The organism is Roseitalea porphyridii (genome assembly GCF_004331955.1).
GTDB lineage: Bacteria > Pseudomonadota > Alphaproteobacteria > Rhizobiales > Rhizobiaceae > Roseitalea > Roseitalea porphyridii.
In genome coordinates, this window is record NZ_CP036532.1 from 3,298,638 (window position 1) to 3,354,327 (window position 55,690).

Annotated in this window: 54 protein-coding genes and 3 pseudogenes (2 of these 57 only partly in view); 27 read left to right on the forward strand and 30 right to left on the reverse strand. The window is 63.3% G+C overall.

Annotation, left to right across the window (positions count from 1 at the left end):
- Positions 1–174 carry the 3' portion of a DDE-type integrase/transposase/recombinase gene (locus tag E0E05_RS16100; RefSeq protein WP_210215730.1) on the forward strand. It extends 147 nt beyond the left edge of the window, so only the last 174 of its 321 coding nucleotides appear in the window; its start codon lies beyond the left edge, outside the window; its stop codon occupies positions 172–174.
- A 251-nt stretch (positions 175–425) separates the two neighbouring features.
- Here the strand turns inward: E0E05_RS16100 and E0E05_RS16105 are convergent, their stop codons facing one another.
- The 3 genes from E0E05_RS16105 to uxuA are packed head-to-tail and all read right to left on the reverse strand — an operon-like array spanning position 426 to position 3,471.
- Positions 426–1,205: an SDR family NAD(P)-dependent oxidoreductase gene (locus E0E05_RS16105; protein WP_131617620.1), complete on the reverse strand. Its 780-nt coding sequence runs from the start codon at positions 1,203–1,205 to the stop codon at positions 426–428.
- Between the two features lie 15 nt (positions 1,206–1,220).
- Positions 1,221–2,267 carry a mannonate dehydratase gene (locus tag E0E05_RS16110; protein WP_131617621.1) on the reverse strand — a complete coding sequence of 349 codons (1,047 nt, stop codon included), beginning with the start codon at positions 2,265–2,267 and terminating at the stop codon, positions 1,221–1,223.
- Positions 2,268–2,298: 31 nt separating this feature from the next.
- On the reverse strand, positions 2,299–3,471 hold the full coding sequence (uxuA, locus tag E0E05_RS16115) for a mannonate dehydratase (RefSeq protein WP_131617622.1): 1,173 nt from the start codon (positions 3,469–3,471) through the stop codon (positions 2,299–2,301).
- 225 nt (positions 3,472–3,696) lie between these two features.
- Between uxuA and E0E05_RS16120 the strand changes: the two genes are divergently transcribed.
- The 7 genes from E0E05_RS16120 (at position 3,697) to E0E05_RS16150 (ending at position 10,589) form a co-directional block, all read left to right on the forward strand.
- The gene (locus E0E05_RS16120) at positions 3,697–4,392 is read left to right on the forward strand and encodes a FadR/GntR family transcriptional regulator (protein WP_244597807.1); all 696 of its coding nucleotides are present in this window, start codon (positions 3,697–3,699) and stop codon (positions 4,390–4,392) included.
- A 59-nt stretch (positions 4,393–4,451) separates the two neighbouring features.
- Complete coding sequence (locus E0E05_RS16125; protein ID WP_131617623.1) at positions 4,452–5,411, forward strand: substrate-binding domain-containing protein; 960 nt, start codon at positions 4,452–4,454, stop codon at positions 5,409–5,411.
- Positions 5,412–5,530: 119 nt separating this feature from the next.
- Positions 5,531–7,030, forward strand: a complete 1,500-nt coding sequence (locus tag E0E05_RS16130; RefSeq protein WP_131617624.1) for a sugar ABC transporter ATP-binding protein — start codon at positions 5,531–5,533, stop codon at positions 7,028–7,030.
- Positions 7,030–7,989: an ABC transporter permease gene (locus E0E05_RS16135; protein WP_131617625.1), complete on the forward strand. Its 960-nt coding sequence runs from the start codon at positions 7,030–7,032 to the stop codon at positions 7,987–7,989. The genes E0E05_RS16130 and E0E05_RS16135 overlap by 1 nt, the downstream gene beginning before the upstream one ends.
- Before the next feature lie 14 nt (positions 7,990–8,003).
- Positions 8,004–8,906 (forward strand): SMP-30/gluconolactonase/LRE family protein, encoded by a 903-nt coding sequence (locus E0E05_RS16140; RefSeq protein WP_131617626.1) that lies wholly within the window; start codon positions 8,004–8,006, stop codon positions 8,904–8,906.
- A complete protein-coding gene (locus E0E05_RS16145; protein WP_131617627.1) occupies positions 8,903–9,556 on the forward strand; it encodes an RraA family protein in 654 nt (217 codons plus the stop codon). The genes E0E05_RS16140 and E0E05_RS16145 overlap by 4 nt, the downstream gene beginning before the upstream one ends.
- Before the next feature lie 7 nt (positions 9,557–9,563).
- Positions 9,564–10,589: an aldose epimerase family protein gene (locus E0E05_RS16150; protein ID WP_131617628.1), complete on the forward strand. Its 1,026-nt coding sequence runs from the start codon at positions 9,564–9,566 to the stop codon at positions 10,587–10,589.
- A gap of 164 nt (positions 10,590–10,753) precedes the next feature.
- On the opposite strand, the gene E0E05_RS16155 is transcribed toward E0E05_RS16150, so the two are convergent.
- Complete coding sequence (locus tag E0E05_RS16155) at positions 10,754–11,260, reverse strand: type 1 periplasmic-binding domain-containing protein (protein ID WP_131617629.1); 507 nt, start codon at positions 11,258–11,260, stop codon at positions 10,754–10,756.
- A 519-nt stretch (positions 11,261–11,779) separates the two neighbouring features.
- On the reverse strand, positions 11,780–12,145 hold the full coding sequence (locus tag E0E05_RS16160) for a TOBE domain-containing protein (RefSeq protein WP_131617630.1): 366 nt from the start codon (positions 12,143–12,145) through the stop codon (positions 11,780–11,782).
- 303 nt (positions 12,146–12,448) lie between these two features.
- On the opposite strand from E0E05_RS16160, the gene E0E05_RS16165 reads away from it, so the two are divergent.
- From E0E05_RS16165 to E0E05_RS16180, 4 genes are all read left to right on the forward strand, one after another.
- Entirely contained in the window at positions 12,449–13,462 is a 1,014-nt protein-coding gene (locus tag E0E05_RS16165; protein WP_131617631.1) for a TRAP transporter substrate-binding protein, read from the forward strand.
- An 88-nt stretch (positions 13,463–13,550) separates the two neighbouring features.
- Positions 13,551–14,006 (forward strand): TRAP transporter small permease, encoded by a 456-nt coding sequence (locus tag E0E05_RS16170; RefSeq protein WP_131617632.1) that lies wholly within the window; start codon positions 13,551–13,553, stop codon positions 14,004–14,006.
- Between the two features lie 10 nt (positions 14,007–14,016).
- Positions 14,017–15,351: a TRAP transporter large permease gene (locus E0E05_RS16175; protein WP_131617633.1), complete on the forward strand. Its 1,335-nt coding sequence runs from the start codon at positions 14,017–14,019 to the stop codon at positions 15,349–15,351.
- Positions 15,352–15,363: 12 nt separating this feature from the next.
- On the forward strand, positions 15,364–15,897 hold the full coding sequence (locus E0E05_RS16180) for a flavin reductase family protein (protein ID WP_131617634.1): 534 nt from the start codon (positions 15,364–15,366) through the stop codon (positions 15,895–15,897).
- On the opposite strand, the gene E0E05_RS16185 is transcribed toward E0E05_RS16180, so the two are convergent.
- Positions 15,894–16,571: a Crp/Fnr family transcriptional regulator gene (locus E0E05_RS16185; RefSeq protein ID WP_131617635.1), complete on the reverse strand. Its 678-nt coding sequence runs from the start codon at positions 16,569–16,571 to the stop codon at positions 15,894–15,896. The genes E0E05_RS16180 and E0E05_RS16185 overlap by 4 nt on opposite strands.
- A 138-nt stretch (positions 16,572–16,709) precedes the next feature.
- Here E0E05_RS16185 and E0E05_RS16190 point away from each other — a divergent pair, with 138 nt between their 5' ends.
- The 3 genes from E0E05_RS16190 (at position 16,710) to E0E05_RS16200 (ending at position 20,053) form a co-directional block, all read left to right on the forward strand.
- Positions 16,710–17,936: an acyl-CoA dehydrogenase family protein gene (locus tag E0E05_RS16190; RefSeq protein ID WP_131617636.1), complete on the forward strand. Its 1,227-nt coding sequence runs from the start codon at positions 16,710–16,712 to the stop codon at positions 17,934–17,936.
- 68 nt (positions 17,937–18,004) lie between these two features.
- On the forward strand, positions 18,005–18,421 hold the full coding sequence (locus E0E05_RS16195; RefSeq protein ID WP_131617637.1) for a RidA family protein: 417 nt from the start codon (positions 18,005–18,007) through the stop codon (positions 18,419–18,421).
- A 42-nt stretch (positions 18,422–18,463) separates the two neighbouring features.
- Positions 18,464–20,053, forward strand: a complete 1,590-nt coding sequence (locus tag E0E05_RS16200) for an amidohydrolase (protein ID WP_131617638.1) — start codon at positions 18,464–18,466, stop codon at positions 20,051–20,053.
- Positions 20,054–20,380: 327 nt separating this feature from the next.
- On the opposite strand, the gene E0E05_RS16205 is transcribed toward E0E05_RS16200, so the two are convergent.
- Entirely contained in the window at positions 20,381–21,856 is a 1,476-nt protein-coding gene (locus E0E05_RS16205; protein ID WP_131617639.1) for a M81 family metallopeptidase, read from the reverse strand.
- Positions 21,853–22,800 (reverse strand): SIS domain-containing protein, encoded by a 948-nt coding sequence (locus tag E0E05_RS16210; RefSeq protein ID WP_158629396.1) that lies wholly within the window; start codon positions 22,798–22,800, stop codon positions 21,853–21,855. The genes E0E05_RS16205 and E0E05_RS16210 overlap by 4 nt, the downstream gene beginning before the upstream one ends.
- Positions 22,801–22,994: 194 nt before the next feature.
- Here E0E05_RS16210 and E0E05_RS16215 point away from each other — a divergent pair, with 194 nt between their 5' ends.
- Together E0E05_RS16215 and E0E05_RS16220 are read left to right on the forward strand one after the other, a co-directional pair.
- Complete coding sequence (locus E0E05_RS16215; protein WP_158629397.1) at positions 22,995–24,020, forward strand: 1-aminocyclopropane-1-carboxylate deaminase/D-cysteine desulfhydrase; 1,026 nt, start codon at positions 22,995–22,997, stop codon at positions 24,018–24,020.
- A complete protein-coding gene (locus E0E05_RS16220) occupies positions 24,017–25,051 on the forward strand; it encodes a succinylglutamate desuccinylase/aspartoacylase family protein (RefSeq protein ID WP_131617642.1) in 1,035 nt (344 codons plus the stop codon). Before E0E05_RS16215 ends, E0E05_RS16220 begins: the two co-directional genes overlap by 4 nt.
- Here the strand turns inward: E0E05_RS16220 and E0E05_RS16225 are convergent.
- Positions 25,038–26,321 (reverse strand): extracellular solute-binding protein, encoded by a 1,284-nt coding sequence (locus E0E05_RS16225; protein WP_131617643.1) that lies wholly within the window; start codon positions 26,319–26,321, stop codon positions 25,038–25,040. The two genes, E0E05_RS16220 and E0E05_RS16225, sit on opposite strands and share 14 nt — an antisense overlap.
- A gap of 252 nt (positions 26,322–26,573) precedes the next feature.
- Here E0E05_RS16225 and E0E05_RS16230 point away from each other — a divergent pair, with 252 nt between their 5' ends.
- The 6 genes from E0E05_RS16230 (at position 26,574) to E0E05_RS16255 (ending at position 31,751) form a co-directional block, all read left to right on the forward strand.
- Positions 26,574–27,470, forward strand: a complete 897-nt coding sequence (locus tag E0E05_RS16230; RefSeq protein ID WP_244597809.1) for a carbohydrate ABC transporter permease — start codon at positions 26,574–26,576, stop codon at positions 27,468–27,470.
- A gap of 70 nt (positions 27,471–27,540) precedes the next feature.
- Complete coding sequence (locus tag E0E05_RS16235) at positions 27,541–28,290, forward strand: carbohydrate ABC transporter permease (protein ID WP_244597811.1); 750 nt, start codon at positions 27,541–27,543, stop codon at positions 28,288–28,290.
- A 40-nt stretch (positions 28,291–28,330) separates the two neighbouring features.
- Positions 28,331–29,194 (forward strand): DUF6772 family protein, encoded by an 864-nt coding sequence (locus tag E0E05_RS16240; RefSeq protein ID WP_131617645.1) that lies wholly within the window; start codon positions 28,331–28,333, stop codon positions 29,192–29,194.
- Positions 29,194–29,526, forward strand: a complete 333-nt coding sequence (locus E0E05_RS16245; RefSeq protein ID WP_131617646.1) for a hypothetical protein — start codon at positions 29,194–29,196, stop codon at positions 29,524–29,526. The genes E0E05_RS16240 and E0E05_RS16245 overlap by 1 nt, the downstream gene beginning before the upstream one ends.
- Before the next feature lie 38 nt (positions 29,527–29,564).
- Entirely contained in the window at positions 29,565–30,665 is a 1,101-nt protein-coding gene (locus tag E0E05_RS16250; protein WP_244597812.1) for a mandelate racemase/muconate lactonizing enzyme family protein, read from the forward strand.
- A gap of 27 nt (positions 30,666–30,692) precedes the next feature.
- Positions 30,693–31,751, forward strand: coding sequence for an ABC transporter ATP-binding protein (locus tag E0E05_RS16255; protein WP_131617648.1), 1,059 nt, complete (start codon positions 30,693–30,695; stop codon positions 31,749–31,751).
- 159 nt (positions 31,752–31,910) lie between these two features.
- Here the strand turns inward: E0E05_RS16255 and E0E05_RS17750 are convergent.
- The 9 genes and pseudogenes from E0E05_RS17750 to E0E05_RS16300 all read right to left on the reverse strand — a co-directional run.
- A pseudogene (locus E0E05_RS17750) lies at positions 31,911–32,601 on the reverse strand (IS6 family transposase); the annotation flags it as partial.
- A gap of 305 nt (positions 32,602–32,906) precedes the next feature.
- The gene (deoC, locus tag E0E05_RS16265) at positions 32,907–33,581 is read right to left on the reverse strand and encodes a deoxyribose-phosphate aldolase (protein WP_210215733.1); all 675 of its coding nucleotides are present in this window, start codon (positions 33,579–33,581) and stop codon (positions 32,907–32,909) included.
- Between the two features lie 71 nt (positions 33,582–33,652).
- Positions 33,653–34,540, reverse strand: a complete 888-nt coding sequence (locus E0E05_RS16270; RefSeq protein WP_244597814.1) for a 3-methyl-2-oxobutanoate hydroxymethyltransferase — start codon at positions 34,538–34,540, stop codon at positions 33,653–33,655.
- Entirely contained in the window at positions 34,480–34,941 is a 462-nt protein-coding gene (gene rbsD / locus E0E05_RS16275; protein WP_131617650.1) for a D-ribose pyranase, read from the reverse strand. Before rbsD ends, E0E05_RS16270 begins: the two co-directional genes overlap by 61 nt.
- The gene (locus tag E0E05_RS16280; RefSeq protein ID WP_131617651.1) at positions 34,938–35,882 is read right to left on the reverse strand and encodes a ribokinase; all 945 of its coding nucleotides are present in this window, start codon (positions 35,880–35,882) and stop codon (positions 34,938–34,940) included. The genes rbsD and E0E05_RS16280 overlap by 4 nt, the downstream gene beginning before the upstream one ends.
- A gap of 31 nt (positions 35,883–35,913) precedes the next feature.
- Positions 35,914–37,443 carry a sugar ABC transporter ATP-binding protein gene (locus tag E0E05_RS16285; RefSeq protein WP_131617652.1) on the reverse strand — a complete coding sequence of 510 codons (1,530 nt, stop codon included), beginning with the start codon at positions 37,441–37,443 and terminating at the stop codon, positions 35,914–35,916.
- A 54-nt stretch (positions 37,444–37,497) separates the two neighbouring features.
- Positions 37,498–38,472, reverse strand: a complete 975-nt coding sequence (locus E0E05_RS16290; RefSeq protein WP_131617653.1) for a sugar ABC transporter substrate-binding protein — start codon at positions 38,470–38,472, stop codon at positions 37,498–37,500.
- A gap of 37 nt (positions 38,473–38,509) precedes the next feature.
- On the reverse strand, positions 38,510–39,325 hold the full coding sequence (locus E0E05_RS16295) for an ABC transporter permease (protein WP_244597815.1): 816 nt from the start codon (positions 39,323–39,325) through the stop codon (positions 38,510–38,512).
- Positions 39,326–39,567: 242 nt separating this feature from the next.
- Complete coding sequence (locus E0E05_RS16300; protein WP_039723726.1) at positions 39,568–40,332, reverse strand: phytanoyl-CoA dioxygenase family protein; 765 nt, start codon at positions 40,330–40,332, stop codon at positions 39,568–39,570.
- A 140-nt stretch (positions 40,333–40,472) separates the two neighbouring features.
- Between E0E05_RS16300 and E0E05_RS16305 the strand changes: the two genes are divergently transcribed.
- From E0E05_RS16305 to E0E05_RS17935, 3 genes and pseudogenes are all read left to right on the forward strand, one after another.
- Positions 40,473–41,333, forward strand: a complete 861-nt coding sequence (locus tag E0E05_RS16305) for a helix-turn-helix domain-containing protein (protein WP_158629398.1) — start codon at positions 40,473–40,475, stop codon at positions 41,331–41,333.
- A gap of 340 nt (positions 41,334–41,673) precedes the next feature.
- Positions 41,674–41,772: pseudogene (locus E0E05_RS17930) on the forward strand (hypothetical protein); the annotation flags it as partial.
- Positions 41,773–41,890: 118 nt separating this feature from the next.
- A complete protein-coding gene (locus E0E05_RS17935) occupies positions 41,891–42,037 on the forward strand; it encodes a hypothetical protein (protein ID WP_428977582.1) in 147 nt (48 codons plus the stop codon).
- A gap of 104 nt (positions 42,038–42,141) precedes the next feature.
- Here E0E05_RS17935 and E0E05_RS16315 read toward each other — a convergent pair whose 3' ends face one another.
- From E0E05_RS16315 to E0E05_RS16350, 8 genes are all read right to left on the reverse strand, one after another.
- On the reverse strand, positions 42,142–43,050 hold the full coding sequence (locus E0E05_RS16315; protein ID WP_131617654.1) for a LysR family transcriptional regulator: 909 nt from the start codon (positions 43,048–43,050) through the stop codon (positions 42,142–42,144).
- 190 nt (positions 43,051–43,240) lie between these two features.
- The gene (locus tag E0E05_RS16320) at positions 43,241–44,062 is read right to left on the reverse strand and encodes an alpha/beta hydrolase (protein ID WP_158629399.1); all 822 of its coding nucleotides are present in this window, start codon (positions 44,060–44,062) and stop codon (positions 43,241–43,243) included.
- 116 nt (positions 44,063–44,178) lie between these two features.
- Positions 44,179–47,259 (reverse strand): efflux RND transporter permease subunit, encoded by a 3,081-nt coding sequence (locus E0E05_RS16325; RefSeq protein ID WP_131617656.1) that lies wholly within the window; start codon positions 47,257–47,259, stop codon positions 44,179–44,181.
- Positions 47,256–48,398 carry an efflux RND transporter periplasmic adaptor subunit gene (locus E0E05_RS16330; protein WP_131617657.1) on the reverse strand — a complete coding sequence of 381 codons (1,143 nt, stop codon included), beginning with the start codon at positions 48,396–48,398 and terminating at the stop codon, positions 47,256–47,258. The genes E0E05_RS16325 and E0E05_RS16330 overlap by 4 nt, the downstream gene beginning before the upstream one ends.
- Positions 48,399–48,471: 73 nt before the next feature.
- The gene (locus E0E05_RS16335; protein ID WP_131617658.1) at positions 48,472–48,957 is read right to left on the reverse strand and encodes a hypothetical protein; all 486 of its coding nucleotides are present in this window, start codon (positions 48,955–48,957) and stop codon (positions 48,472–48,474) included.
- A gap of 261 nt (positions 48,958–49,218) precedes the next feature.
- Entirely contained in the window at positions 49,219–49,599 is a 381-nt protein-coding gene (locus E0E05_RS16340) for a DoxX family protein (protein ID WP_131617659.1), read from the reverse strand.
- A gap of 42 nt (positions 49,600–49,641) precedes the next feature.
- Entirely contained in the window at positions 49,642–50,136 is a 495-nt protein-coding gene (locus E0E05_RS16345) for a hypothetical protein (RefSeq protein ID WP_131617660.1), read from the reverse strand.
- 238 nt (positions 50,137–50,374) lie between these two features.
- Positions 50,375–50,581: a hypothetical protein gene (locus E0E05_RS16350; RefSeq protein WP_131617661.1), complete on the reverse strand. Its 207-nt coding sequence runs from the start codon at positions 50,579–50,581 to the stop codon at positions 50,375–50,377.
- Positions 50,582–50,713: 132 nt separating this feature from the next.
- Between E0E05_RS16350 and E0E05_RS16355 the strand changes: the two are divergent.
- A pseudogene (locus tag E0E05_RS16355) lies at positions 50,714–51,070 on the forward strand (transposase); the annotation flags it as partial.
- Positions 51,071–51,398: 328 nt separating this feature from the next.
- Here the strand turns inward: E0E05_RS16355 and E0E05_RS16360 are convergent.
- The 4 genes in view from E0E05_RS16360 to acsA are tightly spaced (at most 2 nt apart) and all read right to left on the reverse strand, a layout consistent with a single transcriptional unit that may run on beyond the window.
- Positions 51,399–51,641, reverse strand: coding sequence for an acyl carrier protein (locus E0E05_RS16360; protein WP_131617663.1), 243 nt, complete (start codon positions 51,639–51,641; stop codon positions 51,399–51,401).
- Positions 51,638–52,867, reverse strand: a complete 1,230-nt coding sequence (locus E0E05_RS16365; RefSeq protein ID WP_131617664.1) for a dihydrolipoamide acetyltransferase family protein — start codon at positions 52,865–52,867, stop codon at positions 51,638–51,640. The genes E0E05_RS16360 and E0E05_RS16365 overlap by 4 nt, the downstream gene beginning before the upstream one ends.
- 2 nt (positions 52,868–52,869) lie before the next feature.
- The gene (pdhA, locus tag E0E05_RS17755; protein WP_131617665.1) at positions 52,870–54,864 is read right to left on the reverse strand and encodes a pyruvate dehydrogenase (acetyl-transferring) E1 component subunit alpha; all 1,995 of its coding nucleotides are present in this window, start codon (positions 54,862–54,864) and stop codon (positions 52,870–52,872) included.
- Positions 54,861–55,690, reverse strand: partial view of an acetate--CoA ligase gene (gene acsA / locus E0E05_RS16375; RefSeq protein ID WP_131617666.1) — the 3' end only. The gene runs 916 nt beyond the window's last position; 830 of the gene's 1,746 nt are visible here — the last part of the coding sequence; its start codon lies beyond the right edge, outside the window; the stop codon is at positions 54,861–54,863. Before acsA ends, pdhA begins: the two co-directional genes overlap by 4 nt.

Below are 55,690 nucleotides of genomic sequence, written 5' to 3' on the forward strand. Positions count from 1 at the left end.
GACGCCAGCCGCCACCAGACCTCTGGCCTCTGGATCAACAATCGGGCCGAGAACGGCCACCTGCCATTGCGAAGACGTGAGCGCGCGATGCTCCGGTTCCGGCAGATGCGAAGTTTGCATAAGTTCGCCGCCGTCCACGGCTCGGTCGAAAACCACCCCCGGGGTCAAGCTTGAGCGCGTGCTTCAACCAGGAACGTCATCTCTACAGCCGATCAGATTTCAAGGAAAACCGCACCGCCGCTCCTGCCGAGTGGCGTCGGCTCTTGGCGGCACAGGGCAGGGCACGTCCGTCAAACAGAGACCCGTTCGCGTTTGTGTGACACCTCCCACCAGGCCACTGAGGCCTTCGGGTCGTCCAATTGTCGGCCTCCGCCGCGCTCTGGCGGAGGTTGCTCCGCATGGATCAAGTGCTTGATGTCATCCTCTCAAACACCGATTCGGGCGCTCAGGCCGCCATCGATGAGGAAGTCGGCGCCGGTGGTGAACCCAGCCGCGTCGCTGCAAAGATAGGCGATGAGCGCGCTCGTCTCGGAGACCTTGCCAACCCGGCCAATCGGATGAGCGCGACCGAAGGCGGCGATCATCTCTTCCTCCGACTGCCCGTCCGAGGCGAGGCTGCGCGCGGAGAACTCCAGAAGCGGCGTGCGGATCGAGCCGGGGCTGATCGAATTCACCCTGATGCCATCGCGGGCGCAATCGACGGCCATGGCCCGTGTCAGCGCATGGATCGCGCCCTTGGTGGTCGCATAGGCCAGAACGCCGTCCTGGTTGGCATGCCCCTGAACGGACGAGACGTGCACGATCGCGCCGCTGCCGGCGGCCTTCATCAACCGGTAGCCGTGATGCGCGGTCAGATAGCACGATCGCAGATTGACCGCGATCGACCGGTCCCAGTCGGCGGGCGTGGTCGTCTCGATGGTTCCGTAGGTCTGGATCGCGGCCGCATTGACCAGAATATCAAGGGTCGGCGTGACCGCGGCAATCGCGTCGAACCAGGCCTTCACCGAACCGTCGTCCGACACGTCGACCTGATGGACGCTGACCGCAAGGTCACCGGCCGCCTTTCTGGCCGCTTCGTTCAGGTCGGCATCGATGCCGGCCAGAAACACGCGTGCCCCTTGCCGCGCCAGATGCAGAGCGGCATCGAGCCCGATGCCGCTGGTTCCGGTCACCGCTGCGGTCTTGCCGGTGAAATCGTATGCCAATGTGTCCTCCCGTCGTCAGCGCGCCAGCAGCGCCTTCATGTAGCCGATGGCAAATGCCTTGCCGGCATGCCATGGCGCGTTGCAGTGCAGTTCGGGCGTGTGATCTGGAATGAGAACGCCGTCATAGCCATTGTCCTTCAGGACCGCGATCATGCGCGCCATGTCGATGTCGCCTTCGTCGATGAAGACTTCATGGTAGTTGGGCACCTTGCCGCGCACGTTGCGGAAGTGGATGTAGCCAATCCGGTCCTGACGCGCGAACTCGGCGACCGTGTCGTAGATGTCGCCATCGGCCATTTCCTGCAGGCATCCCAGGCATAGTTCCGCCTTGTTGGCGGGCGAGGCCGAAAGCGCGAAGGCGCGCCGATAGGCATCATGGGAATTGATCAGCTTGGCCGTCATGCGCAGGGTGTCGACGGGCGGGTCGTCCGGATGGGCCGCCAGCACTACGCCCGCCTCCTCGGCGACAGGGAGGAGTTCGTCAAGGAAACGGGCGTAGCGCAACCAGATTTCGTCGCTTGAGACCGGCCGCTGGCTTTCCGGCCCGAGCCGGTCTCGATAGGCCATGTTCCAGACCATGCCTTCGGGGATTGGCGCGTCGCGGTCGATCCGGTCGATGTCGAACCCGACCGACATGGCGCCTCCCCGGGCGAATGGCCCGCGCACCCAGCCCCATACCCCCGTCACCGAGAAATTGTAGCCGATGCAGGGAACGCCGGCCTGGCCGGCAGCGCGGACGATCGATTTGAGGTGCTCGATCTGCGCGTCGCGCTTGGGCCCATCGAGCAGAACGTCGTGCCAGTGGGCGACGGCGAAGTTCTCGATGGCGGCGAGTTCGAGATCGTGCGCGGCTAGGTCGGCCTTCAGCCGGTGAAAGGTCTCGGCGGTCCAGTCCTCGGCACAGCTTGTCCCCCAGTTGTCCCGGCCTTCGGCGACGAGCTTGGGATCGGCGGAGAAATAGTCCTCAAGGTGCGCAACCACATGGCTGACGCCGAGCTGCTGCGCGAAGCGGTAATGGTCTTCGTTCAGCATGCGCCGGTAAAGGCCCAGTCCGATCTTCATGTTTGCCTCCGCTCGGCCTGCATTGCTGTCATCATGCCGGCCGCGCCGAAAAGGCGCGCATGACGCCGCGCAACTCGGCCAGCCCTTTCAGGCGCCCGATCGCCGAGTAACCAGGATTGGTCTGCTTGCCGATGTCGTCGAGCAGGAGATGGCCATGGTCGGGACGCATCGGTATCTCGGCGTCGGCCCGCCCTTCCGCGCGACGTCGCGCCTCCTCCTCCAGCAGCACGCCGACAAGGCCGACCATGTCGACATCACCGTCCAGATGGTCGGACTCAAAGAACGCACCCGAGTCATCGCGCCGGACATTGCGCAGATGGGCAAAATGGATTCGCGGGGCGAATTCACGCGCGATCGCGATCACGTCGTTGTCGGCCCGCGCGCCCAGCGAGCCGGCGCACAACGTCATTCCATTGGCGACCGACGGAACCGCCGAGAAGATCTTGCGGTAATCCTCCGCCGTACAGACGACGCGCGGGAGGCCGAACAGGGGCATTGGCGGGTCATCCGGATGCAGGCAGAGCCGCGCACCGGCCTCCTCGGCCGCCGGAATGACGCGCTCCAGAAAGGCGATCAGCGTGCCGCGTAGATCGTCGGCGCTCATGCCGGCGAATTCGGCGATCGCCGCGCGGATGTCTTCGCGCCCATGAGACTGCTCCGATCCGGGCAGTCCGGCGATGATGGTCGTCTCCAACGCCGCGACTGCGTCCTCGTCCATGGCATCGAGGCGCGCCCGTGCGGCGCGTGCGACCGGTTCGGGATAGTCCGCATCGGCGCGACGCAGAACGAAGAGGTCGTAGGCGGCGAAAGCGACCGGATCGAAGCGCAGCGCAAGTCCGCCGCTCTCAGTACGGTGCCGCAGGTCCGTTCGGGTCCAGTCGACCACCGGCATGTAATTGTAGCAGATCGTGGTCACGCCGTTGGCGGCCAGATTGCGCAGTGTCTCGACCCAGGCGTCGATATGGCGGTTCGCATTGCGCGCCCCCTGCTTGATGGCCGGGTGAACGGGGATGCTTTCGGTCACCGCCCATGTCAGACCGGCCGTCTCGATCGAGGCCTTGTGCTTGACGATCCGGTCGCCGGGCCAGGCCTGACCGTCATAGAAGTCGTGCAGGGCGGTGACGATACCGGTGGCGCCGGTTTGCCGGATGTCGCCAAGCGTCACCGGATCACCGTGACCGAACCACCGCCAGCTCTCGAGCACCGTTGAGTCTCCTTCGTCCCGATCCGTTTCTCGCTTGTCGCGCTTCCAATTTCAAGGCTTTTGTTGGACCAGATTGATGCGGCTAACCTCAACGCCGCGCCAAGTCCGCTGGATCAGGTGAAGAAATGGGGCATTTCGGTGTTGCAAAGCGCCCAATCCTGCGGCATGTTCTTTGTGGCCCAACAAGTTTGGTCCAACAAATAGCGATGAAGGAGATTGCAAGAGGTGGCCGTCTCGATGCTTGCCGATGTTGGCGGAAGCGCCGTGGATACGCTGGTGCGCCAGATCCGGCAGTATATCCACGATCACCGCCTGACGGTCGGCGACGCGCTGCCGTCGGAGCGGGAACTCGGGGAGCGGTTCGATGCGGCGCGCAACACGGTGCGCGAAGCGATCCGTATTCTGAAGGCCTATGGGGTGATCGAGGTGCGGCCGAAGGTCGGGGCGATGATCGTCGATCGTCACATGGACGCGGTGCTCGATCTGTTTTCGTTCCAGATCGGTCTGTCACGCGAGACGTTTCTGGACATCCAGGGATTTCGCCGACTGATCGAGGTCGGCGCGGTCGACACGATTTTTGCGGGGCTGAGCGAGGAAGGGCTCGCGACGCTCGGGGCGATCAACGCTTCCATTCTCTCGGCCGGATCGGTCAAGCAGGCCGCGCAAAGCGATTTCGACTTTCATTGCACGATGCTCGGCTTCACGGGCAACAAGACGCTGGTCGGCGTCTATAAAACCATGCAGCCGATGATCACGCGGCTGATGGAGACCGGCAAGGCAACGGACGGGCTCGAAGGCACTTTCGAAACCCATTCGGCGATACTGGACGCTCTGGCGCGGCGGGATCGGCTGGCGTTCCAGTATCTCATGGACCGGCATCTCGACCACGGCCTGAAATACATCGACGGTTCAGTGATGTGAGATCACGGCCGGGTGCGCCGGTCCGGAAAACCCAAGCAATTTCAAATGGGAGGAAGACCATGAAATTCACAAGACTTTTGGCCTCTGCCACAATCGCCCTCGGCTTCGTCGCAGGCCCCGCCAGCGCCGATGATCTGACTGTTGCCGGAATCGTGTTCCAGCAGGATCAGTTCTTCCGGACGATCCAGATGGGCATGCAGGCGGCCGCCGAGGAGGCCGGCGCCACCCTGCTCGAGGGCAATTCCGATTCTCAGCCGGACAAGGAAATCAGCCTGATCGACACCTACATCGCGCGCGGCGTCGATGCGATCGTCATCTCGCCCGTTTCCGGTGTCGCCTCGATCCCTCCGCTGGCACGCGCCAAGGAGCGCGGCATTCACGTCGTGACGTATAATTCGACGATCGAGGACGACAGCATTCCCGTTTCCTACCTGAATTCACAGCAGCGGGACCTGGGCAACACGACCGGTGACATGGCGGCAGCGTTCATTCGTGATCAGCTTGGCGGCGAGGCCAACGTGGCCACGCTCGGCTTCCAGGCGCTGTTGCCGGAGATTTCCGCTGACCGGGTCGACGGGTTTGTCGAGAAGGCCGAAGAGGGTGGCACGCTCAACATCGTCGCCCAGCAGGACGCCTGGCTGGCCGAGGATGCTGTCCAGGTGGCCGGCGACATCATCACCGCCAACCCCGATCTGAACATCATCTACGCCGCCAACGAGGGCGGCACCGTCGGTGCCGTGCAGGCTGTGCGCAACGCTGGCAAGCAGGGCGAGATCTTCGTGTTCGGCGTCGATGGCACCGAGCAACTCGTCGGCTTCCTGCTCGATGAGGACAATGTGCTCCAGGGTGTAACGGCGCAGCAGCCCTTCGTGATGGGCCAGATGGCCGTTCAGTCGGCGATCGCGGCGGCCAGGGGCGAGGAGGTCGAGCAGACCGTGATCGTGCCGGTGCTCGGCCTTTCGCGCACCGACCAGGCGGGCGTCGAGGAGTTCCAGGACTATCTGCGCTCGCTGAACTGAGGCTGCAACACACCGACATCCGGGCGCTGGCTGACCGGCGCCCGGACCCGTCTCATGCACCCGCCGGCGCCGCTCGTCGGCGCTGTTCCTTGTCCGGTACCTCCAAACGAAGACGCAGCATGGCCACCGTCGAAACGAAGGACCTGTCCAAGACTTACGGGACCGTCAAGGCGCTGGACGGCGTTTCGCATGTCTTCGAGGCCGGCCGCATTCACGCGCTGATGGGCAAGAACGGATCGGGCAAGTCGACGCTCGTCAAGATGCTCAGCGGCGTCGTCGAGCCCACGCGCGGCGAAATCCGGCTGAACGGCGAAGCGGTCAAGTTCCGCGGACCGGCGGATGCGTTCGCCAAGGGGGTCGTCACCGTTCATCAGGAGCTGAGCCTGGTCGCCGAACTGTCGGTCGCCGAGAACGTCTTCCTGGGTCGGCTGCCAATGAACCGCACCGCGGGCATCGCCCGCATCGACTGGAGCCGGGTGTACGGTGAGACTCGGGCGCTGCTCGACACCATGGCGGTCGACATCGACCCGCACACGCCGGTCGGCCGACTGAGCGTTGGCCAGCAGCAGATCATCGAGATCGCCAAGGCGATGTCCTTCGATCCGGCCCTGCTGCTGCTCGACGAGCCGACATCGGCGCTCGCCTCCAAAGAGGTCGAGATGCTGTTCGACCTGCTGCGCGTTCTGCGCAAACGTGGCGTGACGATGATGTACATCTCCCACCGGATGAGCGAGCTTGGCGAGATCGCCGACACCGTGACGGTGCTTCGCGACGGCAAGCTCGTCGGTGCGGTCGAGTTCGACGCGTCGAGCAACGAGGAAATCATCGACATGATGTTCGGCAGCGTCGCCCGGGCGCACAGGCCCGCAAGGGCGACGCGCGCCAAGACCGCCGCTCCCGTCCTCAAGGTGCGCGGGCTGACCCGCGAGCCGGCGTTTCGGGACATCTCGTTCGATCTCGCCGCCGGAGAGGTGCTTGGCATCGCAGGCATGCTCGGGGCCGGACGGACCGAACTCCTCAGGGCAATCTTCGGCGCCGAGCCGCCCGATAGTGGCGAGATCATCGTGGACGGCGCCACGGTGCATCGGCCCGCGCCCCGCCGCATGACCAATCTGGGGATTGGTTACACGCCCGAAAACCGCAAGGAAGCCGGCCTGATCCAGCCCCATTCGATCCATGCGAACCTGTCGCTCGCCAGCCTGCCGCAGATCGCACCACGCGGCCTGGTTACGCGGGCTGCCGAAACCCCTGGCGTTGCCCGGCAGGTCGAGCATCTCGAGATCAAGGTGGGTAGCGTGGACGATCCGGTCTCGTCGCTGTCGGGCGGCAACCAGCAGAAGGTCGTGATCGGCAACTGGCTGAACACCAACCCGAAGATCCTCTTCTACGACGAGCCGAGCCGCGGTGTGGATGTCGGCGCCAAGCAGCAGATCTTCCGCATCATCTGGGAAGAGGCGGACCGTGGCGTCGGTGCGATCTTCGTGTCGACCGAACTGGAAGAAGTGCTCGAAGTCTGCGACCGCATTCTCGTGATGCGCGAGGGCAACCTTGTGGGTGAACTCGATCCGACCAATACGACGCTCACCGAACTCTATACCGCCTGCATGGGGGAAAGCTGATGGCGCTTGCCGGCCTGTTCCGGCGCTACCCGATGGAAATCATCCTGGTGGCGATGTATCTTTATCTCGTCTTCGCGGCGCCCGGTTTCGCCACGATCGACAACCAGCTCAACATTCTGCGCAACATCACGATGATGGGCATCATCGCCTTCGGCATGACGATGGTGATCATCTCGGGCGAGATCGACCTTTCGGTGGGCTCGGGCGTCGCCTTCTCGGGGTGTCTGACCGCTTGGGTGACACGTGAACTGACGCCCTTTCTGGGGCCTTACCCTTCAATCGCCATCGGGGCCGTGGCCGCCATGGTCGCCCTGGCGGCGATCGGCGTGTTCACCGGCAAGCTTCGCCAGCATTTCAACATGCCCACATTCATCACCACGCTCGGGCTGCTCACTGTGCTCTCGGGCGCCGCCAACCTGATCACGGGCGGCTTTCCGATCACCAGCTTTCCCTACGAGTTCAGCTTCCTGGGATCGGGCTTTTTGTTCGGCATCCCGTTTCCGGTCTACATCTTCGTCGCGGTATTCGGGTTGGTCTTCTTCCTGATGAATTACACCAGCTTCGGCCGGTCGCTGTACGCGGTCGGTGGCAATCTGGAAGCGGCGCGCCTTTCGGGGATCGATGTGTGGAAGACGAAGACGCTGGCGCTGGCGCTCACTGGCGTCTTCACGGCGATCGCCGGCGTCCTGATCGCCTCGCAGATCCTTTCGGGAAGCGCCAGCGCCGCGCGTGGCTGGGAACTGACCGTCATTTCGGCGGTGATCATCGGCGGCACCAGCCTGTTCGGCGGAAAAGGCACGATCCGCGGCACGCTGATCGGCGTCCTGTTCCTCGGCGTGATCGTGAATGGCATGACGCTGCTGAACGTCAGCGAATACTGGCAGCTTGTCGTGCGGGGCGCCCTGATCATCGGTGCGGTTCTGATGAACCACATGCTGGAAACCCAGGCCAGGCGCTAGCGGGGGGATCGATCATGGACGAGGTGAGGTGCATCGCGCCAACCGGCGATCATTGCGGCGAGGCCGCGACATGGGACGAGGAACGCGGCACCATCTATTGGGTCGACATCAACCGCTTCGTCCTGCACGCGCATAGGCTGGAAAGCGGTGCCACCCGCAGCCATCTGTTCGGCGAACCGGTGGTCGCCCTGTCGTTGACGGACCGGCCCGGCGTGCTGCTCGTTTGTCTCGCCTCGCAACTCGTGCTGTTCGACACCGCGACCGGGCGGCACACGGCCCTGGGCGTGATGCTTCCCGGTTGGCCCGATGTCCGCTTCAACGATGGCCGCACCGACCCTTGCGGCGCCTTCTGGGTCGGATCGATGGGCAACAATGTCGGCCCGCAGGGCCAAAACCTTGATCCCGTCGACGGCAAGGGGCGGCTGTTCCGCTATCACGCGGGCGGCGATCTGCAGGAGATGGAAGCTGGCATCGGCATCGCCAACACGCTTTGCTGGGCGCCCGATAGGCGCACCTTCTATTTCGGCGACACGCTCCGCAACCAAATCCGCGCCTATCCCTACGACGCGGCGACCGGAGACATCGGTCCCGGGCGCATCTTCTTTGAAGGGTTCGAGCGCGGCCTGCCGGACGGTTCGGCGATCGACGCCGAAGGCTGTTTGTGGAACTGCCGTTTCGGAGGCGGCTGTATCGTCCGGGTGACGCCCGATGGCACCATTGACCGCATCGTCGAGATGCCCGTCGCCAACGTCACGACCTGCGCCTTCGGCGGCAGAACGGGTTCGACCTTGTTCGTGACAACCGCAAGCCTGATGAGGAACGAGGGCGACCGGCTTGCCGGAAGCCTGTTCGCCATCGAGACCGATACGCGCGGTCTCCCCGAAAACCGATTCAAGACAGAAGGATCAGCCCGATGACAGATCTGACCGAACGGCTCGAACGCTGCTACACCGGCGCCGTCTACGACGTCATGCGCGAGCGCGGCCAGGAGAACTGCGTTCTTCCGCCCGAAATCTGTGGCCTGACCCCGCAGACGCGGGTGGCCGGGCCGATCTTCACCCTGCGCGGTGTCGCCTTCGACACCCAGCGAGACAAGGATGCCGACTATCTTCTGCCGTGGGTCCGTTTCCTGTCCGAAGCGCCCGCCGGTCATGTGGTGCTTTGCCAGCCCAACTCCGGCCGACTGGCCCTGATGGGCGAACTGTCGGCCGAAACGCTCAAGTCGCGCGGCGTGCGCGGATACATCGTTGACGGCGGTTCGCGTGACAACAGCTTCATCTGCGAACTCGGGTTTCCGGTCTTCTGCCGCTTCCGCACGCCGCGCGACATCGTCGCCAAATGGGTCCCCGACGCGACCGGAGCGCCGATCACCATCGGCGACGTGCTGATCCGCACCGGCGATTATGTGCTGGCGGACTTCGACGGCGTGGTGATCATCCCGGCCGAGATCGCCGAAGAGGTCGTTGCCGCCGTCGAAACCGTCATGAGCGAGGAAGACAAGGTCCGCGAGGCGATCCGCGCCGGTCGCGATCCGGTCGAGGCCTATCTGGAATTCGGCAAGTTCTGAGCGACCGATGGGGCCGGCCGGAACCGCGAGCATCGTCTGGCGGCACGGTGTGTGCGCCGTGCAGCCGCTCGGGGCAATGATCGGGCCTGCGCTGTTCCTTTTGCCTGACGGGCGGCAGGTGGCACCGCTGCACGTTGCGCCGTGGTGGCGCGAGCCGATCGCAGCGACGTTGCCGGGGGTGCTGCGTGGGCTGCGCGGTGAGTGGCCATGCGTCCCCTTCGGCCACCAGACAAAGGCCCATACCGCCTTGCCCGAGGCCTGGGGGGTACCCGGCGACCCCGAGCCGTCGGCCTGGCTGCACGGCTATCCGTCCAACCATGATTGGTCGATCGAGAACCTGTCGCCGAACGCGGTACGGCTGATGATCGACCTTCCGGCCAACGAGCCGATCGCGCGGATCGAGCGTGAGATCAGCGGCGATCCCGACGCGCCGGCGCTCGATTTTCTCCTGCGTGTCCATGCGCGTCGATCCTGCGCGCTTCCGCTCGGCCTGCATTTCACGTTCTCGCTGCCGGCACAGCCTCTGGCCGCCTCGATCGTCGTGCCGGATGCGGCCTGGGGGCGGACCTATCCGATGCCGACCGAGCCGGGCGTCTCGCGCTTTGCGGCCGATGCGCGCTTTGAAGCGCTTGATCTTATGCCGCTGGCAACCGGCGGAACCATGGATGCGACGCGCGTGCCCTTCGCGTTCCCGACCGAGGAGATCGCGCTGGTGTGTGGTCTGGAGCGTGGCGAGGCATCGCTCGTCAACGTTGCTGCGGGTTACCGGGCGACGATCCGTTGGGACGAACGCCAGTTCCCGGCACTGCAATTGTGGTATTCCTGCAAGGGGAGGGGCGGACCGCCCTGGAACGGCCGACACATGGCATTGGGGCTTGAGCCGGTCTGCTCGGCTTTCGATCTTGGCGAACGCATCTCGGGCCGCGACAACCCGCTGTCGGTCTCCGGCGTGCCGACCGCCGTCCGACTGTCGCCCGAGGAGCGGTTCGAGGCCCGATACCGCCTCGAGGTTTCGGGCCTTTCGATCGATTGAGGTTCGGAAATGCGAGCCCAACGCGATCGGCGAGGGCCGGCATGGCCCGGCGCGAGCCACCGTAATGTGGCGAGTTCTTCGTGTTTCACCGTCATGCTTGCTGCCGGCCGCTAACGCGCAATTGCGTGCGTACGATCCGCTGGCACTTGGAAACCGGCGCGCGCTCAATCCGCTTGAGAAGCAGATCGGCCAGGTTCCATCCCGCCTCGAAACGCGAATAGTAACGGGGCTGGCGTACCGATATAGTCGGCGAGATTCGTGCCGGCGCGCATGGAAAAGCCCACCGATCCGAAATTCTCTCCGAGCGCGGCTCGTGCGCCGGCGCGCGCGCCCAGGAAGGCAAGCTCGTTTACGCAGACAAAGCCATCGGCGCCCGCCCCGGCCAGTTCTGCGGCGGCGGTCCGCGCCAGATCGGCATCGACATTGATGTGCCGGATCAATGTCTCGTCCATCTCAAGTCCGGCTTCGTGCAGCGCTTTCTCATAACCGCGCCGGCGCTGCCGCACGAACATGTAGCGCCGGTCGCCGTCGATCAGGGCAATTCGCCGCTTGCCGGCCGCAATCAGCGAGGCCGTTCCCTGGTGTGCGGTGAACTCGTTGTCGATGTCGAAATAGGCATGCTCGGAGAACAACTCGGTCCGTCCGAAGGTGACGAACGGCATGACCATCATCGACTAAGTTTCCGAAATGCGTGTAGAAGGTGAATTTTCCGGTAACCTCGCCACCGAACTCCTCTTCGGCCGCTGCCGGCGCGGTCAGCGCGAATGCCGATAGCGCGGCGCCAAGCGCCACTGCTCTTAGCTGATCATCATATTCCTCCCAGTGATTACTGTGGGCACGCGGCCCGCCTCCATCAGGAAAGTCGAGGTTTAACGTTATCCCTATCGGTAGAATCTTTCTATTTTGTTGGAGAAGCTTGCGGAATTAACGATCAACTCTACCGTTGCAGACCAATCTCCAGTTCCGTTCTAACCGATCTGGCGAAGTTGGCCCAATGGCCGGAGATAGAATCAACTGCCGGTAGAGCGGCGTGAACAAGCGACGGTGAGTGTCATCGCATTCCATTTCCCTACACCAACCAACGAAACTGGCGACTGTCCGGCACACTGCGGGCGGCAAATGCGCAGAAGCGCGTACTTCCCAAAGCGAACGCGTTTCGGGTTGGCATCCATACGCGCGTTGGGGCGGCCTCAATTCACCCTCAGGCCCGTGTCGGGGTCGAAGGCCTGAAGCTTCGCCGCGTTGACTGCGACCGGCAGCCGGTCGCCGATCCGAACCGGCGCTTGCGGGTCGATGCGCAGCGGGACCTCCTGCTCGCCAACGCGCCCGTGCACGAGCGTGTCGGAACCGAGCGGTTCGACGAACGTGACATCGACATTTCGCGCGTCTCCGGATTGGACACGGAAGTCTTCGGGTCGAATGCCTAGCCGAACGGTGCTGGCCTCCTGGTCGGGCAGGCTTATGGGCCAGGTTGTCTTCCCGCTGACCACTTTTCCGCCCTTCTGAACTCGGGCGTCGATGAAGTTCATCGGATTGGTGCCGACGAAGTCGGCCACGAAGAGGGTTGCGGTGCGCTCGTACTACGGGAACTTCGTATCGGCGCAAGCCGCCACGAAACCGCGGCCGCGGGGTCAACAACCGGGCCGAGAACAGCCACCTGCCATTGCGAAGACGGGAGCGTGCGATGCCCATCACATCAGCCTCGGCAGGTTTCCTGACACACGTCAACAACGGACCCCGAAAGCGAATTCGGGTCGTTGTATACACTGATACAGCGCATTCCTCGCGGGCTCCCGATGATCGGAGGCATCGTGTGCCGGGATCCAACGCCCGGTCGAGCAAGGGAGGCTTAAGTGAACATGAAATCGAAATCCCTCGCGACGATTGCGACCGTCGCTCTCACCATTTCAGCATTCGCCCCGGAGGCTCGCTCCGAGGAGGTCATGCGGATCTCGAGTTGGCTGCCGCCAAGCCACGTGAACACTGAGATCTTCCCGACTTGGATCGAATGGATCGAAGAAGCGACAGACGGTCGGGTGACGGGAAAAATCGAATATGATCTGGCCTCGCCGCCCGACCAAATCGACATCGTGACCGATGGAGCGGCGGATGCCAGCTGGATCTTCCACGGGTACAATCCCGGCCGTTTCGTAACGACGAAGCTCATTGAATTGCCCGGTCTTCTCGCAGACGCCGAGGCCAGTTCGGTCGCCCATCAACGCGCATATGAGACCTATCTCAAGGACGCCGGTGAACATGAAGGCGTCGTGGTCGCGGCGATGATGACGCACGGGCCGGGCCAGCTTTACATGCGCACCGCTCGTGATGGCCTCGCAGCGCTCGATGGTGCAAAGATCCGTATCGGTGGCGGCGTATCGGCCGATGTTGCCGAGGCGCTGGGCATGGTCGGGGTCCAAGTGCCCGCCCCGCAGGTGTACGAGACCCTGTCGGGCGGCGTCGCCGATGGCGCGATGATGCCGATCGACACCAATAAGGCGCTGCGCCTGTATGAGGTTACTCCGGAAACCTACATCATGCCGGGCGGCTTTTACCGCGGTTCCTTCGCGCTCATCTTGAGCGAGGCCTTCCTGGCGCGCCTTAGCGATGAGGACCGCGAGGCTGTGTTGTCGACGACCGGAGAGCGGCTGGCCGCGATGGCGGGCGCGGCCTGGGCCAGGGCGGATATTGCCGGGCTCGAACTGGTGGAGGAGGTGACAAGTATGCACACCTTCTCCGACGAGGATCAGCAAACCTTCGCCGGCATCTCGGCGGGCATCCGGCAAGAGACGATCGATGCGGTCGCCGACCGTGGCGTCGACGCTGCGGCAGCGCTGGAGATGATTGAAGAAACGGCGCGGGCCTACGTTCAATGAGCGACAGGCCCGAGAGCGGTGCTTCCGATCGCGGCAATCGGGTGGTCGACCATTGGACCACCCGGCTTCCGCTCTATGCCGGGGGCTGATGCTCATGATGATCCTGGCGCTGACTGTGGTTGACGTTTTCGGACGTTACGTACTGAGCGCTCCGGTGGACGGAAAGACCGAACTGACCCGTCTCATGATGGCGACGATGATTGCTCTGGCCCTGCCCATTGTGTCGGCTCGCAGCCAACACATCACGGTCGACCTTTTTGATGGTCTGTTCAGTGCCCACGCCGCCCGAGTCCGCGACGTGCTGGTCAACCTGCTCTGTGGCGTCTCCGCCGTCATCCTCGCCTGGTGGGTAATGTTCCGGGCCGAGCGATTGATGAAATGGGGATATGTCAGCGATTTCCTGCACCTGCCGCTGCACCCGGTAGCCTATTTTGTGGCGTTGATGCTGGCGATTACAGGATGTGTGCTGCTCGGCAAGGCGGTTTTCTGCGCCTTGATCCCGCTATCCTCCAAGGGCGGCGACCGGTCGTTGGACAGAGTTTAGGATATCTCGCATGGCGATCTCGCTCTTGGGCTTCGCTGCCGTCATTTCGCTTGCCTTCCTGCGGGTGCCGATTGCCTTCGCCATGGGCCTTGTCGGCGTCATCGGTTTTGCCTGGCTGAACGATTGGAACTGGACAGCGACGCTGTCACCGGCGGCCGGCACGGTACTCGACTCGCTACAGACCGAAATGCTCTCGGTTATTCCCCTGTTCGTTCTGATGGGGTTGCTCGTCAGCCGCGCTGGGCTCGCCGGCGAACTCTATCAGGCATCCAATGCGTTCTTGGGTCACCGACGCGGCGGTCTGGCGATGGCGACCATCATTGCCTGCGGCGGATTTTCGGCAATATCCGGATCGTCGCTGGCGACTGCGGCGACGATGTCGAAGGTCGCTATGCCGGAGATGCGAAAGTACGGCTACGATGACCAACTCGCCACCGCCTCAATCGCAGCGGGCGGAACGCTCGGCATTCTCATCCCGCCTTCCGTTATCTTGATCATCTACGGCGTCATGACCGAGCAGAGCATCGACAAGCTCTTCTTGGCCGGCATCTTGCCGGGACTGGTCGGAATTGCTCTGTATCTTGCGGCGGTCAGATTCATAGTCTGGCGTCGGCCAGATTTCGGCCCGGCGGGTATGTCGACCGGCTGGCGTGAACGTTCGACGGCGGTGCGGAACGTCTGGCCGATCGTACTTCTCTTCATCGCGGTGCTCGGCGGCATCTATTGGGGCATCTATACGACGACCGAGGCTGCAGGAATCGGAGCGGCAGGCGCCCTTCTGATCGCGCTCGTGCGCCGCAAGCTCGGGCGCATGGCCTTGCTGCAGGCACTCGTGGAAACGTTGCAGACGACCGCGTCTTTGTTTGCCGTCCTGATCGGAGCGGTCATATTTCAGCGCTTTGTTGTCCGCGCCGGACTACCCGAAGCACTGCTCGGTATTGTCACCGCATTCGACGTCGGGCCAATGGCAGTCATCGTCCTGATCCTGCTGGTTTATTTCCTGCTTGGCTGCGTCTTCGAAAGCTTGTCCATGATGCTCCTGACAGTGCCGGTGTTCGCTCCGGTCATCGCCGGCCTTGGCCTGTTCTCTGAGTATGGCCCGATGAGCGAGGAACTGGCGCTGATCTGGTTCGGCATCTTCGTGGTGATCGCAACCGAGATCAGCCTCATCACGCCACCGGTGGGGCTCAACGTATATGTCCTAAAGGGAGTCGTCGGCGATGTAACGACGGGAACAATCTTCAAAGGCATCACGCCCTTTTGGCTCGTCGACATCGTTCGGCTCATCCTTCTTATCCTTGTTCCATATCTGGCGATCGCCATCCCTCTGACGATGCAGAACTGAGGAACCGTACCGATGGCAAACGAAACAAGTATGTCGGTCCGGTTTCGAACGCTGTTTCGCCGCTTCACGACCGGGGTCGCGGTGGTCGGTGTGGTGGGCAAGGACGGGCCGATTGGTGCAACGGTCAATTCGCTGACGGCGGTCAGCCTTGACCCGATGCTGTTGCTGTTCTGCGCGCGCAACGGCAGTCGAACCGCTGCACGCATTCAGGAGGTCGGCGCATTCTCCGTCAATATCCTGACAGCCGAGCAGGAAGATGTTTCGCGGCACTATGCAGGTGCTCCAAGCGCCGAGATCGACTGGAAATGGCGTAGTGGCAGCAGCACTGTGAAGCTGGAGAACGCAAATGCGATGTTCTCCTGCCGGCTGGAGAAGGTTCATCCGGCCGGCGACCACATCATCATAGTCGGCCGCGTCATCGCCATGGACGGTCCAGAAACGCCATCGACGCCGCTTCTCTACCATGGCGGCAGCTACGCCGCTCTTCCGCTACCGCGATCAACGCCAGAAACGTTTGATCCCCATGACTTCTGGTGGACCGGCTAGCCGACATCGATGTGTTCGGCATCATAGGCCGGCGAAATGACAAAAAAACCGTCATCGAGATACAGGCTGCCGCTCTGCCGCATGCGCTTCAGGGTCCGCGTGACGGTAACGCGCGAAACGCCGGTCATGGCGGCGATCATTTCGTGGGTCAGCCGAGTGCGCACCATGTTGCCCTTGGCATGGCTGGTGCCAAACATCTGGCCAAGCCGCGTCAGCAACTCGAGCACGCGCTCTTCGGGGTTGTTCGACACCATGTGCTCGAGACGCAGCGCCAGCACGCGCTGCTTCAGGCTCGTCAGGCGCAATAAGGCCAGCGCGAAATCGGGATGCTCGCGAAACAAGTCCGGTAGCCTGCCGGCCGCGAACTCAAGCACCGTCGTCGGCTCAATCGCGACTGCTGATGAAAAGTTCGGAAACTCGGCAAAAGCCGCCGCCTCGCCACAGATTGTGTCGGGACCCATTTTCTCCAGCACGATTTCGACGCCGTCGATGCGGACAATTGATATCTGAACGAGGCCGGCGACAACGACATAGAAACTGCTGCTCAGTTCGCCTTGCCCGTAGATGTGTTCGCCTGCCCGGAAGGTCCGTTCGCGCGCAAGATGTCGTAACTTCGAGATATTCGAAGCCAACTGATCCGGCATCCGCCAGGTGGCTTCCGGTCGACCGGTCATTCATAGTCACCCAATAGGATTCATAGTCACCCAATAGGAAAAGGCGACCGCGAGACGGTATCCGGTGATACAGCGCAGGCGACCGCAATGCAGGTATCTTCTCCTATCACAAATCGAACGGTATAGGGAAATGTCGGTATGGCTCTGCGGCCTCTCCAGAAGCTTGAAGTCGAATACGAACATCGGATGGGTGGTGAAGAAGTTGTTGCCAACGCCGCATCTTTGGTTCCATGGTTGCTTGATCAGGCCGGCCGGGTCGATCGGGAACGCACGATACCTCACGACGTAGCGGCGAGGCTGATCGAAACCGGCATCTTCCGGTTGGCGCAGCCGCGCCGCTTTGGCGGCATGAGCGCTTCTCCCAGCGTCATGTGGCGGGCAGTCTTCGAGATCGCGCGGGGCTGTGCGTCATGTGCATGGGTCGCTGGCCTGACCTGCGCAAATCTGCTTGTCGTCGGACGCTTCTCGGAAGCGGCGCAAAACGATGTCTTCCTGTCCGGCGGTTCACCGGTCGTGCCCTTGCTCACCGGCGGTGTGGGCCACGACGTCACGATTGAAACCCGTTCCGATGGCATCGAGGTGTCAGGCAAATGGCGCTACGCATCGGGCATCGATCTTGCCTCCTGGGTCGGCCTGCTCGTCAGCCCCAAAACGGAAGATGGTCAGGTCAATCCCGTCCTCGTGCTGGTTCCCGCCGAGGCTTTCATGGTCGATAATGAAAGTTGGCATGTGATGGGCATGCGCGGTACCGGGAGCAAGAACATTGCTCTTCAGAAGACATTCGTTCCGGCCTACAGAACGATGGACTGGGCCGCTCTTCAGGCCGGCGAGACGCACGCTACCTGCCCCAACGACGAGGCGGCTTATCGTTTTCCTCTCAATGCGCTGCTCGCCATGTCGGTGATAGCGCCCACCCTCGGCGTCGCTTCCGCGGTCGCCGAGGAATATGCCGCGATCGTCAGTCAGCGTGTGCAGTCCGGAACGCATCAAAGGCAGATCGCCGACAAGGCATCCCATGTTGACCTCGCAACCGGCATCGCGACGATGGACCTGCTGCGCAATGCGCTGATCTCCGAAGTCGAGGCGATCGAGCACAAAGTTGAACACGGTCAGGCATTGAACGTTGAGGACCGTGCCCTTCTGCGTATGAAGATCGCAATCACTGCGCGCAATGGTCTGGCCGTCGCCCAAGGGCTCTTCGCCGGCGTTGGCGGAAGCCTTTTGCCAGAAGGAACCCGGATCGAACGGCAGTTTCGCGACTTGCATGCCATGAGCAGCCATTTCCTGCTGCAGCCAGTTCCGATCGGCGAGGCTTATGGCCGGCTCTTGCTGGGCCTTGACCTGCCATCGGGCGCGCGCCTGTGAGGATGCGATAACCCTGTCCGCGTGTGTATCACCGCGCCCATCACTTCATTGCGATCGAAAGACAAATCATGGCCAAGACCACCTCCAATCCAGACAAGCCCGCATTCGCTACGCCGGACGGTTCGACGATCTTCAGAAAATTCGGTTACTCGGCGGCTGTGCGTGCCGGCGGTTTGGTTTTTGTCGCAGGCCAGATCGGCCTCAATCCCGACGGCACCGTGCCGGACGATGACGAAGGACAGATCGTGCGCGCGTTCGAACGGCTTGAACTCGTGCTGGAAAGCGCGGGATGCGACATGGGGGATCTCGTCGAACTCGTATCCTATCATGTCGGTTTGCAGAACCACCTCGCCCAGTTCGTCGAGATCAAGAAACGGTTTGTCCCCGAGCCATATCCGACCTGGACCATTCTCGAAGTTGCCGGTTTGGCGCGGCCCGACCTTGTAATTGAAGTGAAGGCCGTGGCCGCCGTGCCCGACAACTGATTGCCTAACGGTGACAACGGGAATGGCCGGCAAAGCGGTGAGATGGTCAAACGACACCTGCTGACCGGGGGAACGATCTATCGCCACGCGTGGGATGAGCATCCGGCCGAAGCCATGCTCATCGCCGACGGCCGTGTTGCGTGGTTGGGCGCCGTTCAAGACGCACCGTCGTCGGATCGTGTGGTGGATATCGAAGGCGGCACTGTCCTGCCCGGGCTGACGGATGCGCATGTGCATCTGTTGGCGGTCGGGCAGGCGCGCAAACAGATTTCGGCCGCAGGGCCGGACAGTCAGTCGCTGGGCGCCTACCTGCAAAGGCTTCAAGAGGTCCATGAAAGCCTGCCTACCGACGAGTGGCTGTTTGGCGGCGACGTAAATGAGCAACTCTGGCCGGAGAAGCAGATGCCGGATCGGGCCGCAATAGACGCGGTCGTTCCCGATCGGCCAGTGCTGCTGCGTCGTTTCTGCGGCCACGTCGCGATGATGAATTCACACGCACTTGAGGCATTGGGGTTGTGCCCCGAGACGGCCGATCCGTCCGGCGGCCAGTTCGACCGGCGCGACGGCGCGTTGACCGGCATCGCAAGGGAGCGTGCCGCCGAGCTCGTGTTTCGCGCTGCTCCGCGGCCAGCGGACGGCGAGATCGCCAAATCAACACGGCAGGTCATGGATGATCTGTCGCGTGCAGGTGTTACCGCGGCCGTCGATGCGGCGGTTGGCTTCACTTTCGGTTTCGAGCCGGAATGGGCGATTTGGAAACTGCTTCGACAGCAGGGCGACCTGCCGCTGCGTCTCGGCTTTATGGCGCAGATCGACCCAGGCACGGCAGAAGTGCTGTCCCTCGAACCCGGCCGTGACCCTTGGTGGCAGTGGCGCACCCTGAAGATATTTGTCGACGGGATCATCGGCGCCCGTACGGCCGCTCTTCACGGGCGCTATCATGACGTCGTTGGAAGCGGCCATTTGATGCATGACCTCGCCGATATCCAGGACTTCGTGCACGAAGCGCACCGTCGCGGATGGCAGGTCGCGGCCCATGCGATCGGTGATCGCGCAATCGATGTGATTATCGGGGCGATCGCTTCGGCCCAGGCCGCGTGCCAGCGCGAGGAAACAAGGCATCGGGTTGAGCACTTCGGCTTTCCCGATCCGTCCGCGTTCCAGCGTGCGGCGGAACTGGGGATCATCATTGTCACCCAGCCCAGCTTCATCCCGCGCATGGCGGATGCCTGGCCCATCGCGCTCGGCGATCAACACCACCGTTGCTTTCCCGCGCGCTCGCTTATCGATGCGGGTCTGTGCGTCGCCGGGAGTTCCGACTCACCGACCGGCGCCCTTTCACCATGGGAAGGAATTCAGGCCTTCGTCACGCGACGCACCGCAAGCGGCAAACAGATGGCTGCACAGGAGACGCTTTCGGTCCGCCAGTCGGTTGACGCCTACACGAATGGGGGTGCCGTGGCGATGCAGCACAATGGTTGGCGTGGGACGCTGATCACAGGCATGGCCGCCGATTTTGCCGTTCTGGATAAAAACCCATTTTCGTGTTCTTCCGAAGACCTTGGACGCATCACGAGCCGACTCACGGTCGTTGGCGGCCAAACGGCTCACGATCCAGAAGGGATTTGGTAGCGTGGCCAAACGGCACGTCTTGCCGTTTGGGGAGCAATTGCTTTGCCGCTTGAGAAGTCTGCAGTTGTCCGCCGCCGTCCATGGCTCGGACGACAACCATCCCGGGGTCAAGCCCGAGGGCGTGCTTCAATCGGAAACGTCATCTCTACAGCCGATCATAGCTCAAGGAAAACCGCACTTCCGCTCTCGCCGAGTGGCGTCAGTTCCTCCTGGCGGCCTCGGGTGGGCACATTCGGCCTGCCAGAGCCCGGTTCGCGTTTGTCTCACAGCCATGGTTTGCGTTTGTCCGATAGGCGATCTTCGACGAGCCCAATTGGTGCTCGGCGTTCATTCGCACTCATGGACCATCGGCGCAGTGTGGGGCGAATCGAGCGGCACGATGGGCCGTCTTATGCGCTTGTAACGAATGCGTGCCGGGTCCGAAGGGAACGGGCCGCCGCAATCGACGAAGATGATCCCTGCGCAGACCGGCGCGAAGGCCGTCTGGAAATGGCTGGCCGACTTGACCGCGACGACCTTGCGTTCGGCGAGTGGGATGCCCATCGCTTCGAAAACGTTCGGATGGAACGTCTGGACCCGCTTCGAAGTGAGCACGACGTCAACCGCGCCGAGGCGGATCGCGGCGGACGCGCCCATCGAGACCGTGCTTTCCTGAAAGGGTGTGACGAGGTCATCGCAGAGAGCCGTTACGTCTATTGTCTCGTCGACCGGTGTGCCCGCTGCATCGCCGCCTCTTGCGCCGAAGCGAAGACGCATTGTGGCGCCCTTGCCGGCCTGCCGACATTGTTGAACGGCCTGCGGATCCCATAGCCCCCCGACTGCGGAAGCGACGTCGCGGTGCCCCAGCAGTTCGTGCACCAGAAACGTGCTGTCGCCGGCGACTCCGCCGCCCGGATTATCCCAGCGGTCGGCGAGGATTACCGGTTGGCCGGGCATGGCGAGCGCCTGCCGGACCGCCTCGGCGGGAAGCGGCATCGCGGGAAGCCGGTCTTCGCCGAGCGCCCGTACGCGCGCGCCAATGGTCTCGGCAACCGCGCGGCCCTTTTCTGGGTTGGCGTCAGTGATCACGATCACCTTCGTGCCGACGTCGTGGCAGTCTCCAGCCGGAAACCCATGGATGACCGAGATATCGACGATGTCGGGATCGTGTTCCAGCGCGCGCACCTGCGCGAGCAGTGCCCTGCCAGGCGTATGGGTTGTCAGAAACGGGCTGATCGTGCGGCAGTCGAGAACGGACATCGCCGGGCTGATCTGTCCTTGCGCCGCCCGAACCGCGATGTCGACGAGCTCCTGGGCGCGCGCGGAGAAATCGCTGTGCGGCACCTCCTTGAAGGCGACCAGGACATCACTGGCCCTGATCATCGCCGAAGTGAGATGACAGTGCGGGTCGAGTTCGGCTCCGATGATCGCATCTGCGCCCACGATCCGGCGTGCGCGACCAAGAAGGTCGCCTTCGCAATCCTCGTAGCCTTCGGCCATCATCGCGCCGTGTAGCCCGAACAGCACGATGTCGACCGGCATCGCACTGGAAAGCTGGTCGAGGATTTCGTCGCGCAGCGACTCATAGCCTTCGCGCGTGACAGGCCCAGCCGGTTCCGCCCAGGCGGCCGTCCCCTCCACGAGCTCGAAATCGCCTCTGGCAGCACGTTCGCGTGCGGCGATGAAAGGCGCCGAGCACAATGTCGGCCGATCCGGGTGAGCGCCCGGCGCCGCATAGAATGCGTCGTGAAAGGACTGCCGGGTCGTTTCGATGGGCGAGAAGCAGTTGGATTCGGTCGCAAGAGACGCAACGAAGGCTTTCATCGTGAACTCTTGCGCTGACTGCTCCGCCCGCTCTCGGCGCCGGGCAGGCGAAGGTCGGCGAGGCTGTCCTTGGCCTCTTGCAACTGCCGGAACATGTCCGGGCCGTGCCGGAGCGTCAGGCTGGTCGCAACGATGTCGATCATCACGGCATGGGCGACGCGCGATGTCATCGGGGCATAGATCTCGGTGTTCTCGGAGGAATCGATCGCAAGAACGAGATCGCAGGCTTTCGACAGGGCCGTATCGGGCCGGCTGAACGCGATCGTGGTCGCGCCGCGCTGTCGCGCGGCCTCGGCCATCTTGACCGCGTCTCGGATCATGCCGGTATGCGAGAAGCATAGGGCCACGTCCTCGCGCCGCAGGCTGGCGGCGGCGAGGCGCTGCAGATGCGTGTCGTTGTAGCAAATGACCGGCAGGCCAAGCCGCATCAGCTTGTGCTGAGCCTCGATGGCGAGGATGCTGGCGGCGCCGGTGCCATAGCAATCGATTCGCGGTGCGTGGGCGAGAATGTCGACGACCTGTTCCAGCGCTTCATGGTCGAGCCCGCGCTCAAGCGTCTGCAGTGCCAGGACGCTGGAGCCGAGCACCTTCTTGGCGATCGTCTCGATCGGATCGCTGGGCGAGACATCGCGGTGCACATAGGGAGTACCGGATACGATCGCCTGCCCGGTCAGGAGCTTGAGTTCTGGAAAGCGCTTGAGACCGAGCGTCCGCACCAGTCGCAGCACGGTGGGTTGGCTGACACCGACCGTGTCGGCCAGGTGGGCGATCGACATGTGAATGACGTCGCCGGGGTTCTCGAGCACGAATTCGGCCACCCGCCTTTCGGACGGGGACAACGCTTCGAGACGCTCCCGCAGCTGTTCCAGGAAATCCGGCTCTCCTCCCAGTCCATCGGCGGTGCGCTTCATCTGATCGAACCCGGGAGATCCGAGCGAGGTCATGATGTGATCCCCCGTACGCGATCCGAGCGGTAACGTCGTAACGTCCCCGGGCGGGCGCGGTCGCGCCCAAGACATGTAGTTTTATTTCTAATATGGGTCAAAATGTCGAGTCTCACGCGTTGTCTGGCTTTACGATGTAGTTTATCAACATAATCATGACACCGCCGGAGCCACAAGCCAATATGGAACCCGATATGCGTGCAACCGTCGTCGATGCCCTGACCGGGCTCGATCGCGTCAACCTTGCCCGCCTTCCCACGCCCATCGAAGCGGTACCGCGCCTGGCTGGACGGATCGGCGTGCGGCGGCTCTGGATCAAGCGCGAGGATATGAGTGGCTACGCACTCGGAGGGAACAAGCTCCGGCAGATCGACTTCATCGTCGCCGAGGCCTTGAAGAAGGGCGCGGCCACGCTTGTAGCCACCGCGGGAAGCCAGTCGAACTTCTGCCGGTCGCTGGCCGGCGCCGCTGCACGTCTGGGCTTGGGCTGCCACTTGCATCTGCGAGCAAAGACCGGGACGAAGATGGTCGGAAACCTGCTTCTGGACGAACTTTTCGGCGCAACGATCACGTTCACCGACAGGACCGACCCGTGGGATCCGGCGATCGCCGCCGAACTGGCGGACATCGCGCGGCGCTACGAGGGGCGGAACACTCGACCCGAGATCGTCCAGCTCACTGGCGTTTCGGCGAGCCTGGGTGTGGCGGGCTGGGCGTCGGCCGCCCCTGAGTTGGCTGCCGATTTTCGCACGATCAGTGAAACGCCGGACCACATGATCGTCACGTCCGGCTCGGGGCTGACGCTCGCGGGTCTGGCGCTCGGATTCGCCAGGTCGGGCTTGAAGACCCGGCTTGTCGGCATCAGTGCCCAGCAGCCGGCCGACCGGCTGCGGCAATGGATCGTCGAAACCGCCAATCAAGCGGCGTCCGATCTGGATTGGGATTGCCGGCTCCGGAGCACCGACTTCGACATCGTCGACAGTACGATCGGACCCGGATATGGCCTGCCGTCGGCGCAGAGCCTTGAGATGGTCCGCCTGGCTGGTCGAACCGAGGGGCTCGTCCTCGACCCGATCTATACCGGCAAGGGACTTGCGGGCCTGTGCAATGCCGTGCGGAGCGGGGTCGTCGACAAGAGCGCATCCGTGGTCTTTCTCCACTCAGGTGGGGCGCCGGGGCTGTTCATGCACGCCTCCGCCTTCGGTTCGCACGCGGCATGAACGGCGCGCTCGAACCGGGCCGAGCCGGATCGGCAGTGCTGGATCTCGGTCCAGCGCAGGCCGGCAGACGGATCGGCGCGATCCGGATTGCTCATTCGCACGACCGGTCGGCCTACGGCGCGGTAGTGCTGCCGGTTGCCGTCATCGAGGGGCGTCCCGGCCCGACAGTGTTGCTAACCGGCGGCGTCCATGGCGATGAGTTCGAAGGGCCGATGATCCTCCACGACCTCGTGCGTAAGTTCGATCCGTCGACGCTGACCGGTCGCCTCATCGTGTTGCCGGTCGCAAATCCCCTTGCGGTTGCCGCAGCCCGCCGCCTGTCGCCTGCCGACGAAGGCAATCTTGCTCGCTGTTTTCCGGGCGATCGGCAGGGGACGGTGACCAAGCGGATCGCTGCGGCGATAACCGACTTGCTTCTGCCGCATGCCGATGCACTCGTGGATTTCCACAGCGGAGGTGGCTCGCTGGACTATTTTCCGTGCACGCTGGGACGACTGCCAGCGGATCAGGCAGCCCGGGCCGTCGTGCTCGATTTGATGGAGGCGTTTGCCGCACCGATCTGTGCAATCGTGACCGCGCCGGCGGCGACGGGAACGCTCGTTGCCCAGGCGCTTGAACGCGGCCTGCCGGCATTTGCGACCGAATTGGGTGGAGGAGGTGGCGTGACCGCGCAGACGTTGGCGATCGGGCGGTCCGGCTTGAAGCGCGTCATGGCGCACCTGAAGATGATCGGTGAAGTGCCCCAGGCAGGGCAGCCGGGGCGGCTTGTGGCCGTGCGGCCCGAGCACTTCATTCGCTCACCTGGACGAGGCGCCTTCGAGCCTGCGGTCGGCTTGCTGGGCGAGCTGGCCGAAGGTGCCGCCGTCGGCCAGCTTCGCGATCTGGATCGCCTCGATCGGGAGCCTGAAACGATACGGGCCAGTGCCTCGGGAACGGTGATCTGCCGACGTGTGCCGGCTCATGCGGAGGCGGGCGACGTCCTTGTGCACCTGGGCGCGGACGTCACCCGCCAGGAGCTCATGACTCTATGAGTTCCTGGACCCGACGGGTCAGGTCGTCCATCGCCTCCTGAGGCGACTTGATGCCCAGGACGGCGGTCTCGGTCTCCTCCTTGAGCATGTCGGCTGCGCGCGCAGCCTCGTCGAACGCCGGCAGGGGCACCCGCGCAACGGTGAGCGCCTTCTGCTCGGCCTTCGCATAGGGCAGTGACTCGAGGAGCTGTTCGTTCTCGTAGGCGGACGCCCGCACGGGGCCGTTGCCGTTCAAGGCTGCGGCAATCGTCGCTTCGGGCAACGACATCGTGCGGATGAACTCCCATGCAAGGTCCTTGTTCTGCGAGTTCTTGGGGATCGCCATGCTCCAGAACTCGGTGCGCGTCGGCGCTGCCTCGAACTCCCCCTTCAGCGTTTCCGAGATCGGCAGGAAGGTCGTCTTGACCTTGCCGGCCACCTGCGACTTCTCGGGATCGTTGTAGAGCCGATTGCGGCTGAACGAGGTCACGGTCATCGCCGCCCGGCCCGATTGCATGAGCAGGTTCATGTCCTCGGAATTCATCGTCATCATGTCGCGTGGCATCGCACCGGCCTCGAACAGGTCCCGGATCGCCGTGACCGCGGTGACCATGGGCGGTTCGTTGGCGACGACGCGCATGTCCGGGGTGACGAAATCGGCGTTCCAGGCCCTTGCAAAGGCCATCAGTTCGGCGAGCGCCACGCCGGCAAGGCCGAAACCGACCACCGACGAGCCGTCGTCACGCGTGAACGTGCATTGCTTGGCCGCCTCGAGGAATTCCTCGATGGTTTCCGGCGGACTGACACCGCGCTCGGCGAGTATTTCCTCGTTGTAGTGGAACCCGGCGGTCGCATGCCGGATCGGTACCGCATGAAGCCGCCCGTCGAAGGTCATCGCGTCGCGCAGGCCAGGGAAGATGTCGTTCATGTCCTCGAGCGGTGCCTGCTGCATGAAAGGCTCGAGTGGCTCGAACAGCGACGCGATATCGGGCGTTACGCGGCTGTTGAGCAGATAAGCCACGTCGACCGTGCTCTCGTTGAGAGAGGCCTCTCGGAAGACGCGCTCGTGCAGCGGCCCGGTATTGAACGTGGCCCAGTTGACCTCGCCGCTGGTGGCCTCGCGAAAGAAGCGTGTGACGTCGCCTCCGCCCGAGCCATCGGACACGGTTTGGTGCACGCGGTGCGAAAAGACGTTCACCTCCCCGTTCTGGGCGAACGAAACACCGATGAAATGCGGCAGCGTGGCTAGGGCTGCGCCACCTGCAAGTAGCTGTCTGCGATTGATCGACATGGTGGTATTCCTCCCTTGAAGCTTTCAGACCCCGGCCGTGCCCGGGCGATCGTCCCAGGCGCGAAACCATCTGCGCCTCACTCTGATCTGTACGTAGAATAGATACATTTTGTAGCGAGAATCAACCCTGCCAGTGCGTTGACAGCCTATAGAATTTAGTTTTACTACATCTTTGGCGCATGGGCCGCATTGATGCGGCCGATTTGGGAGGATCGATCGTGGCGCGTGACTTCATGAGACTGCGAGCGCGCCTTGACTGAGCGGCACAGCAGACGCGGGCTCAGAAAGATCGCCCCTGCGCTGACCCTGATCGCGCCCGTACAGTTGATGGTCGGGCTGATGATCTTCGTGCCGGTCCTCTTCATCGCCTGGCTGAGCCTCAACGATTCGACGTTCGGGCGGCAGACCGAATTCGTCGGCCTGCGGAACTACGCGCAGGTGCTCGGCGACCCGTTCTTCTGGAAGGCGCTGTGGAACACCGTGATTGTCGTGCTGATCGTGGTGCATCTGGAGATGCTGCTTGGTCTGGCGGTGGCGCTGCTGTTCGCCAGCGGGGTGCCATTGCGGCCGGTGATGCTCGCCATCGTGCTGGCCCCCTACGCGGTCAGCGAGATCACCGCCGTCGTGATCTGGCGCTACCTGTTCGACATGGATGTCGGAATCGCCACGCAGGCCATGTCAGCGATCGGACTGCCGCCGCTCGAATGGGCGATCAACCCCATGCACGGCCTTTTCCTGATCGCACTTCTGAGCATCTGGCTGCACCTGCCCTTCACCTTCATCATCCTTTATGCGGCCCGCCTTGCCATTCCCAAGGAGCTCTACGAGGCCGCCCGGGTCGATGGCGCCGAGCCGTGGCAGAACTTCATGCGCATCACGCTGCCGCTGCTCGTGCCGGCGATCCTGATTGCCATGCTCTTCCGCTACATCTTCGCGTTTCGCCTTTTCTCCGAGGTCTGGCTGCTGACCGGCGGTGGTCCCGCACGCCAGACCGAGGTTCTGGCGGTGTATCTGTATCTCGAGGCATTTCGATACAACGCGTTCGGCGAGGCGGCGGCCACGGGTTGGCTGATGGTGGTGGCCTCGCTCCTGCTGGCGCTGTGGTACCTGCGAAGCCTGTACAAGCAGATGTTTGCCAGCCATGCGTAGGATCGCACGTCGCATCGGCAAGGCGCTCGCGATCGCCCTCGTATTGATCTGGTCGCTGGCGCCGATCGCGATGATCGTGATCTCGTCCTTTAAGATGGATCGCGATATCTTCACGATTCCGCCGAAGTTCATCTTCTCGCCGACCTTGTCGAACTATGTCGGCCTGTGGCAGCGCTGGGGCGACTTCTTCGATGCGCTGCTCAACAGCTTGATCATCACGTCCGCGGCGACCGTTCTGGCTGTCGTCTCCAGCGTCATGGCCGGCTACGCTTATTCGCGCTTCCGCCATCCCCTGCTGGCTGGCAGCGCATTCTTCCTGGTGTTCATCCGATTGATCCCGCCGATCGTGATCACGCTGCCGCTGTTTCCGGCCGTGAACACGCTAGGCCTGAACGACACGCATCTGCTGCTGATCATTCTTTATGCGACGTTCTTCGTGTCTCTGGGCACGCTGGTGATGCGCACCTTCATCGACCAGATCCCGCGCGAACTCGATGAGGCGGCGCACATCGACGGCGCCACGCGATCTCAGATCCTGCGCCGCGTGATCTTCCCGCTTTCGGCACAGGGCATGGTTGCCGTAGCGGTTTTCGTGATCGTCTTCTCCTGGAACGAATTCCTGTTCGCGTTCATCTTCACGACCACGCAGGCCAAGACGGCACCTCTGGTGCTGGCCGAGATGTACGATTCGGTCGAAGGCGTCGAATGGGGGGTACTATTCGCGGCTTCCACCCTGCAGCTCATCCCCGTTCTGATCTTCGTCATTGCCGCTCAGAAATATCTCGTCGCAGGCCTGACGGCTGGCGCGACGAAAGGCTGACCATGCGCCCATCATCGACCACAACAGCAAGGACGACCCCATGACCCCGAGTTTGGAACAGAGCGCGTTAAGCCGGTTCGACCCGCTCTCGCGCATCATTTTCCTTGACGATTTCGATCGCGGATTCTGCGGCTGGACTCAACTCGTGGGCAACTACGAAGACACGCTCGACACGATGCTTCCGGGCTACCAGCAGCACAGTGCACCGATGCTGTCGACACTGCCGCACTGGGACGCGGGCTCCCATGGCGGTGTCGACGGGGACTACGCGCTGAAGATCGCCACAGGACCGCGCCGCGGCGCGCAGAACACCGCGATCAAGCGTCTGACGTTTCGCCGGGCAGGCCCCATCCGGATGGAGGCCTACCTGACATTCAAGCCGGAGGCGACCGAACTGAAGCTGCTGGAGACCGAGATCCGGTCGGTCGGGTTTCTGTTCGATCTTCAGGTTGGCGACCGGACAGGCGCCGGCAGCGAACGTGTCATGCCGCATGTGCGTTTTCTGAATGCCAGCGATGGCGCTCATGTGCAGCGCTGGCAATACAAGCCCAACGCGGTCGACTTCGTGCCGATCGGCACAGACAACAAGACGGTCTCGCACTATCATCTATCCCCGGACGGCTGGGTCGACTGGCCCGATGGCGAACAGCGCCTGTGCTACAACGAAATCCCGACCAAGGTTAACTGGCACTATATCCGCTTCGACTTCGATCTGGCGGCGATGCGATGCACGCACTTCCAGTGCAACGACCGCACGTTCGACACGTCAGGTTTTGAGTCGTTGCGCATCCCGGCGATGAAGAACCTCTGGTGCATGCTCAATCTGGCCTTCTTTGCAGAGGCCGATACCGACAAGCGCGCCTTCCTTTACGTCGACTCGGTCTGCCTTTCGGGAGAATTCTGATGCGGATGTCCAATTGCGCCACGATGGCGCGAAACGAAACCTGGTCGGGACGCGCGGCCACCGAGCCTTACGAGGCGGGGTGGGCCAGCGAGGCCGTCATCTTCCTGCGTGCACTGGGTGAGCCGGTCGGCGGGCAGGGGCGGGCTTGGGTCGAAATTTCCCCGGACGGCATGCACTGGGTGCCGGAGGGGGCCGAGTTTCCCCTGCCGGCTGCCAAGGACGGCATCGGTCATGCGCGCGTGACCAATTTCGGCTGCTGGCTGAGGCTGGCGGCCGAGTTGCCCGATGGCGCGGAAATCACTGTCCTCGTAACAATGCACCTGAAGAGCTGACTCTGATGGCATCGAGCCAAGTCCCATCGATCCGTCGCGTGACGGCCCATCCTCTGCGTGTGGAGTTGCCGACGGCCCAGCGCACCTCGCAGGGCAGCTATCCGGCGGTCCAGCTTCTGGTCGTCGAGATCGAGACCGACGACGGCCTGGTGGGTGCTGGCGAAGGCCTGGCGCGCCGGGGTGCGATCGCCTATGCAAGCCTCGTGGAGAGCGTTCTTGCCCCGGTTCTGATCGGGGAGGATCCGTCGCCGCGCCGCGCCCTGTGGCGTCGCATGCGCGACCGGCTGTCGGGGCGGCCGGGCGGACAGCTCGTCGAAGCAATCGCCGCCATCGACATGGCTCTTTGGGACCTTGCCGGCAAGCGGGCCGGGCTTCCCGTTCACCGCCTGCTCGGCGGGATGGGGCGCGAGCGGCTGCGCGCCTACGCCTCGTCGATCAATTGGCTCGATGATTCGACCGCCGAGGCGGAGGTCGCCCGCGCGCTGGCGCTCGGCTTTCGCGAGATCAAGATCAAGCTCGGAAAACCGGTCGAGGCTGCGGCAGCGCGCGCCCGGCTCATCCGGAAGCTGGCGCCGGACACGATACTGGGGGTCGATGCGAACTGGGCGTTCGACGTCGACGACGCAATCCGGCTCGGACACACATTGTGCGATCTCGGCTATGACTTCTTCGAGGAGCCGATCCGGCCTGACGACCGTCAAGGCTACCGGCGCTTGGCCGGGGCGCTGCCGATCCGCCTGGCGGCGGGCGAAAGCGACTATGTTGCGGGCGACGCGCTGTCTTTCCTGCACGATCGTACGATCGGACTGATCCAGCCCGACGTGACGCGCTCGGGGGGTATCTCGGAGACTTGGCGGATCGCCGAACTGGCCGCCGCCCATCATGTCGCCTATGCGCCCCATGTGGGCTGGTCTGGCGCACTGTGCGTGGCGGCGAGTCTGCAGCTTGCGGCGGCAGCCGAGAGCTTCCGGACCTTTGAATGCATGGTCTACGACAATCCGCTGCGCAACACGCTCGTGCACCCGGTCGTGGGTGAGGCGACCATGCTCGACGTCGACGGGATGCTCGGCGTCCCGGACGGCCCCGGCCTGGGCGTCACGCTCGATCCGGACGTGCTCGCCGCCCACGTGATCACCTGAACTCAATTCGAAGCAGAGGTCGACGCCATGTCATCGGTGCTCATCGAGAACGTGATCAAGAACTACGGAGCCTTCGAAGCGATCCGCGATGTCTCCTTCGAGATCGAGAGCGGTTCCTTCGTCATCCTTATCGGCCCATCCGGCTGCGGAAAGTCGACCCTTCTGCGCATGATCGCAGGGCTGGAGGAGATCAGCGGCGGCACCATTTCGATCGGTGACAAGGTGGTCAACGATGTCGCGTCCAAGGACCGCGATATCGCCATGGTCTTCCAGAACTACGCCCTCTACCCGCACATGACGGTCGAGGAGAACATGGGCTTTTCGCTGTCGTTGCGTCGGATCGACAAGGCGACCATAGAAGACCGCGTGCAACATGCGGCCGAGATCCTCGGTCTTGACGCATTGCTCGAGCGCTACCCAAAGCAGCTTTCGGGCGGCCAGCGTCAGCGGGTGGCCATGGGTCGCGCGATCGTGCGCGACCCCCAGGTCTTCCTGTTCGATGAACCGCTGTCGAACCTTGACGCGAAGCTGCGCGTGCAGATGCGCACCGAGATCAAGGGTCTGCACCAACGGTTGAAGACGACAACGGTCTACGTTACCCACGACCAGATCGAGGCGATGACGATGGCCGACAAGATCGTTGTCATGCGGCAGGGCGTGATCGAACAGATCGGCGCTCCACTTGACCTCTACGACAGGCCGGCAAATCTCTTCGTCGCGCAGTTCATCGGCAGCCCGGCGATGAACATCATAGATGCCACGCTCGACGCCGATGGTGCCTACACCGCCGATGGCATCAAGTTGCCGATGCCGAACGGCCACAACGATGCCCGGTCGAATGGGCGGCTGGTGAAATGGGGTGTGCGGCCCGAGCATCTGGAGATCGCCGATCATGGCCTGCCAGCCACCGTCGATCTGATCGAGCCCACCGGCGCGGAAACGCTGGTGTTGGCGCGTATCGGCACGACCAAGGTCGTCGCCGCCAGCCGCGAGCGACAGACACTCGAGCCCGGCGCCGCCATCCATCTGGCTCCGCTGGGTGATCGCATTCATCTGTTCGATGCCGAAAGTGGCCTCGTGATCTGAATGCGGCTATCAGCGTTGTCGGATAGAGCTGCCCTTGAGCCGGAGTTGTCAGGGAAGCGCGAACCGGTCTCCGTTTGCCGGACGTGGCCTGCCCTGTGCCGCCATGAACTGACGCCACTCGGCGAGAGCGGCGGTGCGGTTCTGCTTGATGTTTGATCAGCTGTAGAGATGACGTTTCTGACTGAAATGATTGTGGACTGAGCCGTGGACAGCGGCGAACTTCTGCAGACTTCGCATCCGCCGGAAACGGAGCATCGCACGCTCCCGTCTTCGCGATGGCAGGTGGCTGTTCTCGGCCCGGTTGTTGATCCAGCGGCCAGACGTCTCGTGACGGCTGGCGTCGACGCCCAGTTCGCGCAACGCAGCGCCATAGGAATTGAGCTTGTCGGTGATGATGGCCGCGGGCCGACCATGGCGTTTGAGGAGTTTACGCTACAATTTCGCTACGCGGACCTTCGGTTCAGTTCCGCTTTGCGATCACGCGTCTTCGTAACGACCGCATCCAACACTTCGCCTTCGTGATCGACAGCCCGCCAAAGGTAGAGCGTCTCCCCATTTACCTTCACGAACACCCATCGGGACAAGCCCGAGGGCATGCCTCATCGAGGTGCCACTTCCAGCGGTTTGAACGCATAGCCTCAATCCGGCGCTTGCGGATCTGCGCCGCGAACATCGGCCCGAACCGGTTCCACCAGAAGCGCACCGTCTCATGGCTGACATCGATGCCGCGCTCATGCAGCAGGTCCTCGACGTTCCGGAGCGAAAGCGGAAAGCGAACATACATCATGACCGGCAGGCGGATGATCTCTGGCGACGTCTTGAAGTAGCGAAACGGGTTGGCCTTGCTCATGCCCAAACGCACCGAAACCGCCCTCGCCCGATCAACGCGGCTTTGTCTGACAAGACCATCTGATGGTGGCGTCAGGCCCAACGAGAGGACCGCACCCTGAAGCGATCGAAGTTCACGGAGGAGCAGATCATCGCCATCCGCCCGACGCGCTCGCCGGAGCGAAGCAAGGGTGCTGTCATTTGTAGACATCGGGTAATCGCAGCGGTCGTCTGTCAGTCTGATAATGCCGTGATCCGCGCATAAGCCCGGTTAATCTGGCAATATTGGTGGATGCCCGATGTCCACATATGACAAGCCCGCCATTATCAGTATGCGCCTTCGCCGACCTGCCCTACCATGATCGCCGGACCTGCGCTGGTGCCGATCAGGTGGGCACCCGCCGAAAGGATCGCCTTGGCGTCCTCGGCCGTGCGGATGCCGCCCGACGCCTTCACCTTTGCTCGCTGCGCGCACCGGCGCATGAAACCGATCGTCTCGACACTGGCCTTTCCTCCAAGCCCCCAACCCGACGAATTCTTGACATAGGCAACGCCGGCTTTTTCCGCCTGTTCGATCGCGACCTGCCACAGTTCTTCGGGGGTCGCGCCCAGTTCGAGCATAATCTTCAGCGGCACGCCATCGGCAGCGCTCACCAGCGCGGCGATCTCGTCATGGTAGGCCTCGATGGCGCCACCAACCAGAAAGCCGAGATTGGCCATGAAGTCGATCTCCTGGGCGCCTTCCTCGACCAGATGACGCATTTCCGCGACCTTGCTGCGAGTCAGGCTTCCGCCGAGCGGATAGGCCATTGCCGAGCATACCTTCACGGAAGAGCCCTGTAGCTTCTTGCGACAGAGATCCACCCAGCATGGCTGCACCATCACGCCATCAAAGCGGTAGCGCTCGGCCTCGTCGCAAAGCGCGATGATGTCGTCGCGCGTCGTAGCTGGCGAGACGTTGGTGTGCTGGATGCACGCGGCGATTTCCTGCAGGTCATGCATGGCAATACTCCTCTATGGCCGCGCGCTGGTCGGCGGTCCATTTTCGTTCGATGGTTGAGGTGGAGGCGGAGTCAGCTTTCGATGCGGTTCAGGAACTCCTCGAAAGCCTCGTCGGGCATGGATGCCGTCTCGGCCGCCAGGGGAAACGAGTTATCTCCGACATCGGCGCGGAAGGCGGCCAGCGCGGTGCGGCGCTCCTCGTCGATCTGCCTGCGCAAGCGGGCGATATCGCCATAGCGCCTGGCGTGCTTAGGCACTCGGGCGGTCTCGCCGCAGATGTCCGATGTGAAAAGGAACACGACCTCCGCAGCCGGCCCCGAGCCAAGCGAGACGGTGACCAGGCCTGAGCGCGCACTGATTGCTGCCATCAGCCGGGCCGGCATGAGTTCTGCCTCCACCGCAAAGGCTCCCGCCTCTTCGAGCCGGCGGAACCTGTGAAAGAGTTCGACCGCCTCGTCGGCCGTCTTGCCGAAGGCACGCACCTGTCCGACCCAGGTCGACTTGCGCGGCACGAAGCCCAGATGGCCCACGACCGGAATGTCCTCGGCCGCAAGGAGCGAGACGACCTCGAGCCGGCGCGCCGTGATGACGGCGTCCGCGCCGTCGGTCAACGCCTTGAACGCCGTTTGCAGGATTTCGGCGTCCGTCACGGCCTCGGCAAAGCCGAGCGCCGCGGTCACGAACAGCCGACGCGACCCCTGACGCACCGATGAAACGTTGCCCGCCCGGCAAACGACCATTTCGATACCGGCCGCCTCGGCGGCCTCGGCCTCCGCCGCAGAGTCGGCGGTCACTTGGGCGAAGGCACCGTGCCGCCCCTTAGCCGCGCGCAGTCCGCCCACGGTCGCAAGCCGCTCAGAGTCGGTCGCTGCCCAGCTGAAGATGCGCGCAACCATGCCTAACCCTTGAGTTTCTTGGCGTACTCGGGCGGCGCCACCGTGCCGGGCTTTGAGAACCATTTGGGTACATCGACGCCGGAATAGAGCAGGATATTGCCCCAAGGATCGAACGCGCCGGTGCGCACGATCACCTTGGCCATCGACGCCATGTCGCCGAGGATCGTTGCATGCGCGATCATCTCGTGGTCGGCATCGCCGAACAGCGAACGCACGGTCTCTAGTAGGATCGGATTGTGGTCGGGCAGCGTGTCGGCGTACGAAACCTTTTCGGCGATAAAATCGTCGGCGATGGCCGACAGGACGGTCTTGAGGTCCGGCACGTCCTGCGTGATCGACAGGTCGATTCGCCAACTGTGCGCGGGGATCGGGAACCCGGCGTCACACACGATCATCAGATCACCATGCCCCATGGCGCCAATGGCGTGGTTGAGTTCGGAATTGAGCAGCTTGCCACGTTTCATTCTGGTCCCTCCGCATGATTTCCCGCCTGATCGGCGACAAAGGTTTCAAGTTCGGTCCCGGTGGCCAGAGAGGGAATCACGCCAAGGCGCGTGCAGGCGTGCGCCCCGGCGGCGGCGCCAAAGGCGACCGCGTCGGCGAGCGGACGGCCTTCGCCCAGCGCGACCGCAAGTCCGGCGTTGAACGCGTCCCCGGCGCCGGTGGTGTCGACCGCGTCGACCCTTGGCGTTGGCACCACAAGATCGATGTCATCGCCGAGCACGAGCGCACCGTTCTCGCCCATCGTGGCGACCACAGTGCCGACACCGCGCCGGCGCAATTCGGCCGCGAGCGTCTGTGTACCGGTCGGGTCATCGGGCGCAAGGCCGAGAAGGATTCGCAGTTCGCTTTCGTTGGGCGTCAGATAGTCCACATGTGCGAAGATGGTGTCCGGCAATGCCATCGCCGGCGCCGGGTTCAAGATCGTCCGGGCTCCGGCGGCCTTGCCGGCCTCCATGGCCCGGTGGGCAGCCGCGACAGGGATCTCCAGAACGCTCATCACGATGTCGCTGGTTGCGATGCGCTCGGAGGCTCGATCGACAATGGCCGCGTCCATGAGTTCGTTGGCGCCCATGTCCAGAATGATGAAGTTCTCGCCATCTGCATTGAGCACGATGATTCCCGCGCCCGTGGCACGGTCGCCGGTGCGTTCGATGAAGTCGGTCTTCACGCCCTCGGCCGCGTAGAGTTGATCGGCGACGCCGGCGAGCTGATCCCGGCCCAGGCAGGTAACGAGCGTTGCCTCGGCACCAAGGCGGGCCGCGCCGACCGCCTGGTTCGATCCCTTTCCGCCCGGCCCGAAGTCGAAGTCCGATCCAATGATCGTCTGTCCGAAGACAGGCATCGTCTCGGTCCGAATGGTCAGGCCGACCGCAAAGCTGCCGACGACGGTGATGCGCGTCATGATCGTCTTCCCGTTTTCCGTGATTTCCCGATCATGCCGCCCGTACTGCCTCCTTGCGCGTAGCCAGAGCCATGATCGCTTCCTCGGTGATGTCGGCGCCCGAAAGCTGACCCATGATGACCTGGTCGGCCATCACGATCACCCGGCTCGAATGAAGCATGATCTCGGGCAATTCGGATGAGATCATCAGGATCGCCAGGCCATCGGCCGCAAGCGCCTTGAGGATGGAGTAGATCTCTGCCTTGGCGCCGACATCAATGCCGCGTGTCGGTTCGTGCAGGATCAGCACGCGCGGACCGGTGACGAGTCCGCGCGCCAAGATGATCTTCTGCTGGTTGCCGCCGCTGAGCGTCGCGATTTTTTGGCCAAGACTGGCGATCCTCGCGTCAAGCTTGCCGACATAGTCCGCAGCCGTGTCACGGATCGGCCTGTGCCGCAGAAAGCCGTGCCGGGTGAAACGCCTCAGCGCGGCGGAAACGGCGTTCTCGGCGACCGTCATCGACAGAAGGGCCCCGGCCGCGCGGCGGTCGGCCGGGATCAGCGAGATCCCCGCTGCGATCGAATGGGGCGGCCGTCCGGGAGGAAGACGAATGCCGCCGATCTCGATCGTGCCGCCGCGCGGCGCGAGTCCGAAGATGGCGTCGGCCAGGATGTCCTTGCCGCTGTCCGGCAATCCGGCGACGCCGAGTATCTCGCCCTGTGAGAGGGTGAAGGATGCGTGGCGGATGTTACCCGCCACGCTGAGATCGCGTACGTCCAGCACCGGTTCCCCGAGATGGTTGTGCGCCTCGGGCCGCAGTGCGTATTGGTCGGCGGCGTTCACTTGGCGCCCGACCATGTGCGTGACCAGCAGGTCGACATCGACCTCTGGATCGTTGTCAATTGTCCTGACCAGGCGGCCGTCGCGCATCACGCTGATGCGGTCCGCAAGCGCCAGCACTTCTTCAAGGTGGTGCGAGACATAGATGATCGTCACGCCCTGCGCCTTAAGCGTGCGTATCACCTCGAACAGGCGCGCGCTCTCGCGTGGCGACAGTGCAGAGTTCGGTTCGTCAAGCACGAGGATCCGCACATGCTGCGAAATGGCGCGGGCGATCTCGACCAGTTGTTGCTGGGCGACGCTGAGGGTCGCAACGGGCGTGTCGGTCGCCACGTCCGTCAGACCGAGCTTCGCCAGCGGTTCGGCCGCCGCGCGCGCTGCGCCGTTTCGGGCCAGGATCGAAAGGGGCGGCCTGTCGGCGAAAGTGCTGAGCAGCACGTTCTCACCGACCGTCAGATTGTGGCAAAGCGACAGTTCCTGAAAGACGATGCGGATACCGAGCATCTGGCTGGCGAGCGCATCCGAAATGCCGACCTTCTTGCCATCGACGAGAATCGCGCCCGCGTCGGGCTGCAACTCACCGGCGAGCACGTTCATCATGGTGCTCTTGCCGGCACCGTTTTCGCCAATGACCGCATGCACTTCGCCTGGGCGAAAGGCGATCGAGACGTCATCCATGGCGACGACGCCCGGAAATGTCCGGGTGACGCTGCGCAGTTCGAGGATCGGCCTATCGGTCATGGCTTTGCGATCATTGGTCGTGGGCGCCCGCTTCCGGCGAGCGCCCCGACGCCGTCATTGCATCACTTCGGAGACGTTGTCGGGCGTGTAGATGCCGACGCCCGTGTCAAGATCGTCGATCGGTTCACCGCCCAGGAAGGTGACCAACAGGTTGACCGCCTCGTAGCCCTGTCGCTCGGGCGCCTGATCGATCGTCGCCTGGATCACGCCGTCGGCGACCAGCTCGACCGTCTGATCCAGCAGGTCGAAGCCGACGACCTTGACGTCTCCTACGCGATTGTTGCGTTCGACCCACTCGCCCGCCGCCGGCGTCGAGCAGCATTCGAGCGACAGAATGCCATCGATGTTCGGGTCGGCCAGCATGGCGTTCTCGATGGCGGCGAAGATCTCCTGCGGATCGGTGCCCGTGTTGAGCGTGCGAACGACCTCGATCCCGTCGTGCTCGCCAAGCGCCTCGCGCGCGCCGCTTTCGCGATCGAGCGACCATTGGGCGGCGGCATCGAGCGTGGTGATCATGACCCGGCCTTCGCCATCGAGCACCTCTGCCATCAGCTTGCCGGCCTCCCGGCCCGATTGCACGAGGTCCTGGCCCGCGAAGACGAGCCGATCGCTGTCGGGGTTGTCGGTGTTGTAGCTGATCACCGGAATGCCGGCTTCGACAAGGCGGTTGATCAGTGGTGCGAGGGCATCGGTGCTGACCGAGGAGATCGCCAGGCCGTCCATCTGGTCCATCAGTGTCTCGATTTCGGAGATCTGCGCGTCCGCATCCGCACCGACCGGGCCGATGAAGCGCGCGTTGACATTGTCGGCCTCGTCGGCCCGTTCGACGCCAGCCCTGACGAACGGCGCGAACTCGTTCGAGACGTCATGATAGGACACGAAGATATCCAGCGGCTCCCCGGCCTCGATGCTCTCGGCGATGCGCGGTGCAAGTTCGAATTCTTCCAGGCTTACCGGATCCGCGTTGGCCGCGAGCGGCATCGTGGCGATGCCGGCCATGAGGGCAGTTGTTGCGAGCAGTCTTTTCATCTTGGTTTCCTCCCAGTTTGGTCCGGCATTGCGCCGGTCAAGTCGATCGTGACCGCATGCTCCATTTGTCGATCGCGACCGCAATGATGATGACGAGGCCGATCATGACCTCCTGCATGAAGGGCGACACGCCCATGAGAACCAGGCCGTTGCGCAGCACGCCGATGACCAGAACCCCGAGGACGGTGCCCAGAACCGTGCCGATTCCCCCTGCCAGCGAGGCACCGCCTATGACGACGGCGGCGATGACGTCGAGTTCCAGGCCAAGGCCGGTCCGTCCGGCCTGACCGCTTGGAAGGAAGGCCATCGACAGGATGCCGGCCAGCGCCGCCAGCGTTCCCATGATCACGAACGCCCAGATCTTTACGCTTTGAACGTGGATGCCTGACACCCGCGCGGCCTTGGCGCTGCCACCAACCGCGAACACCCGAAAGCCGAAGGCCGTGCGTGACAGAAGCAGCCAGCCTAGCGCCGCAACTGCGGCGAAAAAGACGAGCTGCATCGGCACCACGCCGAAAAGATAGCCCTGCCCCATGAACTCGAACCGGGCCAACACGTCGGGCGCCGCGCCGTTGCGCTCGTTCACCGTGACGGGCTGCCCGCCCGTCAGAAGGAGGGCCGAGCCCCTGATGATCGACAGCATCCCCAGCGTGGCAATCAGCGAAGGCAGTCGGCCGTAGGTCGACAACAGCCCGTTCGCAAGTCCGACGGCTGCACCGATCAGCAGGCCGGCTCCGAGCGCGGGCAGAAGCGGCCAGCCCGAGATGATGAACATGCCAGTGGCAAGCCCGCCCAATGCATAGGTCGAACCGACCGAAAGATCGATCTCACCGGAAACCAGCACGAAGGTCATGCCGATCGCCATGATCCCGAGCAGCGATATCTGACGGCCGACGTTCAGAAGGTTGGTCGTCGTCAGGAAGCTCTCGGTCGCGAACGCGAGAAACAGGCACATGACGACCAGCGCAAGGAAGACCCCGGTTTCCTTGGCGGTCAGCACGCGCCTTGCCAACGAAACGCGCGTCGGAGAATAGCGCGGGGAGCCCGCCGTGGGCGGCATCGATTTCAATCCGCCTCCGGCGCTGGCTTCATCGGTCATTGGACGTTCATGAAGCTGCCGGCCGGCACGGGCTTCAGCTCTTCAAAATTGCCGTAGTCGCGTGCGCGAACGAAGGGCGCGTTGTGAGCTGCGTTGTAGGAGCAGATGTAGCCCCAACGATAGGTGTCGCTTGTGTTGGCGTCGGACCGGTGCAAGAGATTGCAATGGAAGACAAGGGCGTCACCGGGTTCCATTTCGACATAGACGTGTTCGAACCGCTCGACTGCCGCCTCAAGGTAGGGCTTTTCGACATTTGTCTGCCCGTCCTCGCGGATATGGTTGAGGCGGCCCAGGATGTGCGAGCCCTTCAGGACCTGCAGGCAGCCGTTGGCCTTGTTGGAAGGATCGAGTGCGATCCAGATCGACAGCATCTCCGGAGAAAGACAGCCATTGTTGTACCAGTAGCCGAAATCCTGGTGCCATTCCCACGCGCCGCCCTCCCGCGGCTGCTTCATGGTCATCTTGTGACTGTAGAGGTAGATGTCCTCGCCGATCAGCGCTTCGGACATGCGCACGAGGCGCTCGTCACGGGCGAGCAGCCCGTACTTGTCGTCGCCGGCCGAGTTCCAAAGCTTCAGGAGGGTCTTGTTGCCGGCGCTGTCGCCCTTCTCCATGACCGAGCCGGACCTGCTCTCTTCCTCGAGCTGCCTTCTGGCCGCATCGCGGAAATCGGCCACCTCGCCATCGGACAAAAACCCTTTGCGAACGAAGAACCCGTCCGCCTCATAGGCGCGCGTTTCGGCCCTTGTCGGCACGAGCATACATTCCTCCCAATCCTGCGCGGCTTCTGATCGCCGGCTTTGCGTGCGCAGTCGTTTTACGCTGCCCAACTGTGCGCATCTTATCTCGGCAACGGCCTTGGGAAATGGACAGTCTGGCTGCATGCATGTATGAAACGCGCATGGCCCAGCCTTATCGCGCGGCATCCATACGGATCAGCCAGTATTACGTTCCGGACGCCCGGATACGGGGCGGATTGACGACGGTGCTGCGGGCCGGCTGGCTCGATGCTCTGCCTGGAGGCGGCATCCGCCGGGACGAGTGTCCAGGCGACGACGTGCTGTATTGCCTGTCCGGACGCGGTCAGGTCGAAACGGACGGTCTGGGTTTTGATCTGACGGCAGGCCAGTTGGCCTGGATCGCCGGCGACAAGCCGCATGGCCATTGTGCCGACCGGCGCGATCCCTGGTCCGTGATGTGGCTCCGCCTGGATGGACCTGATCTGGGCACGCTCAGAGAGCGGATTTTCGGTGCCGGGCGCTCACGAATGACGATCTCCGAGGGCTCCGAATTGATCGGATGGTTCCAGAGCCTGTTCCAGATCCTCGAGACGCAGCGTGTCGACACGGACTTGAGGCTGAACGCGGCCGTCGCGGCCTTTCTGCAAATCCTTGGCCGGCAACGTGAACCGCGGGCCCACGCCGGGGTTCCAGCGCCCCTGGAAAGACTCCGGCACATGATAGCCGCTAATCCGGAGCGCGCTTGGCTCGCCGACGACATGGCCGATGTCGCCGGCGTGAGCCCATCGCAGCTTCGCCGCCTTTTCCGCCAATATCTCAACACGACGCCCCGCGCTCATCTGCGGCACCAGCGCCTGGCAATGGCCCAGCGCATGATGCTGGAATCTTCACTTTCCTTGCAGGAGATCGCGATCGCTTGCGGTTTCTGCGACGGCTATCATTTCAGCCGTGATTTCCGTCGCGTCGTCGGTCGATCCCCAACCGACTGGCGAAAGTCCGAACTGGGTATGCGGAGCGCCTGAACGCGGTAGGCCGCTCAAGCTCCATCAAGCAGCCGCCGTGTAGATGTGACGCCGCCTGAGGACCGGGGTTAAGAAGTCGCGCGTCAATTGTCCGAGTCGCCCCGCCTCCTTCGACGAGCGTAGCCATCTGTCAAACATCAGCGCCTATCGGACATCAGGTTTGATTTCAAAGTGGAGGGTTTCGGGCTCATCGTAATCGACAAGGAATGGAGATGGGACAGAAACGCGAGACGCAGTGACCGCTAGCCCGCAAAGACAGTATCTTGCTATATTCTCTGGGTGGGGTCACGGTTTGGGCGCCGATTCACAGGTCTGGCGGATAATCCGTGTCTCATGTCTGATGGCCGGAGCGGCATTTACCGCCTTCATCTGGTCTACGGGCCGAGGTGAGAGCGTCGAACATGCACGTACGCTGGCGGTCAATGCGATCGTAATGCTGGAAATATTCTATCTTCTCTCCGTGCGAGCGCTGGGATCGAACAGCCTGAGCATGGAGACGTTCGTGGGATCGCGCCCTGGTCGTACTTGGCGTCGGTCTCAGCCTTATTCTCCAGACGATGTTTACCTACACGCCCATGATGCAGCTGGTCTTCCAATCAGGGGCGATATCTGCTGCCGATCTGGGGGCTGTACTACTCAAGGGATTGGGAATGCTGCTCATATTGGAGACGGAGAAGGCTCTGCGACGCTGGCTCCAGAGCTGATTGGGCCTATTTAATTTGGCCAGATCGGGCGCCGAGCATCCCCGTGCCGTACTGGGTGGCACCCGCCTGATGCCGCACCGACCACCGCCCGCCCCCTTGCTCGGTTAGTGCGGCACATCTTTTCCGACTTCCAATAGGATGTCGAGGAAGGCTCGGACGGCAGGCACGCTCGCACGGCGCGGCGGGAACGATGCAAATATCTCTACGCCGGGGCCGGCGAAGCCAGGAAGTGCACATAGAAACTCGCCGCTCTCGACCCGTGGCTCGCCGAACGCTGCAGGCAGCAATGCAACTCCCGATCCCGCCCTGATTATGCCAAGTGCGACGGTCGGATCTCCGACCGTGCACATTGGTTTAGAGACGAGTTTGACGGACTTACCATCGGAATTTTTTAGGTGCCATTCATGTGGAGAGCCAGGGACATTGACGATAATGCGTCCCAATGCTTCCACCTCTTTCGGATTTCCTAGATCGAGACGACCTTCGACCTTTTTGGAGACATACAGACGCAGTGTCGTTCCTGCGATCTTCCTTGCGATCAGATAGGGTTCTTCGGGTCGTCCGAGGCGCAGCACGACATCAAGTTCCTCGGCCAATGGATCAGGACCAAGCGCGGTGACCGTCACCGATGGTTCGATCTTGGGATAGCGCTGACCGATGCGTGCGAGCACGGGGCCGAGCAATTGCTGAGCCGACAGGGCACTGGCTGCAATTCGTAATGCGCCACCAGGCTCGCCTCTTGCCGAGCGCAGTATCTCCTCGGCATCCGACCCGGCACGCGTCGCCGCGCTGGCGCACTCAATCAGACTGTTTCCGGCTTGCGTCAACTGCAGGCCATTGCTGACGCGATCGAACAGCGGCATACCGGCGGTCTGCTCAAGACGGGCCAAGGCGCGCGACAAGGTGGCTTTGGGCACGCCAAATCGACGCGCCGCCGCGGTGATTCCGCCAGCTTCATGCAGAAGGAAGAAGAGCCTCAGATCATCAACACTGATTCGGTCGCTGAGTGGCATGTCAGGTTTTCCGCCATTGGTCGCGTATTGCAGGCCTATTGAAGAGCCCCTCGGCTTGCCGGAGGCTTGTTGTTGCAGGCGTATTGTGGCGGCGGCTGGTTGGTCAGTTCTCCCGCCTGTTGCCGATGCTGCATGACGGTCGGCGGTCTGTCACCGATTGCACCATTGAGTACCATGCAGTTCATTTCGCTCATCCCTCGTGCGATGCCCTGATTGAGCGGATCAGACGTAAGGCTTCCGACGATGTTGCCGCCGCGAAATGGGGATTTCCGGCATCGCCTATGCCCGTAAGGTCTAGCACAGCGATCCCCGCTGCCTGCAGACGCTCGATATCAGGCGTTGCCCCGATGCGCGCGGGTCGACCGGACAGTCGCGCAGAAAGCCGGAGGACCGGATCGTTGCGCGCTACAATAACAAGCATCCGCGGCTTGGGTCCGATATCCTCGACGAGGCCGAAGAACACGTCCGGGTCGATATCCGGCGGTAAGAGAACGAGCCCTTCGACAAGAGCCTTGGGCGGGCGCCCTTCGAGGCTCGCCTCACGAAGGGCTTCTAGGGCCAGAAGGCCACCGAGGGAATGGGCCAGCACGAAGACGCGCTGCCCGGAGGCACGGTGCAGCTCGGCGATCAGATCCTTGGCCAGGCTTCTGGCGTGCAGAACGCTGTCCCGGTCATGCAGATATCCAGCTGCCCGCGCCGCCGAGGGCCAGGCGAAGGCCACCAGCCGACCGGGCAGCCCCAGATCCTCCGCCATCTGGGCAATGCGATAGACCGCTTCGGCGGGCGTGTTGTTGAAGCCATGAATCCATAGGATCGGCGCGTCTGGCCCCTGCAACTCCGCCGGCAGATCCGGGATAGGCGCGGTCCCGGCAACTGAAAAGCCACCCGGGCCAAGCGGCATTACACCGGGCGCGCGGCCCTGGGGCATGGCGACATCGACCGCCAACAAGCTCAACGTATTCCGCCGAGTGACGCCCGCGCGCGCCCCGCCCGGCGCCGCATTTGTCGCCATCAGCACACGCCGCGTCCGCCCAACGGGCCCGCCCGCCTGAACGAAAGCGCCACGGTGGCCGCAACCTGCAAGGGCCAGGCTGCCCGCCAAGACCGTGCGCCTTGAAAGAACAGACGTCATGCGGGGGCTTCCCGCACCGGTGCATCTTTCGCGGCCAACCGGAACGCCACACGATAAAGCGCTGGCACCCAGAAGAGGGCCAGGAGGGCGGCAAGACCCAGACCGCCGATCATCAGGGTGGCCATCGGCTCCCACAGGGCACCGCCGGCGATCGCCATCGGCATCAGCCCGATCACAGTGGTCAGCGAGGTCAGCAGGATCGGACGCAGCCGTTTCTTCGCGGCCTCCACGATCGCCTCGTTCAGGGGGTTTTCCTCCCGCTCCAGGTCGATCTGGTCGATCAGCACGATCACGTTGTTCGCTATAATACCGGTCAGCGCCAGTAGCCCAAGGATGCCGAAGAAGCTCAATGGCTGGCCGGTCGCGTTCAGCGTCGGCCCGACACCCGCGATGACCAGCGGCACGGCGGCGAGCGTGATGCCCACCCGGCGGAAGCTGTTGAACTGGATCATCAGCGCCAGCACCATCACGATCCCCGCCACGGGAAGGCCCCCGCCAAGAAGGACCCGCACGTCTTCGGCAGCCTCGATCTCACCACCGATATTGATGGTGTACGCCGGGCCGAGTTCCTCGGCGATGCGGTCAAGCTCCGGCTGTACGATCTCCAGAAGGTCGTAGGCGGACATCGTTTCGGGGATGGCCGACACCGTGATCGTGCGTTGCTGATCCACCCGGCGCATCGTCGCGATCTCGGGTCTTGGAGCGATCTCGGCGAACTGGTCCAGCGACAGGATCTTTCCGTCGGCCTCGATGGCGGCGTTCGCAATCGCCTCGAAGTCCGTCCGGTCTTCGCCCGCGCCACGCAACACGATGGGGATCAGGTCGTCGCCTTGGCGCAGGGTGCTGAATTGCCGCCCGTCGAAGAAGCCTTCGAGCGCTTCCGCGACATCGCGGGAGGTGAGCCCATATTCGCGGATGCGGTCCTGGGCGATCTGGATCGTGCCGGTCAATTGCCGACCGCCCCAGTCCTCGCGGTTCTGGATCAGGCCCGGCACCTCGCCGAAGGCCGCGCGCACTTGCAGCGCTGCATCGAGCAGGCGGTCCGCATCGGGTCCGGAAATCTCCACATCCACAGCCGGTTCACGCCCGCCCATGGCGAGGCGCTTTAGCCGCACGGAGGCGCCTGGCATCGCCTCGGCCACGTAGGCGCGTGCGCGGTCCAGCACCGCACCGGAGCTTTCGAAATCCACGGTGTTGATCACCATGAAGGCGGAGGCCGGATCGGTATCCGCCGGATCGAGTGACAGCACGAACCTCGGCCCGCCCGCGCCGATGAAGCCGGTTACGCCGGTGACTTCGGGGTTTTCCTCGCCCGTCAGCCATGCGGTCAGGTCATTGGCCGCGGTCTCCGTCGCCGCGATGTCGGAGCCGCGCGGCAGGTCAATATAGGCGAGGATTTGCGCCCGATCGCTGAGCGGAAACATCTGCTGGCGCACGTTGCCCATCTGGCTTGCGCCCGCGATGACCACCGCGATGACCGCGCCTATGACAAAGATGGGCGCCCGTACCACACCCCGCACAAGCCAACCGTAAGCGTCGGCGACATAGTCGAACAGACCGCGCCGGTCCGCTGCGTCTGCTTTCGGGGCCGGGATTGCCCAGACCGCAAGCCGAGGAAGGAGATAGAGCGCCGACAGGTAGCTTCCTGCGAGCATCAGCATGACAACAGTGCCGAGCGAATAGCCGTATTGGCCTTCGGTTCCTTCCAGAAGAAAGAGGGGCAGAAAGGCGGCCACAGTCGTGGACGACGCCACGAAAAGCGGAAGGGCGTATTGATGACCGGCGGCCAATGCCGCATCCCGTCTCGCCTCTCCCGCGCCGATGCGTCGCTGGATGTCCTCAACGATGACGACGCCATTGTCGACCAGGATGCCCAGGCTGATGATGATCGCAGCGATAGAGACCTGTTGTAGTCCCACGCCGACACTCGGCATCAACGCGAAGGAAAAGCTGATCGCCAGCGGCACGATGGCCGCGACCACGAGCGCCGTCTTCAGCCCGAGAAAGACCAGCATCACCAGGAACACGACCGCGATCGTCTGCGCCATGTTCACGAGCGCGCCGTTGACCGACGCCTCGACAACTTCGGGCTGAAAGGTGCTGATCATGGCCTCGATCCCGATGGGCTGATCGGCCACGAAACCGTCGATCACGGCCTGCAATTCCGGGCCAAGTGCGGTGATGTCCACGCCTTCACCCATCTCGACAGCCACGACGATGGCGGGTCGTCCGTTCTGGAACACGGGCCGCGTGGCGGGGGACTCGTTTTCCAGGGTCACCTCGACCAGATCGCCGAGCCGGACCAGTCGGGCATCGCCGCGGCCGCCCGACAGGTCCACGAGAAGGTTCTCGATATCCTCGACCGACTGGAAATCACCGGTCGTTTCCAGCGGCACCCGCGCCTCGCCGGTCACAACGGATCCCGCTGGCAGGCGCACGTTCTGCCCCTGCAACGCGGCCAGAACAGGGTTTAGAGTTGCGCCCAAGGATGCGAGCCGCGCGCGGTCAACGGCCAAAGTGACGACCTGCGACTGCGTGCCATGAAGCGACACGGCCGCGATATCGGGCAGCGCGTAGAGACGGTCGCGTAGTTCTCTCGCCGCCTCCTCGATCTCATTCAGCGCGAAGCCCTCGCCCGTTATGGCGACCGTCGCCACCGCAACATCACCAAAGTCGGTATTCACGATCGGTCCGCGGGTGCCTTCCGGCAGATTCCCAGCCAGCGCCTCCATGTCGTTGCGGATTTCATCGAACACATTCGTGAGATCTTGCTCGGCCACCGCATCCGCCAGATCCACCTGCAACACCGCGACGCCTCCGGTCAGTTGTGTTCGCACCTCATCAACGCCCGGAATGGCTCGCACGGCCTCCTCCAACGGCATGGCGACGAGTTCTTCCAGCTGTTCCAGGCGCAGGCCCGGGTTGGCGGCAGTCACGATTGCGGTGCGGATGATAATCTCCGGGTCTTCGCGTTTCGGCAGGTTCAGGTAACTCGACGCGCCGATGGCGATGGCGAGGAGCATCACGAGAATGCTGAGACGGGATTTTTCTATCCCGATGCGCGTAAGGAAGGTCATTTGAGGACTTCCGCGAGGTTGTCCGGTTCCATATCGGGCAGGCGAACGATCTGACCGGGATCGAGAAACGACACGCCGGCAGTCACGACCAGCTCGCCGGGCGCCAATCCGTCGGTCACATACACCGCGGAGCCGGCGACGGCAGCGACCGTCACGTCGACCAGAGCGAGCTCTGCCCTGTCATCCTCGATGGGTCTTGCCACGAACATCTGCGCACGGCGCGGGGTCTCGTCCAGACCGACGTCGCGCCCGAGTGCCACAGCGGACAGCGGCAGTTCGATCCCATCTTGCGCCTCCGGCACTGGCAGATCGAACAGCACTTCCGCCGCCATACCTGACCGAAGGTCTGGCCGCGCCTCGTCCAGCGTCACAACCACGGGAAAGGACGACACCGAAGCGGCCCGGCGTCCGATCTCGGTCAGCGTGGCCGCCAGTGGCGTCGCGTCGCCATCCGATGGTACGACCGTCAGTTCCTGGCCAATTTCGAGCGCACTGACCACCTCGAACGAGACGAGGATCGTGGCTTGGAACCCGGTGTCCTCGTAGAGCGTCAGCACGGTCTGGCCAGGCTGTACCGTTCCGAAGGCTTGAACGGTGATTCCGTCGATGACCCCGTCGAACGGTGCGCGTAGCGTCGTGTCTTCCAGTGTTTCGCTGAGGAGCTCCAGGTTTCGCATCGCCTGAGACACGCGGGCCTCGGCCTGCTCGGCCTGGGTCACCGCGCGATCACGCGCCGCTGCCGCCACGACGTCTCGCTCAAAGAGCACCGTCTGGCGCTCGGCTTCCGTGCGCGCATTCACGGCGGCGGTTTCCGCTTCGGCCAAGGCGGCCTCGGCCTGTTGCAATCGCAACGTGGCGCCTTCGGCCTCGACCGTCGCCAGAGCATCGCCCTCCCGCACATCTTGACCGATGCGCAAGTCGATCGCACCCAGGCGCCCGCCGACATCAAAGGCCAATGTTGTGACCTCTGGGGGTTGCAACACCGCGGGAAATGCACGGGTGCGAACCGCCTCTGCCTCTTCGGCCACGGCCACGCGCACCACGCGCGGCTCGCGTTTGGGTGTGGCGACTTCCTCATCCCAACACCCGGCAAGCGCCAAGGTGGCCAGGGCCGTTATCGTGAGTTTGGCATTGTGCATCTCGTTTCCTTTGGCTGCGAGACAAGCAAGCACCGGCGCGCATCATTGACTAACCGGCGGGTGCACGGCGAGGTCAGGTCAGCGCGATTTGAAGAGCCAGAAGTGCGATGAGTGTGCTCGCCGCCATCAGGAGCCCCCGGTGATGCAACAGCGGCAGCGCAGCGAGGCCGTCGCGCACCTGGGCTGGATCGCCATCCGAGGGCACGTCGTCCACGCCTCGGACATCGCGAAGTAGCCGCGCCACGATCAGGGCAAGTTGCGTGAAGAACAGCGCTGCGACGGCGAGGCTCGCACCCCCAAAATCCGTGACGACTAGCAAGGCGATCATCGCGAGCGACGCCGCGCCCATGGTTTTCATCATGGTCGGTGGCAGCAGATGAATGACGCGCTTCAGGATCACATGCGCCTTGCGCGCGCTTTGATCGCTTACCTCAGGCGTGCGCGGCGCCCACATCATCGGCCAGATCGGCTTTTCGATCAGCGACAGGACCACAAGGATTCCCGTTGCTATGCCGAGCAAAGCGGCAAGCAGGGTATGTAGCAGCTCGGTCTGCATCATCGTTCGTCTCCATTTCTGCCGCCAAACCGCTTGGTCGACGGCGAAAGGTCGCTCTTTGACGTCGTGTCTTGATCTGGCGTCGCGCGCCCTTGTCGCGCCACGATCCGCTCCGCAGGCATTCTGCGGCGGACGCGAGACACCTATCTCGCACTTCAGTCATTTCTGGAACGGGACTATTTGCAACGCGGCGTTCCGATTTCGGAACGCAGTCCGCCGCAGCAAGATGGCGAGTTGAAGCCACGTTCCAGAGCACGGACATGACTAGGCGCGTATAGCCGGTCGCCGCTCGTAAGCGATCCATGCGGAGAGCACCAATAGGACCGGTGCGGGTAGGAAAGAACCGCCGACAACAGCAAGGTGGACGTAGATCGCCCCGACCATGATGCAGGACAAGAGCAAGCCGCCAAGCCAAGCGCGGGACGGTATGAGGATCAGGATCGCACCGGTCATCTCCAATACGCCCGTGGTGTAACGCAACCATTGGCCAGCGCCGATCTCGTTGAAGAGCGTGACCATCCGCTCTGCACCAGCGATCTTCGCCATGCCTGCGGCAAAGAAGGCAAAGGCCGTCAGGACTTGCGCTGCCCATAGCGTGTAGCTCTTCCAGTTTGAACGTTGACTAGATATTCCATGATCGGTCATTGTTCTTCACTCCATTATTGCTTGTTTGGGATACGGTGAAGTTCACCGTGATTGAAGCATGGCTCCGTCGCCGAACGTCCGATTGATTTGCCCAGCGATGCGGCCATCAAGAATAACGGTCACCGATATCTGGTCGGCGGCCGTGATCGCTTGGATCGTGCGCTGAACCTGGCGGCAGAACAGTTGCAGTTCATCGCCGCGTTGATTGGCGGTGCGGCTCTTGAAGATCAGAACGAAATCGACGAATTCGGCCTTGCCATAGGGCAGCACTCGTCCAACCTGCTCAAAATCAACCCGATATGGCGTCCACGACAAGCACTTTTCCAGATAGGCGTCGGCGATATTGAGGTGCTTGCGCTTGGCGAGAAACTCAGCATGACTTAATAAGAAGAGACCAAGTCCGGCCGCCAAATATCTCAAGTGCGCATGGGGCGCAGCGAACGCCTCGAAATTCGTGTACCCTTCACTGGATAGCACCCAAGGTGACGCCATTGGCTCGCCGGTCAGCACCGTTGCCAATTTTCGGCGCGCGTTCATTGGTGTTGACCGGACACTAACATGAGCCACATGATCGGCATGATCCGATGGATTAATGACGCATTGGAGTTGGCGGGACGACCTATTGATAGCCCCGGCTCCTGCGGCCTCGTCTCCCGCAGAGCCTGTATCGAGTATGTTAGAGGCATCCATCTTGGCCCCGCGGAGGATTGGCGACTTCGTTGCTCATCGGGTCGGGAGGCACGCCTGTTGCATACCCCCCGACTGGGATGACCATCTAGTAGCGGCCGTAGGCCGGTGATCCGTCGCCAAGTCTCGCCCGCTGTTCTTCGTCCTTCGCCTGGTTGACAATCGAACGCGTATCGCGCGTGTCGATTTGAGTGGCTGGGTTCGGCTCCCATTGGAAGACGTCCAGCGCCGTGGACTGAGCCATCGCCGTGGCGGGAAACATCACGGCGGCGAGGGCAAGCATCGTCTTTTTCATAACTTTCTCCTTCAATGTCGGTTCGCGTGGGTGTGAGCCTGAGCAATTGACCCACGCCGAAAAGCTAGTCAGCGAGCATCGGTCCAAGAAGCCATCGAAGGTGAACTGATCGTCTCAATACTGAAACGCGGCATCACCGCCACATCGCTTGCTGCCAGCGTGCCCGACCCATCCGTTTTCAAATCCGGCCGCCAGTTCGCGGCCTGGCTGGGGCTCGTGCCACGGCAAGACTCATCGGGCGGAAAGGAACGGTTGGGACGTGTGTCGAAGATGGGCAATGGTTACCTGCGAAGATTGCTGGTCGTCGGTGCCACATCCGCCACACGACGCGCCGAGACGACCGATACACGGACCGGCGCCTGGGTCAGATCCTTGCTTGATCGCAAACCGACGCGGCTTGTCACCGTGGCGATCGCCAACAAGACCGCGCGGGTGGCTTGGGCGCTACTGGCCAGGGGAGAAGACTACAAAGTCGAACCGGCAATCTGAACGCAGAAGGAGATAGCGGCGGTCCAACAGCGCCGCGTAGAGATGCAAGGGCAGATGTGAATGATGATGATCAAAACGGGACCGCCGCCACGACACCCCGTGGCATTGTCTGGATATCAAAAACCGTTGCTCTGATCGTGACCAGGCATGCGGACTTCATCAGGGCCAGCGGTCAAAAGCACCGCGCACAATGGCCGGACACATGACCGCACCCGGCCGCGATCGCCATCAGCTCAAATCAACCCTTGCTAAACCGGGGCCGTCCACACATGACATTGTCGCAAACAGGTATTCGACGACCAGAAGTCCGCCAAGGACCGATAGCAGGTTACGCCGCCTTGCCCATATAGGTGACCGCGAGCGCCAGGGTAGCGATCTGCGGATAGTCGCTTTCGGGGATTTCGATGCCGAAACGGGTGTGTAGCGCGGTCACCAGATTGAGCACGTCCATGGAATCGAGTTCCAGATCGTCCTGAATGTGATCATTGTCCGATACAGTTTCGGGATCGATGTCGGGCGCGACCCTGTTCAATTCTTCAAGGTAGGCGGCACGGATTTCCTGCGGTTTCATAGCGCCTCCGGCGATTGCATCAGTTCATCGAACACCGCCAGGAACTTCGCAGCCTGGCGTCCGTCGCACACGCGATGATCGACCGATAGGACCACGGTGACCGTTTCGCGCGGCACGACCTTCTCGTCGACCACAAAGGGCCGTCGCTGCGGCGCGCCGATGCCGACAAGGGCGACCTGCGGCGGAAAGATCACGCCCGTCATGGCTTCCGCGCCGATTTCGCCCAGCGCCGAAATGGTGATCGTGCCCTTGATCATTTCCGAGCCGCGCAAGCGACCGGCCCGGGCACGTGTGACCAGATCGCGCATGTCGGCCATGATCGCGTCGAGCGATTTAGTCTCGGCGTCGAACAGGGCCGGCGCGACGAGTCCGCCGCCACGAAGCGCAATCGCAACGCCAGCATGGACCGACTCGGAGTTCACAAATCCAATGTCGGTGAAATGGCCGTTCACCGTCGGCACTTGCGCGGCGGCAAGCGCGCCCGCCCGCACGAACAACGCGCCCATTAGGAGCCGGTCTGCGGGTTTCCGTCCGGCATTGGTGGCCTCCAGCCACGCTGTCGCCGGCTGAAGGTCGATCGTCTGGCTGACATAGAAGTGCGGAATTTCGCGCTTGGACCGGCTCATGGCGGCGGCGATCGCCTTGCGCATTTCGGCCATGGGCGATGGCTTTTCCGCAGCTTCCGGCGTAGGCGAAGGCTTTTCGGTTTCGGCAGGTCCTTGCGCGGGTCTGGCGGCGCCCGCCCGATCGACATCCTCAAGCAGGACCGCGCCGCCAGGGCCGGACCCGGCGATGTCCTGAAGCTTCAAACCGAGTTCGCCCGCCCGCTTGCGCGCGGCCGGAGAGGCTGCGACCCCGCCCGGCGGCGGAGCGGCCGCTGGCACGGGCCGCGCCTTTGGTGGTTCCGGCTTGGCTGGCGGCGAAGGCGCGGTGGGCGCAGCGGCTTCGGCCACTTCCGGTTCCGGCGCAGCGACCTCGTGCGCCTCCTCGCCCTCGGCGAGGATCACCGCGAGCGGCGCGCCGACCGGCAGCTTCTGGCCGATGTCCGCGGTCAGCTCGCGCACCGTGCCGGCCTCGAACGTCTCGATCTCGATGGCGCCCTTTTGCGTCTCGACCACGGCGACCACATCGCCGCGCCTGACCTCGTCGCCCGGCTTGATCATCCATTCGACAAGCGTACCGGCGTCCATGTCGGCGCCGAGCGACGGCATGGCGAAAACGCCCATGATCAACGCCCCAGCACGGCTCTGGCGCCCGCCACGATCGACGGCACCTGCGGGATCGCAGCATCCTCGAGATGCTTCGGATAGGGGATCGGCACCTCAACCGAACATACCCGGCCGACCGGCGCGTCAAGATGCCAGAAACCCTGCTCCATGATCCGCGCCGAAATCTCGGCGGCGAGCGAGCCGGTGCGCCAGCCCTCATCGATAATCAGCGCCCGGCGGGTCTTGGCCACCGAAGCAATGATCGTCTCGTCATCGAGCGGGCGCAGGGAGCGCAGATCGATCACCTCGGCCTCGATGCCCTCGCCGACGAGCTGTTCGGCCGCTTCCATCGCCTTGTGCAGGCTGCCGCCATAGGTGATGAGCGAGATATCGCTGCCCTTGCGTCGAACCATGGCCCTTGAGATGTCCACCGGCCCGGCGTTAGCGTGGATCTGTTCCTCGCGGTTGTAGAGCATAACGTTTTCGAAGATCAGAACGGGATCGGGGTCTTCGAGCGCGGTCCAGAGCATGCCGCGCGCGTCCTCGACCGTGCCCGGCGCGAGGACCTTCAGCCCCGGAATGTGCGCGTACCAGCCCTCGAGCGAATGCGAATGCTGCGCGGCAAGCTGCTTGCCCGCCCCGGTCGCCATGCGGATGACCAGCGGCACGCCGAACTGGCCGCCCGACATGTGCCGCATGGTCGCCGCCGTGTTGAGGATTTGGTCGAGCGCCAGCAGGCTGAAATTGACGGTCATCAGTTCGACGATGGGGCGCATGCCGGCCGCCGCCGCGCCGATCCCCGCGCCGGTGAAGCCCGATTCCGAAAGCGGCGTATCGCGGATGCGCTCTTCGCCGAATTCGGCCATCAGGCCCTTGGAGACCGCGTAGCAGCCGCCATAGGCGCCGACATCCTCGCCCATCAGGAAGACCCGTTCGTCGCGGATCATCGCGTCCATGATCGCCTGTCGGACCGCCTCCCGATAGGTCATGGCGACCGTTTCGCCCGAGGGCGCGACCGGGGCGGGCGGCGCGGGCTGTTCGCCCAGAACGTGCGTCTCGAGATCGGCGACCGGCTCCCACGTGCCGTTTTCGGCAAATGTCACCGCCTCGGCGATCTCGGCATCGACGCGCTGCTCGATCTGCCCGATCTCCGCTTCGTCGATGAGGTGGTTGGCCTGCAGCCAGGTCTGGAAGCGCACGATCGGACCCTTCGGGCGCCAAGCCTCGATCTCTTCCTTCTGCCGGTAGAGCTGGGCGTCGAACATCGAATGGGCGCGGAAGCGATATGTCCGGCACTCCAGGAACACCGGCGCCCCTGTCTCACGGATTCGCGCGATGGCCCGCCGCGCCGCCGCCTCGACGGCGACCACATCCATGCCGTCGACCACTTCGGCCTCGATGCCATAGGCGGCGGCCTTTGCGTGGATGTCGGTCTCGGCCTCGGTTCGTGCGAGCGCCGAGCCCATCGCATAGCCATTGTTCTCGCACACGAACAGGACCGGCAGGTTCCAGAGCTTGGCAAGGTTCAGCGTCTCGTGGAATTCGCCCTCGGCGACCGCGCCCTCGCCGAAGAAGCAGGCGGTGACGTTGGAGGTGCCCAGCATCCGGTCGGCCAGCGCCAGACCGCCGGCGAGCGGCAGCCCGCCGCCGACGATGGCATTGCCGCCATAGAAGTTGGTGGCGCTGTCGAACAGGTGCATCGAGCCGCCGCGCCCGCCCGAACAGCCTTCGGCCTTGCCGAACATCTCCGCCATGACCGTGGTCATCGGCACGCCACGGACCAGCGCATGGCCGTGCTCCCGGTAGGTGGCGACGATCCGGTCCTCGGATTTGAGCACCGGAATGGTGCCGGTCGCGATCGCTTCCTCGCCGTCGTAAAGGTGCAGGAAGCCGCGAATCTTCTTTTGCGTGTAGAGTTCGGCGCACTTGTCCTCGAAGCGGCGGATGCGGATCATGCTCTCGAGCAGCGAGAGCATGTGCGCATGGTCAAGGCGCGGCTTGTCGATGACGCTCATGTCTCGTCGGTCTCCAGTGTCGAGATATCGCCCTCGGGCAGGCCCAGTTCGCGTGCCTTCAGGAGCCGCCGCATGATCTTGCCCGAGCGGGTCTTGGGCAGCGTGTTGCGGAAGACGATCGCGCGCGGGGCGACGGCAGGCCCAAGCTTCTTGCGGGCATGGCCGCGGATGGCGCGCTCCAGGTCCTCAGACGGCTCGAAGCCCGGGTTGAGCGTGACATAGGCCTTGACCAATTCCCCGGCGGTCTCGTCGGGCACGCCGATCACGCCGGCCTCGGCGACAGCGTTGTGCTCGATCAGCGCGCTTTCCACCTCGAACGGGCCGATCAGATGGCCGGACGACTTGATCAGATCGTCGGCGCGCCCGACGAACCAGAAATAGCCGTCCTTGTCGGCCATGGCGAGATCGCCCGAAAAGTACCAGCCGCCGGCGAACGCCTTGTCGTAACGCGCCTGCTCGTGAAGGTAGGCGCGCATCATGGACGGCCAGCCCGGGCGCAGCGCCAGTTCGCCGATTTCGCCAGGGGCGCAAGGCCGCACCGCGCCGTCCTCGCGGTCGATGATGGCCGCCTCGATGCCCGGCAGCGGTTTGCCCATCGAGCCGGGCCGGATGTCCATGGCGCGCGTGTTGGCGATGATGATGCCGCCGGTTTCGGTCTGCCACCAATTGTCGTGGAAGGGCCGGCCGAACACCTCGTTGCTCCAGATGACGGCCTCGGGATTGAGCGGCTCGCCAACGCTGGCCAGGAATTGCAGCGAGGAGAAGTCGTAGGGTGCGGCCGCCTCGGCGCCGGCGCGCATCATCATCCGGATCGCGGTCGGCGCGG

What these genes read in the sequence shown, in the direction of transcription:
- E0E05_RS16110 (WP_131617621.1), bottom strand. Translation starts at nt 2,267, where the DNA reads ATGAAGATCGGACTGGGCCTTTACCGGCGCATGCTGAACGAAGACCAT.
- E0E05_RS16125 (WP_131617623.1), top strand. Translation starts at nt 4,452, where the DNA reads ATGAAATTCACAAGACTTTTGGCCTCTGCCACAATCGCCCTCGGCTTC.
- E0E05_RS16130 (WP_131617624.1), top strand. Translation starts at nt 5,531, where the DNA reads ATGGCCACCGTCGAAACGAAGGACCTGTCCAAGACTTACGGGACCGTC.
- E0E05_RS16135 (WP_131617625.1), top strand. Translation starts at nt 7,030, where the DNA reads ATGGCGCTTGCCGGCCTGTTCCGGCGCTACCCGATGGAAATCATCCTG.
- E0E05_RS16140 (WP_131617626.1), top strand. Translation starts at nt 8,004, where the DNA reads ATGGACGAGGTGAGGTGCATCGCGCCAACCGGCGATCATTGCGGCGAG.
- E0E05_RS16145 (WP_131617627.1), top strand. Translation starts at nt 8,903, where the DNA reads ATGACAGATCTGACCGAACGGCTCGAACGCTGCTACACCGGCGCCGTC.
- E0E05_RS16150 (WP_131617628.1), top strand. Translation starts at nt 9,564, where the DNA reads ATGGGGCCGGCCGGAACCGCGAGCATCGTCTGGCGGCACGGTGTGTGC.
- E0E05_RS16155 (WP_131617629.1), bottom strand. Translation starts at nt 11,260, where the DNA reads ATGATGGTCATGCCGTTCGTCACCTTCGGACGGACCGAGTTGTTCTCC.
- E0E05_RS16165 (WP_131617631.1), top strand. Translation starts at nt 12,449, where the DNA reads ATGAAATCGAAATCCCTCGCGACGATTGCGACCGTCGCTCTCACCATT.
- E0E05_RS16170 (WP_131617632.1), top strand. Translation starts at nt 13,551, where the DNA reads ATGCTCATGATGATCCTGGCGCTGACTGTGGTTGACGTTTTCGGACGT.
- E0E05_RS16175 (WP_131617633.1), top strand. Translation starts at nt 14,017, where the DNA reads ATGGCGATCTCGCTCTTGGGCTTCGCTGCCGTCATTTCGCTTGCCTTC.
- E0E05_RS16180 (WP_131617634.1), top strand. Translation starts at nt 15,364, where the DNA reads ATGGCAAACGAAACAAGTATGTCGGTCCGGTTTCGAACGCTGTTTCGC.
- E0E05_RS16185 (WP_131617635.1), bottom strand. Translation starts at nt 16,571, where the DNA reads ATGACCGGTCGACCGGAAGCCACCTGGCGGATGCCGGATCAGTTGGCT.
- E0E05_RS16190 (WP_131617636.1), top strand. Translation starts at nt 16,710, where the DNA reads ATGGCTCTGCGGCCTCTCCAGAAGCTTGAAGTCGAATACGAACATCGG.
- E0E05_RS16195 (WP_131617637.1), top strand. Translation starts at nt 18,005, where the DNA reads ATGGCCAAGACCACCTCCAATCCAGACAAGCCCGCATTCGCTACGCCG.
- E0E05_RS16200 (WP_131617638.1), top strand. Translation starts at nt 18,464, where the DNA reads ATGGTCAAACGACACCTGCTGACCGGGGGAACGATCTATCGCCACGCG.
- E0E05_RS16205 (WP_131617639.1), bottom strand. Translation starts at nt 21,856, where the DNA reads ATGAAAGCCTTCGTTGCGTCTCTTGCGACCGAATCCAACTGCTTCTCG.
- E0E05_RS16210 (WP_158629396.1), bottom strand. Translation starts at nt 22,800, where the DNA reads ATGACCTCGCTCGGATCTCCCGGGTTCGATCAGATGAAGCGCACCGCC.
- E0E05_RS16215 (WP_158629397.1), top strand. Translation starts at nt 22,995, where the DNA reads ATGCGTGCAACCGTCGTCGATGCCCTGACCGGGCTCGATCGCGTCAAC.
- E0E05_RS16220 (WP_131617642.1), top strand. Translation starts at nt 24,017, where the DNA reads ATGAACGGCGCGCTCGAACCGGGCCGAGCCGGATCGGCAGTGCTGGAT.
- E0E05_RS16225 (WP_131617643.1), bottom strand. Translation starts at nt 26,321, where the DNA reads ATGTCGATCAATCGCAGACAGCTACTTGCAGGTGGCGCAGCCCTAGCC.
- E0E05_RS16235 (WP_244597811.1), top strand. Translation starts at nt 27,541, where the DNA reads ATGATCGTGATCTCGTCCTTTAAGATGGATCGCGATATCTTCACGATT.
- E0E05_RS16240 (WP_131617645.1), top strand. Translation starts at nt 28,331, where the DNA reads ATGACCCCGAGTTTGGAACAGAGCGCGTTAAGCCGGTTCGACCCGCTC.
- E0E05_RS16245 (WP_131617646.1), top strand. Translation starts at nt 29,194, where the DNA reads ATGCGGATGTCCAATTGCGCCACGATGGCGCGAAACGAAACCTGGTCG.
- E0E05_RS16255 (WP_131617648.1), top strand. Translation starts at nt 30,693, where the DNA reads ATGTCATCGGTGCTCATCGAGAACGTGATCAAGAACTACGGAGCCTTC.
- deoC (WP_210215733.1), bottom strand. Translation starts at nt 33,581, where the DNA reads ATGCATGACCTGCAGGAAATCGCCGCGTGCATCCAGCACACCAACGTC.
- E0E05_RS16270 (WP_244597814.1), bottom strand. Translation starts at nt 34,540, where the DNA reads ATGGTTCTCAAAGCCCGGCACGGTGGCGCCGCCCGAGTACGCCAAGAA.
- rbsD (WP_131617650.1), bottom strand. Translation starts at nt 34,941, where the DNA reads ATGAAACGTGGCAAGCTGCTCAATTCCGAACTCAACCACGCCATTGGC.
- E0E05_RS16280 (WP_131617651.1), bottom strand. Translation starts at nt 35,882, where the DNA reads ATGACGCGCATCACCGTCGTCGGCAGCTTTGCGGTCGGCCTGACCATT.
- E0E05_RS16285 (WP_131617652.1), bottom strand. Translation starts at nt 37,443, where the DNA reads ATGACCGATAGGCCGATCCTCGAACTGCGCAGCGTCACCCGGACATTT.
- E0E05_RS16290 (WP_131617653.1), bottom strand. Translation starts at nt 38,472, where the DNA reads ATGAAAAGACTGCTCGCAACAACTGCCCTCATGGCCGGCATCGCCACG.
- E0E05_RS16295 (WP_244597815.1), bottom strand. Translation starts at nt 39,325, where the DNA reads ATGACCTTCGTGCTGGTTTCCGGTGAGATCGATCTTTCGGTCGGTTCG.
- E0E05_RS16300 (WP_039723726.1), bottom strand. Translation starts at nt 40,332, where the DNA reads ATGCTCGTGCCGACAAGGGCCGAAACGCGCGCCTATGAGGCGGACGGG.
- E0E05_RS16305 (WP_158629398.1), top strand. Translation starts at nt 40,473, where the DNA reads ATGGCCCAGCCTTATCGCGCGGCATCCATACGGATCAGCCAGTATTAC.
- E0E05_RS17935 (WP_428977582.1), top strand. Translation starts at nt 41,891, where the DNA reads ATGTTTACCTACACGCCCATGATGCAGCTGGTCTTCCAATCAGGGGCG.
- E0E05_RS16315 (WP_131617654.1), bottom strand. Translation starts at nt 43,050, where the DNA reads ATGCCACTCAGCGACCGAATCAGTGTTGATGATCTGAGGCTCTTCTTC.
- E0E05_RS16320 (WP_158629399.1), bottom strand. Translation starts at nt 44,062, where the DNA reads ATGGCGACAAATGCGGCGCCGGGCGGGGCGCGCGCGGGCGTCACTCGG.
- E0E05_RS16325 (WP_131617656.1), bottom strand. Translation starts at nt 47,259, where the DNA reads ATGACCTTCCTTACGCGCATCGGGATAGAAAAATCCCGTCTCAGCATT.
- E0E05_RS16330 (WP_131617657.1), bottom strand. Translation starts at nt 48,398, where the DNA reads ATGCACAATGCCAAACTCACGATAACGGCCCTGGCCACCTTGGCGCTT.
- E0E05_RS16335 (WP_131617658.1), bottom strand. Translation starts at nt 48,957, where the DNA reads ATGATGCAGACCGAGCTGCTACATACCCTGCTTGCCGCTTTGCTCGGC.
- E0E05_RS16340 (WP_131617659.1), bottom strand. Translation starts at nt 49,599, where the DNA reads ATGACCGATCATGGAATATCTAGTCAACGTTCAAACTGGAAGAGCTAC.
- E0E05_RS16345 (WP_131617660.1), bottom strand. Translation starts at nt 50,136, where the DNA reads ATGAACGCGCGCCGAAAATTGGCAACGGTGCTGACCGGCGAGCCAATG.
- E0E05_RS16350 (WP_131617661.1), bottom strand. Translation starts at nt 50,581, where the DNA reads ATGAAAAAGACGATGCTTGCCCTCGCCGCCGTGATGTTTCCCGCCACG.
- E0E05_RS16360 (WP_131617663.1), bottom strand. Translation starts at nt 51,641, where the DNA reads ATGAAACCGCAGGAAATCCGTGCCGCCTACCTTGAAGAATTGAACAGG.
- E0E05_RS16365 (WP_131617664.1), bottom strand. Translation starts at nt 52,867, where the DNA reads ATGGGCGTTTTCGCCATGCCGTCGCTCGGCGCCGACATGGACGCCGGT.
- pdhA (WP_131617665.1), bottom strand. Translation starts at nt 54,864, where the DNA reads ATGAGCGTCATCGACAAGCCGCGCCTTGACCATGCGCACATGCTCTCG.